The organism is Streptomyces sp. NPDC060366 (assembly GCF_042725135.1).
Classification (GTDB): Bacteria; Actinomycetota; Actinomycetes; order Streptomycetales; family Streptomycetaceae; genus Streptomyces.
Map to the genome: position 1 here is coordinate 280134 of NZ_JBHXDC010000008.1, position 56080 is coordinate 336213.

Sequence of the window (56080 nt, forward strand, 5' to 3'; positions counted from 1 at the left end):
GTCATCACCAGCGCCTGGCTGTGATGCGTGATCATCATCGTTGCGTAACCGTAGTCGGACGAGTTGGGAGTGTTGTCCGGGAGTTCCTTCGCCGCCTCCTCCGGGGAGAGGGTCCTGGACTTCTCACCGGGCTTGCCCGGAGCGACGATCTGCCCCGTGGCCCCGCTCTTGGTCTCACTCTTCGCGTCGTCGTCCCCCGAGTCGCAGGCGCCCAGGGCGAGTAGGGCGACGACGGCCGCGGCAGCCACGACAGGCCGGAGGACACGCGGACTCCTGGTCCGGATCAACACGGTGACCTCCTGGGGTGCTTGACGTGTATCGGGCATCTGGTTAGGGACTTTCCTAACACGCCTACGGACACGAGTGATCGAAAACTTTCATTACATCTCGGTTTCCATCTGTTGTGATGTACATGAGAAGGACGATACTGCCCAGGTCCGTAAGCCGTTCAACTCAGAACGGATACAAGGGAGGACGCAGTGACTTCGTTGCACACCACGCGCGTGCGGCGTAGACGTCTGGGCGTGGCAGCAGCCGCTGCCGCCGGGCTCTTCGCCACTCTGCTGGCCGCCGGACCGGCGGTCGCCACACCGGACCCCGGTGACAAGCCGGCCAAGGAGGAGACCTCCAAGAGCCAGCAGGCCGAGGCCAAGAAGGCCATCGAGAACAACGACATACCCGGTGTGGACGAGATCATCCACAGCGACAACATGAGCCATGTCGCGAACGTCCCCAAGGACCACCTGAAGGGGACCAACTCGGACATCGCCTTCCAGGGGAAGTACGCCTTCTCAGGCAACTACGACGGCTTCCGGATCTTCGACATCAGCAAGCCGTCGAAGCCCAAGACCGTCGCGCAGGTCCTGTGCCCCGGTGGCCAGAACGACATCTCCGTCTCGGGCGACCTGCTCTTCCTGTCGACGGACGCCTCACGCAGTGACAACTCCTGCTCCAGCGTCTCGCAGCCGGCGACGGAGAAGTCCTCCTGGGAGGGCATGAAGATCTTCGACATCAGCGACAAGCGGAACCCCGAGTACGTCGCGGCCATCGAGACCGCGTGTGGTTCGCACACGCACACGCTGGTGCCGGAGCGCAAGAACGTGTACGTGTACGTCTCCTCGTACTCGCCCAGCGCCACGTTCCCGGACTGCCAGCCGCCGCACGACGGCATCAGCATCATCAAGGTGCCCCGCAAGGCGCCCGAGAATTCGAAGATCGTCGACTTCCCGGTCCTCTTCCCGGACGGCGGAAACCCCGGCGCGCCCACCAACCCGGGCGTCTCGGCGACCACCGGCTGCCACGACATCACGGTGCTCCCGTCCAAGGACGTCGCCGCCGGTGCCTGCATGGGTGACGGCATCCTGTTCGACATCAAGGACCCGGAGAAGCCGCGGATCATCGACCGCGTCCAGGACAACGTCAACTTCGCCTTCTGGCACTCGGCCACCTTCAACCAGCGCGCCAACAAGGTCGTCTTCACCGACGAGCTCGGCGGCGGCGGCGCGGCCACCTGCAACGAGGAGATCGGCCCGAAGCGCGGCGCCGACGGCATCTACGACATCCTCGGCAAGGGCGACAAGCGGACGCTGAAGTTCAAGAGCTACTTCAAGATCGACCGTCCGCAGGCGGACTCCGAGGTGTGCGTGGCGCACAACGGATCGCTGATCCCGGTCAAGGGCAAGGACATCATGGTCCAGGCCTGGTACCAGGGCGGCATCTCGGTCTGGGACTTCACCGACTCGTCGAAGCCGAAGGAGATCGGCTACTTCGAGCGCGGCCCGGTCACCCTCGACCAGGTCACCACGGCCGGCCCGTGGTCCGCGTACTACTACAACGGCTACATCTACTCGAACGACATCGCCAAGGGTCTGGACGTCATCAAGCTCGACGACCGCCGGACCGACGAGGCGAAGAGGGTGAAGATGGACGAGCTCAACGTCCAGACGCAGCCCGACTACTTCGAGGACTTCCGCAACTGACCGGCGCGGCCGGTCGCCGAGGCGGCCGGCCGGACCGGTGAAGTCATGACGCGCTCCGCCGGGCGGGCTCCCCGCCCGGCGGAGCGGCGTACGTCGGGTCCAGACCGAAGCGGTGGAACAGCTCGTCCCGCAGGCTGGCCAGCGGCATCGCCGCCCCGGGCAGCAGAATCGCGAACACCGCGCCCATCATCAGCGCGCGCAGCAGCGGATAGTCGCTGTCCACGTCCGGAGACCCGTAGCGCACCATCGTCTCGCGCAGCAACTCCGCGAGCCGCTGCTGCTCGGGGCACTGGACGAAGCCCTCGGCCTGGAGAATCCCGGCCATATGGGCGCGCATCACCACCGGATGGTCGACCGTGAGGCCGAGTACGGCGTCGATGGCGCGCGCCAGCAGCTCCCGGCCGTCGTCGGTACGGGGCTCACGCTCCAGGGCCGCTTCCAGGGTGCGGTGCATCAGCCGGTGCACGGCCGACTGGAACATCGGACGCTTTCCGGGGAAGTAGTACGAGACCAGTCCGCGCGCCGCTCCCGCCCGGTCGGCGATGTCGGCCAGCGTCGTTCCGTCGAAACCCCGCTCCTCGACCAGCTCCACGGTGGCCTGCAGAAGCCGTTCGCGGGAACGCCGGCGAAGTTCTTCATTGACCGATGGGCTCCGCGGGGACATGCTGGACTCCTGCGTTGACTGGCTCCTAGCCAGTATACTCGGCACGTCCTCGCGGACAGCCCATAGGGCCTGGTCGGCGCGGGTGAAGCTGTCTGTCTTGGGCGACGCGGGGGATCGCCCAAGGCAGACAGCACTACCACCGCTCGGTCAGAGACGGTGACGGTACGTCAGGCCGCGCAGTACTGCGACTCCTTGCCGATGGACCGGTACATGCAGTCCGCGTTCTCCAGAAGTTGGAGCACCGCGTCCCGGTTGCGGCTCGTCTCGCGCTCGATCACCTCGTCGGGCGGGTAGAAACCGCCGCCGCCGGCGCTGCCCGGGTACATCTCGAAGGTGTACGCGAAGATCTTCTGGTTCCCCCACAGCCAGTCGTCGATCGACCCGTCCGTGATGTACAGGTCGCTCGCCTGCTCCGCGGTGTAACCGTTGCTCGCGGCCATCTTCCCGCCGACCGCGGCGAAGGCGTTCCGGTCGTCGATCGTCATGCCGGGAGCGGTGTCGGCCCTGGTGTAGCCGTACGGCCACAGCACCAGCTCGCTGTACGTGTGGAAGTCGATGGCCGCCTTGAGCTGCTGCTTGCCGCCGACGACCCGGCTGCGCGCGAAGTCCGCGACCACCTTGACCTCCGGGGCGGACTCGGCGCGCGGGCCGCGGTACGTCTCGGAGCCGGGGGTGCCGGAGGAGCCGCCGCAGCAGCCCCACTGGAAGGCCCAGTTGCGGTTGAGGTCCGTACCGATGGCCGAGGAGCCGGAGTTGGGCTGGCGGTTCAGGCGCCAGCTCCGGTAGGAACCGGTGGCGATGTCGTACTCGCCGCCGTCCGGGTTGACGTCCGGGACGATCCAGATCTCCCGGTTGTTCACGGCGTTGGTGACCCGTGAGTCGGTGCCGTAGGTGTCACCCAGCTCGCGGATCAGATACAGCGCCATCTCGACGGTGAGGTGCTCACGGGCGTGCTGGTGGTGCGTGAACAGCACCTCGGGCTCGTTCTCGTCCGTCGCCACGTTGTCGCTGATCTTGACCGCGATGATGTCGCGGCCCTGGTAGCTCTTGCCGATGACGCGCTTGCTGATGAGGTTGGGACGAGCCGCGATCCGCTGGTTGATCTCGGCCGTCATCTCGGCGTAGTTGTGATAGCGCGAGTCGGCCGAGGGGAAGTCGAACGGCTCGACGGCCTTGCCGTTCGTCCTGGCGGGCGGCCCGGGCAGCACATCGAGCCGGTAGCCCTCCGCGCGCAGCCGCTGCGCCTGGGTGTCGGTGGCGCTGACGACCGTCGAGCGCTCACCCGCCTCGTCCACCGATACGCCGCTGGACGCGAGGGCGGTACGGCCCACGACGTCGGCCACGCCGGGTATCTCGTACTGCCGGACGCGCTCGTCGGCGGCCACGGGGGACTCGGGCGCGGCCTTCGGATCCGGGGGCGCCGCCTCGGCGGTGAAGGGGACGGCCACGGCGAGCGCCAGCATGGCCGCGAGGGTGGCGGCCTTCCATCTGGCCTCGCGTACGCGAAGTCGCATGTTGTCTCCTGGATGGGGAGTCGTGTGGGGGGCTCGGCCGCCGTACGTGTCGTGCGGCGGCCGTTTGTTCGCGCCACATCGTGGAGGGCTGACATGATCCGGTCAAGTGGGGAACTTCGGCCATGCGGACCGGTACCCGCGCATCGGCCGCGGCCCGGCGCCCGAAGCGGGTGCCGGCAGACCCTTGGCCGGGGTCCCCCCGCCGGGCGTCCACGGCTTCGTCCCCCCGGACGGTTCAGGTCTTCAGCAACGACGCCGTCAGCGCCGGCAGTTCATGACCGGTGCGCCAGTCCTTCGCCGAGCCCCCGCTCAGTACGATCCGGTCGGCGCCCGCCTCCACGAACGCGGCCAGCCGCTCCGCCGCCTGTTCGGGGGTGCCGACGATCCCGACGCCCGCCGCCTGGTCGGGATCGACCCCGTACGCCTCCACGACCGTCCGGACCAGGGCGTCCCTGGCGTCGGCCACCTCTCCGGCGGGGACGCCCAGTTGGATCGGCACGGCCACGGTGACGGGTGGGACGGGGCGGCCCGTCTCGTCGGCGTACCGCCGCAGTCTCCGTACCCTGCCCGCGAGTTGGGCCGGGGAGATCACCGCCGGGAACCAGCTCACGCCGAACGCGCCCGCCTGCCGCAGCACGGCATCCTCCGCGCCGCCGGCGACGAACAGCGGGGGTGCGGCCACCGCGGGCGCGAGCGTGATCTCGACGCCCGCCCCGACGCCCGAGGCGTCGCCGACACCGAAGCCGTCCCCGGCCTCTGTCGCGGCCTCCGGGGCGATCCGGGTCGGGCCGGCCCCCGACCAGCCCCGGCAACAGCCTCAGCGCGGCCTCGGTGCGCGTCTCGGCCTCCGCGCGCCGTACGCCCAGCGCGTCCCACACGGGCGCGTCACGCAGGCGGCCGTGCCGGCGCTCCCACGCGCCCCGCCCGTCCCCGATCCCCACCAGCAGCCGCCCCCGCGAGACGTACTGGAGCGACGCGATCTCCTTCGCCGGCAGCGGGAGCGGGCGTACGGCGGCGAGCAGTACGCCGTAGCCGATACGCACCCGCTCCGTGACGGCCGTCGCCGTCGCGAGCACCACCTCCGGGGCGAGCATCGGCGCCCGCCCCGTGAAGTGGTCCCACACCCGGACCGATTCGAAGCCCAGGCGCTCGGCGTCGCGCGCGGTCTCGGTGATCTCCTCGGTCCCGAGACAGATACCGACGGCGGTCATCCCTGTCGTCCTCCCGCGGCGGCCGTCGCTGTCGACCGTCAGGCAACAACGTCAACCGCGCTTGAGGTCAACTTCCGCCGCTCCGGGGCGCGGTGGGGGGCTTCCTCAGCGCGTGAGGGCGAGAACGGGCCGCAGGCCCGCCGGGCGCTCCTCCACCGGCAGATGGTCGACGAAGTGCACCGCGCAGCCCAGTTCGGCCGCGCCGCCGTCCGCCTCCCGGTCGTCCCCGACCATCAGCACGTCGCGCGGATCCTGTCCGATGGCCTCGCAGGCGGCGCCGAAGAGGCGTGCGTCCGGTTTCTGGATGCCGTGCTCGTACGACAGCACGTAGGCGTCCACGTAGTCGTCCATGCCGTGGGCGCGGAAGACCGGACGCAGGTCCCAGCCGATGTTGCTGATCACTCCGACACCGATGCCCTCGCGCTTGAGGGTGCCAAGCACGTCCGCTGTGTCGGCGTACGGCCGCCAGGCGTCCGGCGTCCGGTGGCGCTCGTAGAGCGCGTCGTACAGCCGCGGGTCCGGGAGCGCGACCTGCCGGGCGAGACCGGTGTACGCGGCCCTGTGCAGCTCGGCGCTCTCGTCGCGGGTGGCCCACAGTCCGGCCAGCTCCGGCGGCACCTGTTGCGGCGAGGGACCGCCGGGCAGTGCCCCCGCAACGGCGAGCTGGACCGCGTACCGCCGGACCTCGGCGGGCGGCACGGGAACGCTCAATTCGTCGAGTACGGACCGGAGCCAGGAGCCGGCCGATTCGATGCGGAACAGAGTCCCTGAGAAGTCGAAAAGCACACCCTTGATCTTCATGGACCCGATCCTTGCCGGGTCACCGCCACCGGGACAAGGCCCGTCCTCCGTACGTGGCGACGGACAGGGCCACAAGACACGCCCCGAACAGCCAGCCGGCCACCACGTCCGAACTCCAGTGCACCCCCAGCCAGACCCGGGTGAACCCGGCGCCGAGCACCGACACCACCCCCACCACCAGCGCGAAACGCCACAGCGGGCCGCTCACGCCGTGCCGTCGCAGCAGCCACAGCAGCATCCCCACGGTGACGGTGGCGGTCATCGCGTGGCCCGAGGGGAACGCCGCGAAATGCGCCGAGTCGACCGGGTCCGGCCAACTGGGGCGCTCGCGCCCGACGGCGGCCTTCAGGCCCTGCGACACCAGGGCGCCCACCAGGCTCGTCAGGGCGACCCAGCAGGCGAGCAGGCGCTCGCCGCGGAGGAAGAGGACGAAGAAGGCGACGGCGGTCAGCAGCCGCATCGTCCAGGGGTCCCACACCCAGTCCGTGAGAATCCGGTTCGCGTGGGTGAGCCCCGGCTCGTCGACCGCCCACCGGTGCAGATCCACGGAGACGGTCCGGTCCAGGGAGAGCAGCGGACCCCACTCGGCGGCGACGAGCGCCAGCAGGATCAGGGAGGCCACACCGAGCACCGCGCCGACGCGGGCCGGTGTCACGGTTCCGGGCGGTGTGGACGGTGCCGGCGAGGCCGGCCGTGGCGCCGGGGGCACCGCGGGGGATTGCATGGAGTGATCCTTACGACGAAGGGCCCCGCAAAGCTATCCCAGCGCGCGTAGTGCCGGGATGAAGGCCACCACGAGCGGAACCGCGGGCACCAGCGCCGCCGCCGCCGTGAGCCGCAGCCGGCGTCCCGCCGTCAGCCGGGGGAGCGGTGTCAGCAGCCGGTCCACCCGGCGCGGCAGTTCGCTGTCGGGGGCCGGGCAGGGGCCGAACACCCCACGGTCCTCGTTCAGTTCGACCAGGGCGAGCGCGATCGTCAGCCGCCCGAAGCGGCGCGAGGCGACGTCGTCGGCGGCCAACTCGACCAGGCGGTCCATCTCGGCCTGGAACGCGGCGAAGACCGGTACCTGCGGGAACCCGTTGGCCAGCGCCGACGAGCAGTGCAGCAGCCAGTCGTGCCGGGCGCGGGCGTGACCCTGCTCATGGGCCAGTACGGCATCGAGCTGGCGGCCCTTGAGCCGTCGCAAGGCGGCCGTGGTGATGACGAGTTGGGGTGCGGCGCCCGGCAGCCACCAGGCGCCCGGACGCTCGCCCTCCAGGACGACGAGAGGGCCGCCGCCGGGCTCCTCGCCGGGCAACAGCGGTGAACGGACGAGCAGTTCGGTACGGCGCCGCTTGCGGCGCGTGTGCGCCCGGTGGATCTCGCGCGTGAGCATGGCGCCCGTCCACACCCCGCCGGCCGCCAGGATCAGGGCCAGCGCCGCCGACCACGGGCGGTGCGCGCCGAGCGCGTACGCCTCGACGACCCCGCTCGGGGCGGGGGCGAAGACATGTCCCCGTACGGCCAGCCAGGCCGCCGCGGCGCTGAACGTCATGGCGAGCGCGAAGCACAGCAGCACGGCGGCCACCACGCACTGCCAGACCCAGAGCGCCACCACCGGCTCGCGCTCGGGCCATTCGGCGCGGGCCAGCAGCCGCGGGGCGACCACGGCGGCCAGCGCACCGAGCGTCAGCAGCACGAGGGAGACCATCATGGGCGCCAGTTTATGAGTGCCGTGCCGCTCACGGGGGCGGCCGCGGGCGTCAAGTGACGCAGGACACGGTCGTCGTACGTGTCGGTGCGCGCGGCATGTGCCCTGCTGGGGGCCCGTCGGGGTCGGCGGCGTCGGTCGCCGGCCGCGCCGGTGGGTCGTGGGTCAGAGCGTGAGCAGCATCGCCAGCATCGCGATGCCCATGGACAGCCGACAGGCCAGCGCCAGCTCCGGCCGGTCCCCGCAGAGGCCGGTCACCGCGTCCGTAGCCGTGTCCGTCGCTGTGTCCGGGGGCGTATCCGTCACGACCCCCGTCGGTGCCCCCGCCACCTGGACGTCCCCCGGGACGCCGCCGACCACGCCACCACCGGCGCGGTCGGCGGCGCCCGTCCCCACCGGGCCCCCGCCCTCCGCCACGGTCACGGTCTGCAACGGGAGCAGTCGGGCGCCCGTCCACAGCACGTATCCCGCGTAGTAGATCAGCAGCACACCCGTGGCCAGCGGCGTCCCGCCCGCGCTGTGCGCGCCGTGCGTACCGCCCGGCAGCAGGGCCATCGCCACCGCCATGTAGACCATGGCGAGCATGCCCACGAGATGGTGCAGATGGTGCGACGTCCTGCGGGCGGGTCCCAGCGCGCGCAGCGCGGCGACCCCGAACACCGCCACGTACACCAGCCAGACCCAGCGCGGTGGTGTGACCACCGCGGCCGGCACGGCCATCGCCGCCATCCCGAACCCCATCAGGGCCTCGCCGCCGGCCGTCCCGCCCGCCGTGCCGCTCCGCGCGCCCGTGGCCCCGCGCAGCCGGAGCAGACAGTAGGTGCCGGCCGCCGCGCAGAGCGCCACGACCAGCCAGCCGGCCGTCGCCGGTCCGTGCACCGCGCACCTCCCCCTCGCCCGGGGCCCGTCCTTCGGGGCAGGTCCCGGCTCCAACGATGTCCACACAAACGGTGTCAACGGTGAAATGCCCCTGTAGTTCGAGGCGCACGCGAGCGCAGGGAGACACGGGGGGAGCGCACCGGGGGACACGATCCGCGATCAAGGGCGCGGAAGTCGCGTGCTTTTCGCATTCCGCTGGAAACGGAAAACGTAAAGAAAATAGGCTGACAAGTTCATTTGAATTGGTCTGGACAAAGCCTCCGCACGGGCCTTGTGGCGGCCCTCCGAAAGCGGTTACTTTGCGATGGTGCGCCGTGGAGGCGGGCGGGCTGCCGCCGCCTGTAATTCCCCCCACCTCCGTGGATCCGCGTATTTCTGGCAGATTTCTAGTGGGAGGAAATACTCCGTGAGTATTTCAAGACGCGCCGTCATCGCATCGGCGCTGGCCGGCACAGCAGCTGCCGGTGGTGTCCTCGGCAGTCAGCAGGCGGGGGCCGCCCCCGCGCCGCGAGGCAGGGCCCAGGCGGCACCCGCCGCGAGTCCCCCCGGCGACGTGGTCGGCAAGATCAGCGTCGGGTATCAGGGCTGGTTCGCCTGCAAGGGCGACGGTTCCCCGATCGACAGCTGGTGGCACTGGAGCCAGAACGCCGGCCAGCCGCCGTCCCTCAGCAATACGACCATCAAGTCGTGGCCCGATATGCGGGAGTACACACGTACTTTCCCCACGGCGTATCCGAATCTGAACAATGGCCAGCCGGCCTCGCTGTTCTCCTCGCACGACCAGCAGACCGTCGACACCCACTTCCGGTGGATGCGCGAGAACAACTGCGACACCGCCGCGCTCCAGCGGTTCAGCCCCATGGGCGGCGAAGGCCCGATCCGGGACGCGATGGCGCGCAAGGTGCGCCAGTCGGCGGAGGCCAACGGCCGGAAGTTCTACATCATGTACGACGTCACCGACTGGCGTGCCATGCAGTCGGAGATCAAGCAGGACTGGACCAACAAGATGAAGGCGTACACGTCTTCGAGCATGTACGCCAAGCAGAACGGCAAGCCCGTCGTCTGCATCTGGGGCTTCGGCTTCGCCGACGACAAGCGCCCGTTCGCGCCCCCGGAGTGCCTGGACGTCATCAACTGGTTCAAGGGGCAGGGCTGTTACGTCATCGGCGGCGTGCCGACGCACTGGCGCAACGGCAACAGCGACTCCAGGCCCGGCTTCTCCGGTGTCTACCACGCGTTCAACATGATCTCGCCCTGGATGGTCGGACGGATGGGCACCGTCGCCCAGGCCGACCAGTTCTACCGGGACGTCAACACCCCCGACAAGGCCGACTGCGACGCGAGCGGCATCGACTACCAGCCGTGTGTGATGCCGGGAGACCTCCAGTCCAGGCACCGCGCGCACGGCGACTTCATGTGGCGGCAGTTCTACAACATGTGCCGGCTGGGCGTCGCGGGGATCTACATCTCCATGTTCGACGAGTACAACGAGGGCAACCAGATCGCCAAGACGGCGGAGAACGGCTCGATGGTCCCCTCTGGCTCCGGCATCTGGGCCCTCGACGAGGACGGCACGTCCTGCTCGTCCGACTACTACCTCCGGCTCACCGGTGACGGCGGGCGGATGCTCAAGAAGCAGATCGGGCTCACCGCGACCCGGCCGACATCGCCGAGGTAACGGGGCTCCGTCCGCACCGGCCGCCGGGAGGCAGGAAGATCCCGGCGGCCGGTGCGGTCAGCCGGCGGGCAGGTGCCGCGCCCGCGTCTCCCGCCCCCGCAGCCTGGGCGTGAACGTCGCGTGGAAGATCGTGGACGCGGCCCCGACGGCGGCGGCACCCGCGCTCAGCACCGACGGCTCCACCTCGACCCGGCGCAGCCGCCGGGCGGTCGGGTACTCGTTGACCGTACGGGCGATCTCGGCCAGGTAGAAGTCGGCGACGTCGTCGGTGAAGAAGGGCCCGCCGAGGACGACCAGATCGATGTCCAGCAGGTCGATCAGCCCCAGGGCGCCCCGCCCGATCGCCTGGGCCACCTCGCGTACGGCCGCCTTCGCGGCCCGGTCGCCGGCCGCCGCCGCCCGGCCCACGGCCAGATACGCGGCGGTGCTCCCGCTCGTCGTGGCCGCCGGACGCAGGCCGCCGCGCGCCGCCAGATCGGGCACGGACACCGGCGGATTGCACTCGGGCAGGATCTCCGGACGGCCGTCCTCGTCCACCCGCCCCAGCGCGATGGCGCAGAGCTGGCCGAACTCGCCCGCGTTCGAGCTGACGCCCCGGTAGATGTCACCGTTCAGATAGAGGCCGGTGCCGACCCCCGTACCGAGGTAGAGATACGCGAAGTCCCTGGCCCGCCGGTCGCGGCCGATCCAGCGCTCGCCCGCCGCCGCGGCCGTGGAGTCCTTCTCCATGATGACCGGGCACGGGAAGTGGTCCTTGAGGAGATACAGCAGCGGTAGATCGCCCCAGGCCGACATCAGGGGCGGTCCCAGTACGGTCCCGGACGCGATGTCCACGGGTCCCGGCACCGCGACCCCGATGCCCAGGAACCCCTCGGGCCGTACGGCGCCGCCCGCCTCGGCCAGCGTCTCCCGGCCCAGTGCCGCGACCCGCTCGACGAACTCCGCCGGGTCGGTGTCCGCGCTGACGGACCGGGTGCGGGTGCAGACGATCGCGCCGTCGAGGTCGATCACGACCGCCGTCAGCAGTTCGGGGTCGATATGGATCCCGAGCGCGTGCGCGGCGGCCCCGCGCAGCCGTACCGGAGTACGCGGCTTGCCCGACGTCGCGCGCAGTTGCGCGTCCTCGATCAGGATGCCCCGGTCGAGCAGGGAGCGGGCGATCCGGGACACCGACTGCTGGGTGAGGCCGGTGCGGTGGGCGATCTCGCCGCGCGTGATGGTGCCGGAGAGCCGTACGGTCTCGATGACCACGCACTCGTTGAACGACCCCAGGTCGATCTGGTTGACACCGCTCCAGGTGTGGCCGCGCACGGAGTTGTCCGTCGCGTCCTCGGTCCCCAGATGACCCGCGACGTTCTCGCGCAGCCAGCGCACGGTGCGGTACGGGTCGTCGGCGCGGCCGGCCGCGTACCGCTCCAGTTCGGCGGCCAGATCGAGATAGACGCGCCGGGAGGACTCCGGATGGCTGGTGCTGTCGAGAGCGATCATGGCCCGCAGGAAGGTGCGCCAGGTGGACCGCGCGGGAATGTGATGACACGTCACCATGCTTGTGCGGCCGGGTGGTTGAGGGGTCCCTTCGGCGGGGGCGTCGTCCCACAGAGTGATCGCGTGCAGCGCGAGATCGGGGTGCCGCCGGCTCGCCTGAGCGAGATACGCGGCCAGCGCGGGGTCGCCTTCGGCGGGGTCACGCCCGGCGGGCGGGCTGTCGTCGCCAGGCGCGTGGGCCGGGAGGAGTGGGGCCGTTGCTTGGGCGGCGATGTGGGTGGTGTGGTCGGAGCCTGTGTGCTTCGGCGGGTTCTGCCCGGCGGGCGTGGTGCGCGGGCCGGTGCTGTGCGCCGGAAGGCGTGGGGCCGTGGCTTCGGCGGCGGCGTGGGTCGTGTGGCCGGGGCCGGTGTGCTGTGCCGGGTTCTGCCCGGCGGGCGTGGTGTGCGGGCCGGGCGCGTGGATCGGAAGGCGGCGGCCTGCGGCCTCGGTGGCGACGTGGGTGGTGTGGCCGGGGCCGTGCTCCGCCGGTTCTTGCCCGGCGGGCGTGGTGTCCCGGTCCGGTCCCGGCGGGTGCCCGGCGTCGCCGGCGGATTCCCCGCCTCCCTCGGGAGCGCCGTCCCTGCCGGTGCCCGCGGCCTTATGGGCAGCCACCCCTGCTCGGTGAGCGCTGTCCACGGTGGCGGCCGACTCCCCACCGGTGCCCGCGGTCTTGTGGGCAGCCACCCCCGCTCGGTGAGCGCTGTCCACGAGGGCGGCCGACTCCGGGCCGGAGGCCCGTCGTGCCGCGTCCAGGGCGCGGTCGAGGCCCGCCAGGACGTCCGCGCCGATCACCGTGCCCGCCGTGACCGGGGTGCTCGGGACCAGCCGGGTGCCCGCGAGCAGGACCGCGCGCCGCGCGTCCACGTAAAGGCCCATCACCCACACGTCGGCGTCGGGCAGCGGCGGCCGGGTCGGTACGGACGGGGCGACCGGCTCGTCGGGGACGAGCCGCCAGCGGCGCCGGATGCCGGCCACCGTGGCGTGCGAGAGGCCCAACTCCCTTGCCACCGCCCGCGACGCGCCGCTGCCGCCGGGCGCGAGGAGCGTACGCGTGACGACCTCGGCCTCGTCGACCGTGGCGGGTCTGCCGGTACGCGGCCGGTGTTCGAGACCGTCGATGCCCGCGCTCGTCCAGCGCTGGCGCCAACTGCCCACCGTCTGCCGCGACACCCCGAGCCGGCGCGAGATCTCCGCGTCACGCAGCCCGTCTGCCGCCAGCAGTACGACCCCGGCACGGGTGGCGAGCGGACCCCCCTCGTCGGCCCACCGGCGCAGGACGGCGCGGAGTTCGGGGGAGAGCGCGCCGTCGGCGGGCGACGGCGGCGCGGGCGCACTCTCGGCCGGCCGGGTGTCAGACACCCGAGCCTCCCCTCGGGCCGTCGCCGCGGACCAGCCGCAACGTCAGGATCTGGAAGGGCCGCAGCGTCAGCGCCACCGACCGGTCGGTGTGCGCGCGGACCGCGAGCGTGTCCTCCAGGAGGTCCGTCTCCCGCACGGCGGTCACGGGGAACCCGGCGGTCAGTGTCGTTCGGGCACGGCCGCCCCGCGACTCGTACAGCCGCACGACGACATCGCCCGACCGGTCGTCGGCGAGCTTCACGGCCTCGACCACCACGTCCGGATCGTCCACGGCCACCAGCGGCTCCGCCGGCCCGGCCGACGGGCCCGGCCGCAGCGGCAGGTTGAGGGCGTATCCCTCGGAGATCGCCGCACCGACGTCCGCCCCGGGGCGCAGCGTGTGCCGGAAGCGGTGCGGCCCGCGGTCGGCGTGCGGGTCGGGGCTGTGGGCGGCACGCAGCAGCGAGAGACGGACGAGCGTGGTGGTCCCCGCGTCGGCGCGGGTGTGGCGCGACACGTCGTAGCCGTACGTCGCGTCGGACGCCAGCGCCACGCCCCAGCCGTGCTCGCCGACATGGATCCAGCGGTGCGCCCACTGCTCGTAACGGGCCGCGTCCCAGCTGGTGTTCACGTGCGTGGGGCGCTCGACATGGCCGTACTGGATCTCGCCGCGGCTGTTCTCCGCGTGCACGTCCAGCGGCCAGGCGGCCTTGAGGAGCGTGTCCTGTTCGCGCCAGTCGACGTCGGTGTCGATCGTCAGCGCGCGGCTGCCGGCCGTCAGGCTCAGCCGCTGTGTGACCGTGGACCTGCCGGTGCCGCGCTCGACCCGGACCTGCGCCAACAGCGGTCCGCTGTCGGTCACTTCGACACACGACGCGGTGTCGAGATCGCGCCGGGTGCCGCACGCCGCGTCACCGCTGGTGTCGGCGCGCGGCGCGTCGAGGCCGGACGCGCTCCACCGCGCCGGGTCGTCCCGGTGCAGTTGGAGCAGATTGCCCGCGCCGCCCGGCGCGATGGCCTCGCGGTCCGCCGCCAGATCGCGCGCGGAGCGCACGAGCCCCGCCGAGTCGACGTGGACCCGCAGCAGCCCGTTGTCCAGCAGATGGCCGCCGCCCCGGTCGGGATCGGCCGCGGTGACCGTCACCGGCGCCGTGCCGCCGAGCGGCAGCCCGGCCGTGCCCCGGCCGAGCGCGGGGGCCTCGGCCAGCACGGCGAGCCGCCCGCCGGACAGCGGCTGCCCCGCCTCCACCGCGCCCGGCTCGGTGAGCCGGTCCCGGTCGAGGACGACCACCTCGCGGCGGGCGCGCGGCCCGGCGTTGAGGACAGTGGCCCCCTCGGGACCGCCCGCGGCCAGCCGGATCAGGCTCTCCAGTCGGCGGTGGACCGCCCGGTACGTCTGCTCGGCCTCCTCGTGCACCCACGCGATGGCGCCGCCCGGCAGGATGTCCCGGCTCTGGTGCAGCAGGACCCGCTTCCACAGGGCGTCCAACTCGTCGTACGGGTACGGCACCCCGTCCCGTACGGCCGCCGTCGCCGACCACAACTCGGCCTCGCGCAGCAGTGATTCACTTCGGCGGTTGCCGCGCTTGGTTCGGGCCTGGCTGGTGTACGAGCCGTGGTGCGTCTGCGCGTACACCTCGCCGCGCCACACCGGCGCGTGCGGGTACTCGTCGAGCGCGTCGCGGAAGAAGTGCGCGGGGTGCTGGATCTCGACGCGCGGTGAGCCCTCCAGATCGGCCAGTCTGCGGGCGCGTTCGAGCATCTCGCGGGTGGGGCCGTCTCCTTCACGGTCCGCATGGTCCGCGCCGACGTCACCGTCGGCGCCCCGGCCCCCGCCGAACGGCAGTAACGAGCGGGTGCCGCCGCCCTTGTCCGCGTACGCCGCGACCGCGTCGGCCAACTCGGGCCCGGTGAGCGACGCGTGGTGCGGACCGGCGGGCGGGCAGTGTGTGAAGATCCGGCTGCCGTCGGCGCCCTCCCACCAGAACGTGTGGTGGGGAAGGGAGTTGGGGTCGTGCTCGGCGAGCGTGTGTCCGAGCAGCCAGCGCGCCCCGACCAGCGCGGCGAGCTGCGGAATCGCGGCGGTCATACCGCCGGAGCCGGGCAGCCAGACGCCGTCGGGGTCCAGGCCGAGTTCCTCCCGGTAGAAGCGCCGGCCGTGCACGAGCTGCCGCGCCAGCGACTCCCCGCCGGGCACGATCGCGTCCGGCTCCACCCACATACCGCCCACCGGGACCCAGTTGCCCCGCGCGACCGCCTTGCGAATCCGCTCGAAGACGTGTGGATGCCGGTCCTTCATCCAGGCGTGCTCCTGCGCGGACGAGGCGGCGAACACCAGCTCCGGGTACTCCTCGGCGAGCGCGGCCATGCTGCTGAAGGCGCGGGCGCTCGCACGCACGCTCTCGCGCGTCGGCCGCAGCCGGGCGGCGCCGGAGCGCGCGTGCCCGACCGCCGCGACGGTGTGCGCGGACTCGTGCGCCCGGCGGGCCAGGACCGGTGCGAGGATGTCCCGCGCGCCGGCGGCCGTCCCCGGGATGTCACGGGGGTCGACGGCGTCGACGGCCCGGTCCAGGGCCAGCAGGATCTCGTGGCGTCGCGGCAGTTCGGCGGGGAGCGCGCGCATCAGGCTGTACAGGACATCGATGTCATGAATGAGCTGCCAGATGTTCTCGTCGCGTACGGCGAGGTCCGCGCGGAGCAATTGGTGGAGGGGTTCGTCCCCGGCGGTGACCGGGTCGCCGAAATGGGCCCCGGCACCGGTGGCCGCGTCGATCGCCGGATTGGCCGCGGCCTCGACGAGCAGCCGTACGGGCTCGCCGCCGCGCGCGGCCGTCGTGACGGTCATGGTCCTGTTCTGCGGGTGCAGGCCCTGGAGCGGCGTGCCGTGCTCGTCGTGGACCAGACCCTCCGCCCCCTCGCCCCCGAGGTCGACGACCGCCTCGACGCGCCGGCCGGCCCAGCGCTCTGGGACGTCGGCGTTGAGCCGGAACCAACTGGTGGACCAGGGGCCGCCGCCCCAGGTCTCGCCGACGACGAACGGCGTGTACCCGGCGCGCAGCGCCACGTCGACGGGCACCGGCTCGCCCGGAATGTGCCAGGCCCCGACCTCCATGGGAAGCCGCCCGGTGTACAGCGCGGGGCGCAGCCGGCAGTCGAGGAAATGGGCTATTCGCGCCTCTCCGGACTTCCTTCGGTCATGCATGGGCGGCCCTTCCTGTCCAGCCAGTAACCGCCATGTAAAACCAAGAGTGTTATCAAGTCAACGCCTGTCCCGATTACTTCTGAGTTCCTGGTGGTGAGGGCCTCGCGATCGAATTGTCAGTTGAATTCCCGCCCGTAAAGTTCCCCTCCTGGATATTAATTGCCCTGACGAATCGGGCGGGAAAACGGCCTGCGGGAGCACCGGCGGAGGGGGCGGCCGGGGTGAGGCATGAAGAACGGCAGGAAGGCCGCCGCCTTCCTGCCGTTCGTGTGGGGGCGGGGGCGGACAGGCCGCCCCCGCGCCGGATCTACGGCCGTACGGCCTCCGGCCTCGCGCACCCGCCGCGCACCGGCAGCCAGAGACCCTCGCGTGCCGCGTCGAGCAGCGTCAGCATGGTGTCGAGGACATGGCGGGCGAGTTCGGCGGACGCCCGGTGCGGCCGGTCGTCCGCGAGCGCGGTCGCGAGATCGGCGAGTCCGGTCCCACGACCGGCGTCCCGGTAACCGGCCGCCACCGGCAGCCGTTCCCACTCGCCGCCGGACCGGTGCAACTCCACAGGCCCGTCGAAGCCGTTGGGGTCGGGTACGGAGAGCGAGCCCTCGGTGCCGTGCACCTCGATGCGCGGCAGCCGCGCCGCGTGGACGTCGAAGCTCATGACCAGCGTGGTGAGCGCGCCGCCCGTGTGCTCCAGGAGCCCGGTGACATGGGTGTCCACCTCGGTGTCGAAGCGCTCGCCCGCACGCGGCCCGCTGCCGATGGTCCGCTCCGCGCGCGGCCGGGACGCGGCGCCGGTGACGCGGCCGACCGGCCCGAGCAGATGGACGAGCGCGGAGAGGTAGTACGGGCCCATGTCGAGCAGCGGCCCGCCGCCGGGGCGGTAGTAGAACTCCGGGTCGGGATGCCAGCGTTCGTGTCCGGGGGTGGTCATGAACGCGGTGGCGGCCACCGGTGCGCCGATGAGCCCGTCGTCCACCGCCGCCCGCGCGCTCTGCGTCCCCGTACCCAGCACGGTGTCGGGGGCGCAGCCGATCCGCAGCCCCCGCTCCCGCGCCAGGGCGAGCAGACCGTCGGCCTCCTCGCGGGTCATGGCCAGGGGCTTCTCGCCGTACACATGCTTTCCCGCGTCGAGCGCGGCACGCGCCACCTCGGCGTGCACGGCGGGCAGAGTCAGGTTCAGCACCGCGTCGACATCGGGGCGCCGGACCAGTTCGGCGACCGAGGCGGCGACGGCGACGCCCGGTGTCCGCTCGGCGACGGCCTCGGCGCGGCCCGTGTCGAGGTCGGTCACGGCGGTGAGCCTGACGTCGTCCAGCCGTTCCAGCGTCTTCAGATACTCGCCGCTGATCTTGCCCGCGCCGACCATGCCGACCCTCAGCGGCTCGCCCACAGCAGCCCCCTCTCGGTCAGCGCCCGTACCTCGGGCACGTCGAAGTCGTCCGGCTTGTGGCCGATCGTGGAGACGAAGACGCGGCCCGCGCCCCGGTTCCTCGTCCAGACGGCGGGCATCGTGACCGGCCGCGAGCGTTGCTCGTCCGCCTCGAAGCCGATGGTCGCCAGGACGTCGATCAGGGGGTCGGTGGCCGTCCAGTACCGCTCGGTGTGCACCTCGAAGTCGGCGAGGCCGGCGACGACCGGGTGGTCCGCCCGCTCCGGCGGGATCCGCACGGTGTGGGTGGAGAAGCCGGGCGGATGCATCAGGAACTGCCCACCGGTGAGGAGTTGGTAGTCGACGCTGCCGCGGAAGGAGTCGACGATGCCGCCGTGCCAGCCGGCCAGGCCCGTTCCCGCGCGGACCGCCGCGGTGAGTCCGGCGCACTGCTCCGCGCTGATCTCGCCCATGGTCCAGCACTGGACGACGAGGTCGGTGGCGGCCAGGAGCGCGGTGTCGGTGTAGACGTCGAGGGTGTCGGCCGTCTCGACGGTGAAACCGTTCTCCTGGAGGAACGGCAGGAAGAGATCCGTGGTCTTGACGGGCTCGTGGCCCTCCCAGCCGCCTCGGACGACCAGCGCGCGCCGGGAGCCGGGGGTGGGTGGCGGGCCGGAGATGTGGGCGGTCATGGTCGTTGCACGCTCCCGTCGGTGTTGCGCAGCAGGGCCCAGCGGTCGTGTTCCAGCGGCTCGGGTACCGGATACCGGCGGGCCGCGGCCTCGTCGAAGTCGACCCCGTGACCGGGCGTCTCGTGCGGGGACAGCGCGCCGTCGTGCGCCACGACCGTACCGGGGAAGACATCGAGGACGGCAGGCCTGAACACGGCGGCCTCCTGCACCCCGAAGGCATGACTGCTGATGTTCATCGCGAGTGTGGCGGCCTGGGCGACCGGGCTGACGTCGGCGGGACCGTGCGGGGCGAGCCGAACACCGCGCAGTTCGCAGTAGGCGGCGAGCTTGCGGGCCGGGGTGAGACCGCCGAGCGTCGGGACCCGGATCCGGGCGAAGTCGATGTCGGGGCCGTCGAGCAGCGGCAGGAACTGGCCCACGTCGTGGAAGAGTTCACCCACGGCGAGCGGTACGGGGGAGCCGGCCCGCAGCGCGGCGAAGTGGCGCGCGTCCTCCGGGGCGAGCAGGTCCTCCACGAAGTACAGCCCCGCGTCCTCGACCCGGCGCAGGAAGTCCCGGGCCTGCCGGGGGTCGAGCCGTTCGTGTACGTCGTGCAGCAACTCGACCTCGTCGCCGACCTGTTCGCGTACCGCTGTCAGGACGCGTGGCACGGTACGTACGTACGCGGCGGAGTCCCACGGCACCGAGCGGGTGCGCAGCGCGTGCGCGTCCGCGGAGCCGGCGGCGGCGGTGCCGTAGGTGTCGGAGCCGGGAACGGAGGCCTGGACACGGACATGGCGGTAGCCGCGCTCGCGCGCCGCCACGACCTTCTCGGCGATCTCCTCGGCGTCGGCGCCGCTGACATGGGTGTAGGCGTCGGCGTGGGTCCGGACCCGGCCGCCGAACAGTGAGTACAGGGGCGCGCCGAGGCGCTTGGCCTTGAGGTCCCACAGGGCGACGTCGACACCGCCGAGCGCGTTGCCGGTGACCGAACCGCCTCTCCAGTAGGCGCTGTTGAGCAGCAGCCGATGGATGTCGTCGATGTCGTCGGGATCGCGCCAGAGGAGCATCGGGGCCAGGTAGTCGTCGAGCACGGAGCGTACGGCGAGGGTGCGCTGCGGGTCGCTCGCGCAGCCGAGGCCGTACAGCCCCGGCTCGTTGGTCTCGACGCGGACGACGAGATGGGGGCAGCCGTGCGGGGCGGTGAGGAAGGTGGAGACGGCCGTGATGCGGATCTTCGCACCGCGTTCCTCGACCCAGGGGGCGGGCGCGAGGATGTCGGAGCGGGCATCAGGCTGAGCCATACGAACTCCAGCGTACAGATAGCAGGATGGTGTACTGCTATCCGAACGTAGAGAGAGCGTCTTTAATTTGTCAATGAGTTTACCAAATATGGGGGGAGCGGTCTTCAGTGCTGCCCGAGCCGTTTGAGGAGGGTTCGCAGCGAATGTGCGGCCTCCGTGACGGCTCCGGCGATCTCCCGCACACGGGTGTCGTCCATCCGGCTCTTGGGGGCCGAACAGCTGATGGCGTCGCCGCCGCCGTGCCCGGTGCCGAGCGCCACGGCCACGCACCGGATGTCCACGGAGTTCTCGCCGTCGTCCATCGCCCAGCCCTGAAGCCGCGCCTCGGCGAGCTGGCGGATCAGCTCGTCCGGATCGGTCACGGTGTCGGGCGTGAGCCTGGCAAGCGGCCAGTCCAGCCGGCGCTGCACCTCGGCCGCGTCGTACTGCGACAGCATCGCCTTGCCGAGGGCCGTCGCGTGCGCCGGCAGCCGGCGGCCCACCGCCGAGTACATCCGCAGCGCGTGCCGTGACTCCCGTTTGGCCAGGTAGACGACGTCGGTGCCGTCCAGCCTGCCCAGATGCACCGACTCGCCCGTCTCCTCCGCGAGGGAGTCGAGCACCGGCCCGGCGAGGCTCGCGACGTCGTCGCCCTCCAGATACGCGGTGCCCGTGAGCAGGGCCTTGAGCCCGAGGCTGTAGCGGGTGCCCGAGGCGTCCAGGTCCACCCAGCGCCGTGCCTCCATGGTCCGCAGGATCGCGTGCAGGCTGCTTTTCGGCACGGCCATCGCGCTCGCCATCTCGGCGAGCGAGAGCCGGGCGCCCTCGGTGCCGAGCAGTTCGAGCACCTCGAGTACCCGAGCCGCGGACTTGACCTCCTCGGGCTTACGCCCTCGCGCTGCTGCTGCCACCGATTCCACGGAACCTCCGCTCCCCGCACCGGCGCCCCTCGGCGAACCGGTCAGCACGATTCTCGACGTGCGTCTTGACGCTATATCACCGCAACCATAAGTTCAGTCACTCCAACGCCATTCGGCCTTCTGAACGGGTTGATTCTTAGGTAGGGGCCATGCGCATACCTTTCGCACGGAATGTCCGGCTCGTGGCTCTGGCCACGACCACCGCGCTCACACTCACCACCCTCTCCGCCTGCGGCGGCTCGGACTCCGGCGGCGACTCCAAGTCGCTGGAGATGTGGACCTTCAAGCAGTCCCACGTCGGTGCCCTTCGCGCGGCGGCCACCGAGTTCAAGAAGGAGACCGGCATCTCGGTCGAGGTCGAGGTGTACACACCCGACGACGCCTACACCACCAAGGTGCAGAGCGCGGCCAAGACCGACGGCCTCCCCGACGTCCTCGAAGTGCACTCCGACGGTGAGGACTTCGTCCTCGGCGCCGCCGGCGTCACCGCCGACCTCCAGGACCAGATCCCCGACGCCTGGAGCGGCCGCTTCCAGGAGGCGATCAAGGGCTCCGGCACCGTCACGCCGCAGAAGTTCAAGGAGTCGCAGGCCAAGGACTCCACGTTCAAGGGCGTCGAGGAGGGCCAGCGCTTCAGCGTGCCCCTGACCGCCGGCACGTTCGGCATCGTCTACGCCAACAAGCGGAAGCTCGCCGACGCCGGCATCACCAAGGCCCCCGCCACCTGGGAGGAGTTCCTGGCGGCGGTCGAGGCCACCCACCACAAGGACCCCAAGACGGGCGGGATCAGCCTCGGCCTGAAGGTCAAGGCGACCGGACTGACCTGGGTGCTCCAGCCGCTGGCGTTCGCGCAGCTCGGCAAGCAGGCGTACTGGGACCTCTTCGGCGAGGACAAGGCCACCGACTTCGGCTCGGCCAACGGCACCGAGGTCCTGAGCATGTACGACCGGCTCACCCCGTACTGGATGCCCGGCACCCAGACACTCAGCATCGACGAGGCCGACCAGGCGTTCGCCCAGGGCAAGTCGGCCTTCGCCGTCGGCGGCACCTTCACCCTCGCCTTCCTCCAGCAGAACGACATGACGGCCGACGACGTCCTCGCCTTCGGACTGCCCGCGCCGAAGGACGGCGCCGTACCCGACCGGGCTCTCGGCCCGCTCGCGCTGACCGGACTGAGCCTCACCGCCACCAGCGAACAGCCCGAGAACGCCAAGAAGTGGATGGAGTTCCTCTCCGGCACCGACGTCGCCGCGCGGTTCGCCAAGGAGTCGGCCGACCTGCCCGCCACCGAGCTGGGCGCCGAGTCCGCCAAGGTCCTCGGCCCCGCGCTGACCTCCATGATGGAGAGCTTCGACGGCACCGAGGAGACCACGTACGACCCGAGCAACAACGACTTCCGGCCGCCGGGCTACGACCAGGACAGGGCCGGTGAGGTCCTGACCAACCTGACCCCGCTCGGCCGCGAGACGCCGGCACAGACGGGAGCCAAGCTCCGCGAGCTCAACAGCAACTACTGGGCGACCCAGTGACCACAGCACCCCGGCCCACCTCGGTGGGGGAGGCCGGGAGCGGCGGCGAGAGCCGTACGCTCCCGGCCGGGGCGGCCGACACCGCCCCCGGCCCCGGCAAGCGGCCCCGGCGCCGCGCGTTCGGCGGCGAGGCCCTCTCCGGATATCTGTTCGTCGCCCCCGCGGTGATCCTCTTCGCCGTCATGGGCCTGTACACCGTCGGCTACGGCTTCCTGCTGAGCTTCGCGTCCTGGAACGGCTTCATGCCGCACTGGACCTGGGTCGGCCTGGACAACTACGCCGACCTGCTCTGGCGCAGCCCCATCTACGCGCCACGCGTGCGCAGCGCGGGACTCAACACCCTCTGGGTGATGATCGCCGTACCGGTGCTGACGGTCATGGTCTCGTTTCCGCTGGCCGTCCTGCTGAACCAGGCACGCAGGATGCGGTCCGTCCTGCGCTCGGTGTTCTTCCTGCCGTACGTGACCAGCGGCATCGCCGTCTTCTTCGCCTGGCAGTACATCCTCCAGCCCGACGGCGCCGTCAACCTGCTGCTCGGCCGGATCGGACTCGGCTCGCTCCAGCAGCCCCAGGGCTGGCTCGGCAACCCCGACACCGCGCTGCCCACGCTGATCGTGGTGACCGTGTGGGGCGCCGTGCCCGTCTCCATGCTGCTGTATCTGACCGGGCTCCAGACCATCGACCGCAGCCTGCTGGAAGCGGCGCAGCTCGACGGCGCGGGCTGGTGGCGCACGAACGCGTCGGTCGTCTGGCCGCTGCTGCGCCCCATCACGGCGATCGTCGTCCTGCTCAATCTGCGCGACTCGCTCCAGGGCTTCCAGACCTTCCTGGTGATGACCAACGGCGGACCGGGCGACCACACCAACGTGCTGGGCCTGGAGGCGTACAGCCTGGCCTTCCTGAAAGAGCTCCGCCCCACCCTCGGGCTCGCCAGCGCACTGGGCTGGCTGCTGTTCGCCGCCGCCCTGGTACTGGCCCTGATCAATCTGCGAGCGCTGCGGAGCAAGACATGACCTCGATCCCCGTGGCGGACAAGCGCCCCCACGCGACCGCACACCCCGACAAGACCGGTGGGCCGGGCAGGCGACCGGGCGCCGGGCGGGCCTGTAACCGCCGGAGACTCGCGCGTGTCGTCGTCGGTCTGCTGCTCGCCGGATACGCGACGGTGAGCGTCTATCCGTTCCTCTGGATGGTGTCGGCCGCGTTCAAGGACCAGGTGGAGGTGGTCAGCGGCGGTCATCTGATCCCGGAGAACCCCACCTTCGACACCCTGATCGATACCTGGAACAAGCTCCACTTCTTCGACTTCTTCCTCAACAGCCTGCTGGTCACCCTCTACACGGTGGTCCTCACGCTGGTGGTCTACGCGGCGGCCGGCTACGCCTTCGCCGTGCTGCGCTTCCCCGGACGCACCTTCCTGTCACGGCTGTTCGTCTCCCTGCTCTTCGTGCCCGGCGTGACGGTGATGCTGCCGATCGTGCTGCTGGAGAACGAGCTGGGCATCCTCGGCACCCACTGGGGACTGGTGCTGCCCTTCGTCAACGGCGGCGCCCCGCTGTCGGTCCTGCTCATGACCGGCGCGTTCGGCGCCATCCCGGCCGAACTGCGGGACTCCGCGCGGGTCGACGGCGCGGCTGAGTTCCGGATCTTCCTCAACATCTATCTGCCACTGGCCCAACCCGCCCTGATCACGGTCGCGTTGCTCACCGCGATCCCGACCTGGAACGAGTACTTGCTCAGCCGCGTCTCACTCACCGACCGGTCCACCTTCACCCTGCCGCTCGGCCTCCAGACCCTCGCCGCCGAGAACGTGCCCCACTACAACAACCTGATGGCCGGAGCCCTCATCGTGGTCATCCCCGTCGTGCTGCTCTTCCTCTGTCTCCAGCGCTACTTCGTCAACGGACTCGTCGGGGCGGTGAAGGGCTGATGCGCGTTCTGGTCACCGGAGCCGCCGGACACATCGGCGGCCATGTCATCGACGACCTGCTGGCCCACGGCCACCGGATCGTCGCCACCGACCTCGTCCCCGTCGACGACCCCCGGCCGGACCGCGTCCACACCGGCGATCTGCGCGATCCCGGCCTGGTGCGCGACGCCATGGCAGGCGTCGAGGCCGTCGTCCATCTCGGTGCCATCCCGCACCCCAACTCCGACGACGACAGCGCCCTGTTCGCCACCAACTGCCTCACCGCCCACCGGGTCCTGGACGAGGCGGGCCGCACCGGCGTCCGCCGTGTCGTCGCCGCCTCCAGCCTGGCGGCCGTGGGACTCGCCTGGTCGCCGGAGCCGCAGTCCCCGCGCTACGTACCACTGGACGAGGAACACCCCACACTGGTCCAGGATCCGTACGGGCTCTCCAAGGTCGTGCTGGAGGAGACGGCCCGCGCCACGTACCGGCGCCACGGCACCGACATCGTCTGCATGCGCTTCCCGTTCACCGGTACCGGCGAGCGGCTGGCGAGGCAACTCGCCGCCGTACGCGACGATCCGGCCGCCCACCGGATGGACCTGTGGGGGTGGCTCGACACCAGGGACGCGGCGAGGGCCGTACGGTACGCGCTCCACGCCGAACTGACGGGCTGTCATGTGCTCAACGTGGCGGCGGACGACACGTCTTCACCCCTGCCGACGGCCCAACTGCTCGACGAGTACCACCCCGGTGTGCCGTACTTCGCCGAGCTGACCGGTCACGCCTCGCTGTTCGACACCACGGCGTGCGCGCGGCTGCTCGGCTTCGCCCCGAAGCACCGCAGGAGCGCGCTCGACGCGGACGCGGACGAGGGGGCCGGCGCCGGAGCGGGTGCCGAGGCGAGCTCCGGGGCGGGTGCCGAAACAGAGGCGTGAACGGCGCGCGAACAGGACGATTCGCCTGCGCGCACCCCCCTGACATGCCCGCGGGAAGTGGGGTTAGGCTCGGGCGCGCCGCCCCCGCGGCGGAGAATCGGAGAACGCGCACCATGAGCACCGCACCGCACGCCGCCCCAGGTCAGCTCACCTACCGGGACGCCACCGCAGAAGACGTCGAGCCGCTCGTCGCGCTCATAGAGGCCGCCTACCGCGGCAAGGACGCCCGTGCCTCCTGGACCTCGGAGGCCGACCTGCTGGGCGGCCAGCGCACCGACGAGCGGGGTGTCCTCGAAGTGATCGAGGCCCCCGGCAGCCGCCTGCTGATGGTCGAGGCGGACGGCGTACTGGTCGCCTGCTGCCAGTTGGAGCACCGCGGCCCCGCCGCGTACTTCGGCATGTTCGCCGTCCACCCGGACGCGCAGGGCGGCGGGCTGGGCAAGCGCGTCATAGCCGAGGCGGAGCGCCGTGCCCGCGCGCAGTGGGGCGCCGGCGAGATGCACATGACCGTGATCATCCAGCGCGAGGACCTCATCGCCTGGTACGAGCGCCGCGGCTATCGCCGTACGGGACAGCTGACCCCCTTCCCGTACGGCGACGAGCGCTTCGGCATACCGCAGCGCGACGACCTGGCGTTCGAGCTGCTGGTCAAGGCGCTGGACCAGGACGCCTGACCGGGACGGCGCCCGGCGGCCACGCCTGACCGGGACGGCAACGCCCCGGCCGGGCCGCCGCGGCAGGACCCGTCAGGCCGTGAACCGGCCGGTGCGCCGGATCTCCGGGAAGTCGGTGGTCGCCCCGTCCAGGCCGAACGCCCTGACGAGGCGCAACTGATCCGGTGTGTTCACCACCCACCCGATGACCCCGAGCTCCGCCGCGTGCGCGCGCTCGACGACCTCCAGCGTCAGACGCCGGATGTTCAGCGCGAGGGAGTCCGCGCCCACCGCGGTGGCCCTGTCGACCACGTCGGCGCCCCAGCGGCTGGCGATCAGCACCGTCCGTACACCCGGCACCAGGGCGGAGATCTCGGCGACGGCCTCGTCGTGGAACGAGGACACCTCCACGCGCCCCACCAGCTTCCGCCGGTGCATCACCTCGGCCAGCGCGCGGGCCGCCGCCACATCCTTGATCTCCGCCTGGAGCGGCGAACCCACCGCGTCCAGGACCTCCTCGAAGACCGGCACGCGCTCGCCACGCCCCGCGTCGAGCTCCCGCAGCTCGGCGAGGGTCCGGTCGGCGATCGGACCCGTTCCGTCCGTCGTGCGGTCCAGCTCGGCGTCGTGCATGACGACGAGTGCGCCGTCCTTGCTCAGATGGAGGTCGAGCTCGATGGCGTCCATGCCGGCTCGTTCGGCGTGCAGGAAGGAGCGCAGGGTGTTCTCCGGTTCGACACCCATCACTCCACGATGACCGATGGTGAGGAAAGTCAAGGCTGACTCGCTTCCGTCGTCGGCGGCTCCCGCGCGGCGCTGGTGCCCCACGCGGCACGGCGGCAGCCTAACGGTCACCGCGCCGGACGGACCCGGGTCGGACCCGTGCGCGCCTGAGCCTGCCGTCCGTACCGCCAACGGCAGGAAAATCGCCCGTAAACGCTGAGTGCGGCAGGATAATTTGTCACGCGCTCCCTTGTACGGGAGAATCAAGGACCTATACGGTGCTTTGACGCCCGCTTCTCCCGTGGAGGACGTGACATGACGGAAATTCTTGTGCAGGACCGGACCGCACGGCATTCGGCCGACGACGAGCGGGTGGTCGAGCACCCCGCCTGGACCGAGCTCAAGAACGCCGTCGAGGAGATCCGCCCCTGGCAGTCCAAGGACGGCTCCATAGATTTCGACGCGCCGCAAGCGCCCTCGCGCGCCTACGTGGACGTCACGCTCGACCGCGTCATCACCGCCGTCGAACAGCTGTCACCCCTGCTGCCGCACGACGCCGCCTACCACCGGGCGCTCGTCTCGGACCTCCGCAAGTGGGCCGACAGCGCCTTCGACGTACCCGACTTCCTGGACTCGCTGCTGGCCTTCCAGCCGGCGGCCGACCGCGTGGACCGGCTCCAGCACCTGGTCGTCTTCCCCATGTACACGCAGAACGGCAACCCGGACCGCAACCTCGAGGCGGTCGTCCTGCGCATGGTCTGGCCCGAGTGGCTCTCGGAGCTGGAGCGCACCCGCTACGACAACCCCCTCTTCTGCGGCATCACCTTCGAGGACTTCACCGCCGGGTACGACACCAACTCCGCGGTCCTCTTCCCCGAGACGATCGCCGTCCGGGAGGCACCCGAGCGGTTCAGCTGGGGCGGTATCTTCTGCGACCGCGAGGCGGCCCGCTTCCGCCGGGTCACCGAGGCCGCCGTCGACATCCTCGGGGTGGAACTCCCCGAGGGCATCCGCGAGATGGTCGGCGACCAGGACCGCTGCCAGCAGGCCTTCGTACTCTGGGACATGATCCACGACCGCACGCACAGCCACGGCGACCTGCCGTTCGACCCCTTCATGATCAAGCAGCGCCAGCCGTTCTGGATGTACGGCCTGGAGGAGCTGCGCTGCGACCTCACCGCCTTCCGGGAGGCCGTGAAACTTCAGGCCGACGGCGTCGCGCAGGGCCGCGACGTGCAGTACGCGGTGCTCTTCGACCGGATGTTCCGCTTCCCCGTCACCGGCGCCCGCGAGCGCAACTACGACGGCCTCGGCGGCCAGCTGCTCTTCTCCTACCTCCACAAGCACGACGTGGTGCGCTGGACCGACAACACCCTGCGCATCGACTGGGACAGGGCCCCGCAGGTCACCCAGCGGCTCCTGGACGAGATCGAGACCCTCTACCGGGCCGGTATCGACCGCCCGAAGCTGGTCCACTGGTTCGCCGCCTACGACCTCGTCTCCACCTATCTGGCCCCGCACCCCGGATCCACCTGGGCCAAGGGCCCGGACGCCCTCGACCTGGATCTGCCCCCGCGCAAGCTGGTGGACGACGTGCTTCCCGACGAGTTTCCGCTCAGCATGTTCTACGAGGCACTGGCCAAGAAGCTCAAGACCGTGATCGCCTCGACCAAGGGCATCACGGCGGCCGGTGCCGAGCAGCGAGCCGCGTGAGTCCACGACCCGACCGGGCCGCGACAGCGCGGCCGACGAACACAACGCCGACACGGGGGACACCGGGATGACGGAGACGACGAGCATGAGCGCAGGCAGCGGAACGGGCGCGCTGGACGGCGCCGTCGTGGCGGTCGCCGGAGCGGGCGGGCCCGCCGGGCGCGCGACGCTCCTGCGCCTGGCCGGGGCCGGTGCGACCGTCGTCGGCGCCGACGCGGACCCCGAGAGCCTCGCCGAGGCCGTCGACGCCGCCCGACGCGCGCACAGCGGCGCCACCGTCACCGGCGACACCGTCGACCTCCTCGATCCGGCGGCCACCCGCGCGTGGGCGACCAGGACCGAGCAGGACCACGGAAGGGGCCGGATCGACGGACTGGTCCACCTCGTCGGCGGCTGGCGCGGCGGCAAGACCTTCGCCGACACCGACCTCGCCGACTGGGACCTGCTGGAGAAGCTGCTGATCCGCACCGTCCAGCACACCTCCCTCGCCTTCCACGACGGGCTGCTGCGCAGCGACCGCGGTCGTTACGTACTGGTCAGCGCCGCCGGCGCGAGCAAACCCACGGCGGGCAACGCCGCCTACGCGGCGGCCAAGGCCGCGGCCGAGGCCTGGACGCTGGCGCTGGGCGACGACTTCCGCAAGGCCGGGGGCGACGAAGGACCGCGCGCGGCGGCTGCGATCCTGGTCATCAAGGCACTGGTGCACGACGCGATGCGCGCCGAGCGCCCCAATGCGAAGTTCGCGGGCTTCACGGACGCCGGAGAGCTGGCCGACGCCATCGCCGGAGTCTGGGACCGGCCCGCCGGTGAAGTGAACGGAAACCGCCTGTGGCTGACCCCCGAGTCATGAGGGCCCGTACGACGGCCGCGCGTGCGCACCACGACCCCGGCACGCGCGGCTTCGCCAGCGACAACTACGCCGGCGCCCACCCCGAGGTGCTGGCCGCGCTCGCCGTCGCCAACGGCGGCCACCAGATCGCGTACGGCGAGGACGAGTACACCGATCATCTCCAGCGCGTCATGCACGGCCACTTCGGCCCCACCGCGAAGGCGTTCCCGGTCTTCAACGGCACCGGGGCGAACGTCGTCGCGCTCCAGGCCATGACCGACCGCTGGGGTGCGGTGATCTGCGCCGAGTCCGCGCACATCAACGTGGACGAGGGCGGTGCGCCCGAGCGGGTCGGCGGGCTCAAACTGCTGACCGTGCCGACCCCGGACGGCAAACTCACCCCGGAGCTGGTCGACCGGCAGGCGTGGGGCTTCGACGACGAGCACCGCGCCATGCCGCAGGTCGTGTCGATCGCGCAGAACACCGAACTGGGCACGGTCTACACCCCGGACGAGATCCGCGCGCTGTGCGAGCACGCCCACGAGCGGGGCCTGAAGGTCCATCTCGACGGCGCCCGGATATCCAACGCCGCCGCCTTCCTCGACGTACCGATGCGCACCTTCACCAACACCGTCGGTGTGGACGTGCTGAGTTACGGCGGCACGAAGAACGGCGCGATCTTCGGCGAGGCCGTCGTCGTGATCGACCCGGACGCGGTGCGCGCGATGAAGCGGCTGCGCAAGCTGTCGATGCAGCTCAGCTCCAAGATGCGGTTCGTCTCGGTGCAGTTGGAGGCGCTGCTGGCCGGTGATCTGTGGCTGCGCAACGCCCGGCACAGCAACGCCATGGCGCAGCGGCTCGCCGACGGGGTGCGCGCGGTCGACGGCGTCGAGATCCTGCACCCCGTGCAGGCCAACGCCGTCTTCGCCCGGCTGCCGCACGACGTGGGCGTACGCCTCCAGCAGCGGTTCCGCTTCTACTTCTGGGACGAGGCGGCCGGCGACGTGCGCTGGATGTGCGCGTTCGACACCACCGAGGACGACGTCGACGCGTTCGTCCAGGCCCTCAAGGAAGAGATGGCCAGGTAACCGCGGACCGGGAACCTCGGGCTGGGCGGTGCATTACAGTGGACCTCATGGTGTGCCGTGGTGCACCGCTTCCGTATGTCCCGAGGCAAGGCTGACGATGACCCTGACTCTCACCGTGTCGGACGAGGTGCACACCCTCGTCCCCGGCTTCACCCCGCTCGCCGTCGAGGCCCACGGCCTGGTGAACGGCCCCAGCAACGAGGCCAGTTCGGCGCTGCTGGACGACGCCGCACGCCGGCTCGCCGAGCGCCTCGACGGGCGCGCCCCGCACGAGGACCCGCACATGATCGCCTGGCGCGCGGCGTACACGGCTTTCGGCAGCAAGCCGTCCCGTACCCGCAACTCCGCCGAGGCACTGGCCAAACGGGCGCTCGCCGACGGCGGCCTGCCCCGGATCAATCTCCTCGTGGACCTCTACAACGCGATCAGCGTGGCCCATCTGATCCCCGTCGGGGGCGAGGACATCGACAGCGTCGTGGGCGCCATGCGGCTCGTACGGGCCACCGGCGACGAACCGTTCCACACCGCCGCCGGCGGTGAGCCCGCCGTCGAACACCCGGACGCGGGCGAGGTGGTGTGGCGCGACGACGAGGGCGTCACCTGCCGGCGCTGGAACTGGCGCCAGGGCGTGCGTACCCGGCTCACCGAGGAGTCGGTCAACGCGGTCTTCCTGCTGGAGAGCCTGGCCCCCATGACCCGCGCGGCACTCGACGCCGCGGGTACCGAACTCGCCGAGTCGCTGGAGAAGTTGAGCCCCGGGGCACGGATCACCGTCCACCCCGCCGGCTGACGCCTCGCCCGGCGACCGCCCCAGCAGTGACGTTTCGGTGCGGTCGCCGCGGGACTCGCCGAAGGCCCGCTCAGTTGGCCTCGCGGACCTCGGCCGGTGTCGGAGCCGTACCGCCGAGGTGCGCCGGTACCCACCAGGTGTCGCTCGCGTCCCTGGGCCGTACCGGATAGGCGCGCTGGGCGGCTTCGAGCAGTTCCTGTACCCGCTCGCGGAGCCGCCGGGTGATCGCCCCCGCGTACTGGTCGGCGGGGGCGTCCATCGGCTCGCCGACCCGCATCGTCACGGGGATGTGGCTGCGCCGGAAGTTGCGGGGGCGTCCCTTGGTCCAGATCCGCTGGGTGCCCCACAGCGCCATCGGGATCAGCGGTACGCCGGCCTCCTGCGCCAGGCGCGCCGCGCCCGACTTGAAGGACTTGAGGGTGAACGACGGCGAGATGGTCGCCTCGGGGAACACACCGACGATCTCGCCGGAGCGCAGCGAGTCGAGCGCGTGCGCGTAGGCGCTCTCGCCCTGTTTTCGGTCCACCGGGATGTGTTTCATGCCGCGCATGAGCGGCCCCGAGACCCTGTGGCGGAAGACGGAGTCCTTCGCCATGAAGCGCACGAGGCGCTTCTGGGGGAGCGCGGTGAGTCCGGTGAAGATGAAGTCCAGATAGCTGATGTGGTTGCTGACGAGCACGGCACCGCCGGTACGCGGGATGTTCTCGGAGCCCTGAGTCTCGATCTTGAGGTCCAGCGCCCTGAACATCGTGCGGGCGGCGCCGACGACCGGCCGGTAGACGAGCTCTGCCATCTGGAGGAGACCCTTCTGTTCCCGGGGAGGGTTCTCCCGACGGAAGTTACGCAGCCGTAGGTTTTCGGCATTGGGCAGATCGTGCCCCAAACGAAGGCTTGTGGCCAGTCCTGCCGACGGCGCGGAGCGAGATTCTCATCACGTCATTCCCGGGTGATCAGGGCGTCAGCCGCAGCTCAACGCGGGGCGGCGGTCGTACGGCGCAGCAGGAGGTACATCTCGCAGCCGAGGCAGTAGGCGAAGGCGGCGTTGAGGAAGGCGGCGGCCAACGCGCAGGCCGTGGCGGCCAGTGCGAGCCAGAGCGGACCCCACAGATAGCCGACCAGTCCGACCACGGCGAAGACCAGTCCGACCGCCTGCGCGAAGCGCGGCGGCTGCGGGGACTCGAACTCCGTGGGCGGTCCGAGCCTCGGCCGTACGACGGTGCGGAACAGCCATCCGTAGGGCGAGCGCCCCACACCGGCCAGCGCGCCCACCGCGAAGCACAGGGCCTGCCAGCCGAGAAGCGCGCCGCTGCCGGTGACCAGAACCACGGCCAGGACGACGGTGGTGACGGCCGCGCCGAAGCGAGGGCCCCTGACATCTATGTTCATGACACCAGCATCACTCAGGGCCGCCCGGCCGGGACCGCGGAATATTTTGCGGTCGTGTGAACGCTTCACCTGGGATGACGACGACAGGACTGATGGTGTGCGTGGCGGTGCTCGCGGCGGCGAGCGTCTTCGGTCTGCTGCACCGCCGTACGAACGGGAGGCTCAAGGTGCGCGGGCGTGACGGCGAAAGACTGCTCGGCGCCGCCGAGTTGGGCGCGGAGTTGGGGGAGCGCGCCACGCTCGTCCAGTTCTCCAGCGCGTTCTGCCAGCCCTGCCGTGCGACCCGGCGCACGCTCGCCGAGGTGACCGGCATCGTCGACGGCGTCGCCCATGTGGAGATCGACGCCGAGGACCGACTTGAGCTGGTACGCGAGTTGGGCATCCTCAAGACACCGACGGTGCTCGTCCTCGACGCGGCGGGCCGGATCGTCCGCCGGGCCGCGGGGGCGCCGCGTAAAGCCGATGTGATCGCCGCGCTGGGCGTGGCCGTGCCGGGCGCGACGCCCGGCGACTGAGAGTTCCCGGTCGGCGGGCCGGTGGGCGTTGGGAAGGTCACAGTTCAAAGCGGTTGCTCAGCGGGCATCAGATGGATGTACTGGCGAGTAATATTATGGTCGGTGCGCCGGTCGACCTGACCGGAAAACCTCCCATCAGGCGCCTATGCTGCGAGCAACAAGGCAGCCCAGAAATGACGATGCAGTAGGAGAGCCGGCGTGAGCTTGAGGATCGTTGTCTGTGTGAAGTACGTGCCCGACGCCACGGGCGACCGGCATTTCGCCGATGACCTGACGCTGGACCGTGACGATGTCGACGGTCTGCTGTCCGAGCTGGACGAGTACGCGGTCGAGCAGGCGCTCCAGATCGCCGGGGACCACGACGGTGACGACGCGGAGGTCACCGTGCTGACGGTGGGTCCCGAGGACGCCAAGGACGCGCTGCGCAAGGCGCTGTCGATGGGCGCGGACAAGGCGGTCCACGTCGAGGACGACGATCTGCACGGCACGGACGCCCTCGGCACCTCGCTGGTCCTCGCGAAGGCGATCGAGAAGACCGGCTACGACCTGGTGATCTGCGGGATGGCCTCCACCGACGGCACGATGGGCGTACTGCCCGCGATGCTCTCGGAGCGTCTGGGCGTACCGCAGGTGACGCTGCTCTCCGAGGTGTCCGTCGAGGGTGGCACCGTCAAGGGCCGCCGTGACGGCGACGCGGCGACCGTACAGCTCGAGGCCTCCCTGCCGGCCGTCGTGTCGGTGACGGACCAGTCGGGCGAGGCCCGCTACCCCTCGTTCAAGGGGATCATGGCGGCGAAGAAGAAGCCGGTGGAGTCCCTGGACCTGGAGGACCTGGACATCGAGGCCGGTGACGTCGGCCTCGCGGGCGCGTGGACGGCGGTCGACTCCGCCACGGAGCGCCCCGCCCGTACGGCGGGCACGATCGTCAACGACGAGGGCAAGGGCGGCGACGAGCTGGCCGAGTTCCTCGTGAGCCAGAAGTTCATCTGACGAAACGCGGCCCTCGGGCGACCCAGTGCCGCCGCAGTAGCCGGTCCCGGAACCCTCACGTACACGCATTCGCAGGAGAACAGAACCCATGGCTGAAGTCCTCGTCTATGTCGATCATGTGGACGGTGCCGTCCGCAAGCCCACCCTGGAGCTGCTGACGCTGGCCCGTCGCCTCGGTGACCCGGTCGCCGTCGCGCTCGGCGCGGGCGCCGCGGACACCGCCGCCAAGCTGGCGGAGCACGGCGCGGTGAAGGTGCTGACCGCCGACGCCCCCGAGTTCGCCGACTACCTCGTCGTCCCGAAGGTCGACGCGCTCCAGGCCGCGTACGAGAGCGTGTCGCCGGCCGCCGTACTCGTCCCCTCCTCCGCCGAGGGCAAGGAGATCGCGGCGCGCCTCGCCGTGCGCATCGGCTCGGGTCTGATCACCGACGCGATCGACCTGACGGCCGGTGACCAGGGTCCGGTGGCGACGCAGTCCGTGTTCGCCGCCGCGTACACCACCAACTCCCGTATCACCAAGGGCACTCCGGTCATCACGGTGAAGCCCAACGCGGCCCCCGTCGAGCCGGCCGCGGCCGCGGGCACCGTCGAGGCGCTGGCCGTCACCTTCGGTGAGGCGGCCACCGGCACCAAGGTCGTCGGCCGTACCCCGCGCGAGTCCACGGGGCGCCCGGAGCTGACCGAGGCCGCGATCGTCGTCTCGGGCGGACGCGGCGTCAACGGCGCCGAGAACTTCGCGCTCATCGAGGCGCTCGCCGACTCCCTCGGCGCGGCCGTGGGCGCCTCGCGCGCCGCCGTCGACGCCGGCTGGTACCCGCACTCCAACCAGGTCGGCCAGACCGGCAAATCGGTCTCCCCGCAGCTGTACATCGCCTCCGGCATCTCGGGCGCGATCCAGCACCGGGCGGGCATGCAGACGTCGAAGACGATCGTCGCGATCAACAAGGACGCCGAGGCGCCCATCTTCGACCTCGTCGACTACGGCGTCGTCGGCGACCTCTTCCAGGTCGTCCCCCAGCTCACCGAGGCCATCAAGGCCCGCAAGGGCTGAGCCGGCACGTCCCGGGGGCCGCGCGGTGGATCGTCACCGCGCGGCCCCTGTGTGCTGCGCGCTCGCTTCCGCGCCCGCTCAGGGCGACCATTGACGCAGCCCGGATCGGGCGATTAACTTCGCCATGCGGATGATTCATTCCGCATGGCGGAAATCTAGCGCGGTAGACGGAGGCTGGGGAATGGGTCAGGGCCAGCAGGAGAAGGTGGCGACGAGCCTCGCGGGCGCGGTCGGTGCGAGCATCAGCGCCTCGCTCGCACCGGTCGACGCCGAACTCGCCCGCCGGTACCCGGGAGACCCCGGCACCCGCCAGCCCGTCCACACCGTCTACGTCCCCGCCGACGCCTTCGACGCGGGCACCGTCCGCTCCTGGGGGGACCGGGCACTCGCCGCCCTCGACGAACACGCCCCCGACGCCGCCTCGCTGGCGCGCGCCCTCGGCCTCTCCGGCGAACTGGCGGGACCGGTGTACGAGCGCGTGCGGGCCAAGCTGGAGCGCGAGCCCGTCGAAGACCTGCGGATCGACTTCGAGGACGGCTACGGCCCGCGCTCCGACGAGGAGGAGGACATCGCCGCCGCGCGCGCCGCGCGCCTCGTCCACGCGGCGTACGCCGACGGCACCGCCGCCCCGTACACGGGCATCCGGATGAAGTGCCTGGAGGCCCCCGTACGGGACCGGGCCATCCGCACCCTCGACATCTTCCTCAGCGGACTGATGGAGGCCGGCGGACTCCCCGAAGGGCTCGTTCTCACGCTGCCCAAGGTCACCTATCCCGAACAGGTCACCGCGATGGTGCGGCTGGCGGAGGAGTTCGAGAAGGCGCGGGGTCTGGAGCACGGCCGGATCGGGTTCGAGATCCAGATCGAGACCAGCCAGTCCATCCTCGCCGCCGACGGCACCGCCGCCGTCGCCCGGATGATCGTCGCGGCGGACGGCCGCGCCACCGGACTGCACTACGGCACCTTCGACTACAGCGCCTGCGTCGGCGTCAGCGCCGCCTACCAGTCCAGCGACCACCCGGCCGCCGACCACGCCAAGGCCGTCATGCAGGTCGCCGCCGCCGGCACCGGCGTACGGGTCTCCGACGGCTCGACCAACGTCCTGCCCGTCGGACCCACAGCCCAGGTCCACGAGGCGTGGCGGCTCCACTACGGGCTCACCCGCCGCGCCCTGGCCCGCGCCTACTACCAGGGCTGGGACATGCACCCCGGTCATCTGCCCACGCGCTACGCGGCCGTCTACGCCTTCTACCGCGAGGGCCTGGAGCCGGCCGCCGCGCGACTCGCGGCGTACGTGGCGAAAGCCGGCGGCGACGTGATGGACGAGCCCGCCACCGCAAAGGCGCTCAGCGGCTATCTGCTGCGCGGGCTGGACTGCGGAGCCCTCGACAGCGACGAGGTCACCCGGCTGGCCGGGCTCACCCGCGCCGAGCTGGAGAGCTACGCCGCCCCGCGCCGCGCGGACCTCACGGTCTCGGCGCCGTGACGCTTGCCGAGCCCGCCCGCACAGGCTGATCCGGCGGCGAGGAACGGCCGCCGCCGGGCCTACCGGTCCGCCGGCGGCGGCAGTTCGCCCGAGCCGCGCGCGATCAGCCTGGTGGGCACCACCACCCGGCCGGGCGCCTCGGCCGCCCCGTCCAGCCTCCGGAACAGCCGCTCCGCCGCCGTACGCCCCAGGGTGGCCGCGTCCTGCGCGATGACCGTGACCCCGGGGTCCAGCAGGTCGGCCAGCTCGATGTCGTCGAAGCCGACCAGGGCGACGGGCCGGTCGTGCGCGGCCAGCGCCCGTACGACCGTCACCGTGACCCGGTTGTTGCCGGTGAGGATCGCGGTGACCGGCTCCGGGGCCTTGAGCATCGAGACGACGGCCTCGTGGACACGCTCGGGAACGGTCGTGCCCAGCGACACCCAGGAGTCCTCCACCGGCAGACCGGCCTCGGCCATCGCCGCGCGGTAGCCGCGCAGGCGCTCGACCGCCGTGTGGATCCGGGGCTGGTCGCCGATGAAGCCGATCCGCCGGTGGCCGTGGGCGACCAGATGGGCGGTGCCCGAACGCGCGCCGCCGAAGCTGTCGGAGAGCACGGCGTCCGCCTCGATCTGGCCGGCCGGACGGTCCACGAAGACCGTCGCGACGCCGGCCTTTATCTCCGGCTCCAGATAGCGGTGGTCATGACCCGCGGGAATGATGATCAGTCCGTCCACGCGGCGCGCGCACAGGGCGAGCACCAACTCCTGCTCGCGGTCCGGGTCCTCGGCGCTCGACCCGTTGATCAGCAGCGCGCCGTGGGCGCGCGCGACCTCTTCGATCGCGCGGTTCAGCGGGCCGTAGAACGGGTCGGCGAGGTCTTCGAGTACCAGTCCGATGCTGGCGGTACGGCCCTTGCGCAGCACCCGCGCCGAGTCGTTGCGGCGGAAGCCCAGCGCGTCGATGGCCTCCTGGACGCGCCGCTCGGTGTCGGGGGTCACGCCCGGCTCCGCGTTGACCACGCGGGACACCGTCTTGAGACCGACACCGGCACGGGCTGCCACGTCTTTCATGGTGGGCCGATTACCGTAGCGGGGCTCAGGGTGACGGGCGGTGTCGGCCACGGTGCGCTGTCCTGTCGTCGTTCGGTTGTCGTGCAAGGCTTGTGGCGTTGAGCATAGGCCCTGGACAACGTTGTCAGGTGAATGGAGACTGTTCCACGAACCCGCAGGTCCCACGCGCGTCCATACCACCCCCGCCCGCGGGGAACACTCGTCCACTGGAGATCCGACACAGATGCATAACGACCTCGTAGCCGCTCTCGACATCGGCGGCACCAAGATCGCCGGGGCGTTGGTGGACGGCGACGGGAGGATCCTCGTACAGGCTCGCCGCCCGACCCCGGCGACCGAGGACGGCGAGTCGGTCATGCGCGCGGTCACGGAGGTGCTGGCGGAGGTCGGCGCCTCGCCGCTGTGGACGCGCGCGAGCGCCATCGGCATCGGCAGCGCGGGTCCCGTGGACGCGGCGGCCGGCACCGTCAGCCCGGTGAACGTTCCCGGCTGGCGCGGCTTCCCGCTGGTGGAGCGGGTCCGGCGGGCCACCGGGGGCCTGCCGGTGACGCTCGTCGGCGACGGCGTCGCCATCACGGCCGCCGAACACTGGCAGGGCGCGGCCCGCGGCTACGACAACGCCCTGTGCATGGTGGTCTCCACCGGCGTGGGCGGCGGCCTGGTGCTCGGCGGCAAGCTCCACCCCGGCCCCTCGGGCAACTCCGGCCATATCGGCCACATCAGCGTCGACCTCGACGGCGACCTCTGCCCGTGCGGCGGGCGCGGCTGTGTCGAGCGCATCGCCAGCGGCCCCAACATCGCCCGGCGCGCCCTGGAGGGCGGCTGGCGGCCCGGCCCCGACGGTGACACCTCGGCGGCGGCGGTCGCGGCGGCGGCCCGTACCGGCGACGCGGTCGCGATCGCCTCGTTCGAGCGCGCCGCTCAGGCGCTGGCCGCGGGGATCGCCGCGACGGCGACGCTCGTCGAGATCGGCATCGCGGTCGTCGGCGGGGGAGTGGCGAACGCGGGCGACGTGCTCTTCCTGCCGCTGCGCCGGGCGTTGCGCGAGTACGCGACGCTGTCGTTCGTCCAGAACCTCACCGTGACACCGGCGTTGACCGGTACGAACGCGGGTCTGGTGGGCGCCGCGGCGGCTGCCTCACTGGGCCGCGGGACCGCCGTGCCGAGTGGGGCCGACTCGGCGATGAGCGCTCCGACGATTTAGTGACGGATCGTCATCGCAGGCCCTGCGAAGGCGATGTGACGGCCTGTCAAATACCCATCTCCGGGGCTTTCTTCACCCATGTGTCATTGCGCGCGTTTGCGGTGGGGCCTGTTCAACTCTGTTGAATGAGGCCCGGTAACGGTTGCTCGGTATCCCGTCAGAACCCTTGACGACTCCCTCCCAGGGGAGTGAGATCCAATCCTCGCGTTCGGTTGTGTTGGGTTGAACCCCTGAGGAGGGGGACATGTCTCAGTCTCCGTTCAACGGTTCGGCGGTACCGGCGAGTCTGGCGGGCCATCGGATCTCCCGGCGAAATCTTCTGCGCGGTGCGGCGGCCGGGGCGGGCGCGATCGCGCTGCCGTCGCTGCTCGCCGCCTGCGGCGGTGGCCCCGGCGGTGACGGGAAGACCGTCACGATGGGGTCCAACGCCTCCGACCCGGTCCCCAAGAAGGCGTTCGCCCAGGCATTCGCGGCGTACGAGAAACAGTCCGAGGACAAGCGGACGGTCGACGTCAACACCGTCGACCACAACAGCTTCCAGGAGAACATCAGCCGGTATCTGCAGAGCAAGCCGGACGACGTCTTCATGTGGTTCGCCGGCTACCGCATGCAGTTCTTCGCAGAGAAGGGGCTGCTGCACGACATCAGCGACCTCTGGGGCGACTACACCGGCTTCTCCGCCGCGCTGAAGGCCCAGTCGACCGGCTCCGACGACAAGCAGTACCTCACGCCGTACTACTACTACCCGTGGGCGGTCTTCCACCGGAAGAGCGTCTTCGAGCAGTACGGCTACGAGGCGCCGCGCACCCTCGACGCGTACCTGGCGCTCGCCGAGCAGATGAAGAAGGACAAGCTCACCCCCATCGCGTTCTGCGACAAGGACGGCTGGCCCGCGATGGGCACCTTCGACTACATCAACATGCGCAGTAACGGCTACGAGTTCCACAAGTCGCTGATGGCGGGCGAAGAGGCTTGGACCGACAAGCGCGTCAAGGACGTCTTCGACACCTGGCGAAGCATCCTCCCTTACTGCCAGCAGGGTGCCAACGGGCGTACCTGGCAGGAGGCCGCGAGCAGCCTCCAGAAGAAGGAGACGGGGATGGCCGTCTTCGGACTCCCACACCCCGGCCAGCAGTTCTCCGAGGCCGAGCAGGACGACATCGACTTCTTCGCCTTCCCCGAGATCAACCCGGAGCACGGCCAGGACGCGGTCGAGGCCCCCATCGACGGATTCCTGCTGGCGAAGAACTCCAAGAGCCTGAAGAACGACCGGACGATGGAGAGCGCCAGGGACCTGCTGTCGTGGCTGGCCACGGGCGAGGCCGAGGACATCTATCTCGCGGGTGACCCGAACAACGTCGCGGTCAGCGACGACGCGGACACCTCCAAATACACACCGCTTCAGAAGAAGGCGGTGGATCTGATCGCCGGCTCGAAGCAGATATCGCAGTTCATGGACCGCGACACCCGGCCCGACTTCGCCTCCACGGTGATGATCCAGGCCATCCAGAGCTTCATCAACGACCCGAAGGACATCGACGGGCTGGTCAACGGGATCGAGCGGCAGAAGAAGACCCTCTTCGCCTCCGACGCCGGCAGCTGAGCCCGGACAGGCACCCCTGTCCGCCGAATTTCCGCCGACCGTCCCGCCGACCCTTCGCCGACTCCGACCGGGAGCTCTGATCCGTGGCGTTCTTCACTGCGCGGCGCACCCGGCGGCGGGGCCCGCGGCGGTTCTCCGCCCGGGACCGTGCCGTCCTCTGCGTACTTCTGGGAATACCCCTCCTGCTCGACCTCGTCATCGTGTGGGGCCCCACCGTCGCCTCGATCGTGCTGTCCTTCACCGGCTGGGACGGCATCAGCGACATCGAGTGGGTCGGCACGGAGAACTACGAGAACCTGTTCACCAACTACCCGCAGTTCTGGCCCGCCGTGCGGCACAACCTCCTGTGGCTCGGCTTCCTCGCACTGGTCGCCACCCCGTTCGGGCTGCTCCTCGCCGTACTCATCGACCGCGGTGTGCGCTTCAGCCGCTTCTACCAGTCGACGATCTATCTGCCGGTCGTGCTCTCGCTGGCCGTCGTCGGCTTCATCGCCCAACTCGTCTTCTCCCGCGACCAGGGTGCGCTCAACGCGATCCTCGGCGACACCGCGAACCCCACCGACTGGCTCGGCGATCCGGACATCAACATCTGGATGGTGCTGCTGGCCGCGGCCTGGCGGCACACCGGCTATGTGATGATCCTCTATCTGGCGGGCCTCAAGGCCGTCGACGCCTCTCTCAAGGAGGCGGCCGCCATCGACGGCGCGAGCGAGACTCAGACATTTTTCCGGGTCGTCTTCCCCACCCTGCGACCGGTCAACGTCATCGTCGGCGTGATCACGGTGATCGAGGGGCTGCGCGCCTTCGACATCGTCTACGCCGTCAACAAGGGCAGAAACGGCCTCGAACTGCTCTCGGTGCTCGTCACGGACAACATCATCGGAGAGGCGAGCCGGATCGGCTTCGGATCGGCGATCGCCGTCGTCCTGCTCGTCGTCTCCATGGGCTTCGTCGTGACGTATCTGGTCCAGGAGATCCGAGGGGAGAAGTCCCGATGAGCAGCCACGCCGACACCGCCACCCCCGGCGCGCCCACGCCCGCACCCGCTCCCGCCGGCGGGCCCGGGACATCGGGCCCGCCCGCCGGCCGACGCCGCGTCACTCCGGGCCGCCTCGGGGTGCACGCCTTCCTGATGGCCGTCTCGCTCGGGTTCCTCGCGCCGCTGCTGCTTGCGGTGTACGCCTCGCTGCGGCCGTACGACGAGACGTCCGAGCGTGGCTACTTCTCGCTGCCCGACAAGCTGTCCCTCGACTACTACCGACAGGCGTTCACCGACTCCGGGATGACGAAGTACTTCGTCAACACCCTGATCATCGCCGTCCCCGGAGTGCTGCTCGCGCTCTTCCTCGCCTCGTTCGTTGCCTTCGCCGTGGCGCGGTTGAGGATGCGCGGGTCGATCGTCCTGCTGATGCTGTTCACCGCGGGCAATCTGCTGCCGCAGCAGGTGATCATCACGCCGCTGTACGTGCTGTTCAACCGCATCCCGCTGCCGTACTGGATGTCCGACTCGATGACGATGTACGACTCGTACTGGGCCGTCGTCGCCGTCCAGGTCGGCTTCCAGATGGGCTTCTGCGTCTTCGTCCTGGCCAACTTCATGCGCACGCTGCCGATCGAGATCCTGGAGGCGGCGATCGTCGACGGGGCGGGTGTCTGGGCGCAGTACTGGCGGATCACCCTGCCGCTGTGCCGGCCGGCCCTCGCGGCCCTCGGCACGCTCCAGTTCACCTGGATGTACAACGACTTCCTGTGGGCGCTGGTCTTCATCTCCGACGGCGACAAACTGCCGGTGACCTCGGCGCTCAACAACCTGCGCGGTCAATTCTTCACCGACTACAACCTGCTGGCGGCGGGCTCGCTCATCGTGGCCCTGCCGACGATCATCGTCTTCCTGCTGCTCCAGCGGCACTTCATCGCCGGCCTCACCCTCGGATCCAGCAAGGGCTGAGCCGAAAAGGGCCGTTGGGCCGCGACTTCTTCAGGAGGCGGATTCTCTGGACTGCTGCGGCACCACCACGACGAGGAAGACGTCCGACTCCAGGTCCATCACCACCTCGGCGGGAGTTCCCTCGTCCCGCCGCGCCTTCGCGAACTCCTCGGCGGGCCGGCTTCCCCGCGGGTCCCCGGCCGGGAATGTCTCCAGTACGACGCGGTGCATCGCATACCCCCTTGTCACATCCGACTCCAACGACCATCTGTCCGTATGTGTTACGGCTCCGGCTGAAAACGCTCCGTGAACCAGGACTCTGCGCCGCCTCCGTAAGAGGTGGCGATCAGGCCACGGACCGGCAACGGCGAGGTGTCGACGGGGCAGCCGGAATCGGCCACGTGTTTCCACTGCCGGGTGTTGCGGGCAATCCACATGGGGCTACGGAAGAGGGGGAACCGTGATCGTCTGGATTAACGGTGTGACCCAGAAAGTCGCTGGTCAGCGGCTTACCTGCTGAACTCCGCCGCGAGCATCTAGCCTTAGTTAGCCCTCATGAGCAAGATCCTTCTCCCATTCGTCTCCCATGGGGGCAAGGGGTTCCCCCCGCTAACGGGACACTGTTGGCGAATCCGGGAGGGGGCAAGAATGACGTCGGCCTTCGTGACCGTTGTGGTCGTGAAGGCCGGCGTTGTATTTGGAAGGAGGGCGTCGAAGTCATTGCGAGCCAGGAAGATTGACGGTCTGTCGGGGGACGCTGGCCCGCTTGGCACGAGCTGCGTTCCCGAAAGGCAGTCTGACGATGCGGATCCGCGACAAGTCGGGCGAGTTGTTTTCAGACGGTGACTTTGCCGAGCTGTACTCAGGCAAGGGAAAGCTGGTGTGGTCGCCGGTGTGACGACGAGGATTGTTAGTTGCCGCAAAAGGGGGATAGTTGGCGCTGGCTCAGCGTTCGCAGTGGCGGTGCAGGTCACGCAGTGATGCTGCTGACAGGAGTTTGAGCTGTTGTTATGTCGGGGTGCGGTTGCAGTAATTGAGCGGGGGCGGTCGCTTTCTCAGCCGCTGCGACCGGGATGTCGAGCGGAAGCGCCGTGCCTTGGTCGCGGATTCTCATCACATGAGTCGCCTCGAGTTTCAGGCGTCGACAGCGGCGGTTCGGGGAGTGGCGTCGGACTCTGGGAATCCTGTCGCGGCCTCTGTCGGCGGGGGACTCTGTGTACTTGGCGCATCTGCGGGTCTTCGATGACGACGGCGAGCAGCAGCTCGTCCCGCACTATCCGCCCCACTCCATGCGCCACACCTGCGCCTCATGGCTGGGGCAGAAAGGAGTCTCCCTCTACGAGGTCCAGCACCTCCTCGGCCACGAGAGCTTCCAGACCACCCAGCGCTACGCCCACCTGCAGGCGGACGCGCACAAGGCCGTCCTCGGGGCCTGGGAGCGGATGGAAACCTCGCTCACGATCGCCGCATAAACGTTCTTTCGCCCCTGTCCTGCTTCGACAGGGGCGAAGCCGGTTGCGAGCGTAACGCGGTCACGATCACGAGTTCGAGTCGGCCGGCTGTTCCTGGGGGAGCACCCAGCGGCCGTCAGCGTCGAACGGCCACGGATAGGCGTAGGCATCGACCTTTGCAAGCTCGCGAAGAACCTCCCGCCTGGCCGGGGGATCCGGCGGAGTAACAAGCGCGTGGGGCAGCGGGTCGAGCCGTGCGGCATACGCCTCCGCCCACTGCAGCCATTCCGCCTCGCCGGCCGGAATCGGAGCATTGCCAGTTCGAGCGCGGGCTGCCTGGCAGAAGGCGCGGATCTCGACAGCCTGATTCCACGCACTCATCTGTTCGGCGAGCACCTTCGCACGCTGCTGATCGATCTGCTGCTCACGCGCCTGTGCGATAGCCGCGTACCACCGGCGCCGCCGCTCGGCTTCGAGGAGTTCCTGCTCTCGGTCCCGGCGTTCGCCTTCAGCAGCGAGATGTTCGAGGTCCTGTAGGAAGAGACCCAGGCGCGACTCCAGCGTCCATCGCGCCCCGTCGCTGTGCGCATACGAGTGCTGGTACCAGCTCTTGGCGGGTGCACCGAGGGCGAGGCGTCCGTTGAACTCCTCGTCGTACTTGGGGAGCCGGATCCAGGGATTGCGCTCCTTTTGGCGTACCTCCTTCGGAGTCGGCTCGTGAGGGACTTTGGTCGTCCGTTCCGTGAGGACGAGGGGAAAGGCTCGGCCCCGGATCACGATCGCCAGTGTGTGTAGGGCCTCGCCGCGTTGGAGGTCGGTCTGAGGCTCAGCTGTGTAGCCGCGGTTCTCGGCTTCGGTCAGTAGCGCGTGCATGATCCGTAGGGCGCGGTCGGCAAGCGGACGCGACACATGCAATGGGATGGCCTCCGCTCTGCCGCGGGTGTCGACCGTGCCCTGGGAGCGGCCCATGGCTTTACGCGTCACACGGACGAGAGGGTGAGGCCGATCCAGAACTTCCGGCACGTCGATGCTCGGCACCGGAGGAGACTGCCTAGCCTTCTCGGCCTCTTCGTTGACCAAGGTGAAGACACAGTCGCCACGTTGGCGACCGTTCCACCGCACCTTGTGACCTCCCGGAACGTGCCCGTGGTGGAGTGCGTCGTAAAAGGCGGCCCGCCACCGTCCCCGGGTCCGAGGCGCAGGATCAGCAACCGTGATCGTCCCTGATGCCGACTGCAGACGGGAGACCAGTTCAGCCCCGCCGGCCGGGGCGAGCGCAGCTTGAGCACTGTCACCCGCCAGCCGCTCCTTCTCCGCCTGGACCTGCCGGGGATGCTTGCCGTGCTTGAGGTAGTAGCGGCCGTCCGCAGTTACCACGGCGACGTGACCACTGCCGCGCCAGGTCCTCTTGATCAGCCCTCGTTGTTCCAGCGCCCAGGCGACCTGTGTACGGCCGGGTGGAACGTGCACCGCATCGGAGACTGCCGCGAGCTCGCGCAGCAAGTCGGCCTGCGGCGCAGACACTGCGTACTTCACCACTCCGGCTCCACTCGAGGGTGCAGATGGGATTGTCAAGGTAGAGGGAAGGGAGGCGACGGAGGTGTGTTGGCCCCTCATACGGGTGGTGCCAAGGCTGAACTCGACCACGGCCGACGGCACCTGGTGTAAAGCCCTGCCGATCCTCCACAGGACAGATCTGCCCGGAATTTGCTGTTCGACATCGTCTTGGTGCCCTGCATCCGCAACCGAGACGCGCTGCTCAGGCGCGGCAGCGAACGACCGGTCGAGCAGGAGAGCGGGGGCCGAAGGCGAAGCTCGTCTCTCGCGGAGTCATCTATGCTCGCGCCCAGTTGGTATGACCGGTTCGCTTCAGGGGGCGGAGAGCCGCATGGCCGATGAGATCAAGTACGAGTACAAGGTCGTGCAGACGGTTCGGGGCACCGACGGTTTGGTGATCTCGAAGATGCAGAAGGAGGGATGGGAGCTCGTGGAACAGCTCCCAGGCAGACTTCGCACCACCCTCAACTTCCGTCGGGCGAAGAGGCCACTTCCTTGGCGTCTGATCGGGGCGGGGGCTGCCGTCCTCGTGGTCTTGGCCGCCATCATCGGCACGGGCGTCGCGCTCGGCGACGGCGACGAGGAGAAGGGCGCGTCAGCCAGTTCGCCCGCCGCCAGTGAGAAGTCTTCCGCTACGCCGCCCGTAGACGAGCCGACCACCGCTGAGATGATCACGGCGCAGAACAGTCCCGAGTTCGCCACCTTGTTGAAGGCGGATCCGTGCGGCGAAGCGAACGTGAACTTCGCAACCAAGCACGAGGGGCAGACGGTCGCCTTCGACGGGTCAGTCAGGCACATGGCGGCCCACGCGGATGACCAGACCCGCTACGACTTCCTTCTCGGCCCGGGCGACAAGGGGCCGCAGACGACGGACGGCCCGAACTTCAAGTACGAGGACGTCAACACCCGCAATCTCCACCTGACCGGCAAGGAGGTCCCTGCCACCATTGCAGTTGGCGACAAGTTCCGCTTCATCGCCGAGGTGATCGAGTTCAACACGGTCCAGTGCCTATTCCGCCTCGCCCCGGTCTCGACGGAGACCCGGTAGCCGAGATGGCCAGCCTTCCCATCGTGGAGGAAGCTTCCCGATGGAACGGCCCCCTGCTCCATCCATTCGAGAGTTTTGAACTTTCCCACCAGCTTGCCAGACGGCAGCGCCATCCTTGACCCATGCTCGCATCCAGCCCTACCCAGCGGCTCGCCGACCACGTTCGACATTCCCTTGGCAGCGGACCGTTTTTCCAGCCCGGCGGATGGACCCACATGGGTGCTGTCATCTGCGACGTCAGCTTCCAGCCACGGTGCAACTACGAGAGGAATCTCCGACCGCGGCTCCTCCATTTGCAACTGAGCTGGGCTGATGCAAGAACAGTCCGCGGATTCCAGCGCCGGCTCGTCACGGAAGACCTCGCCGTGGCCATGAAGTTCAACCACGCACAGAAGGTCGCGACGGCTCACGCCATCACCGACCTCCTCGCTGCCGACGGGGTCGATACCCGGGAGGACCTTTACGCCTGGCTCGATCATCAGGCCAATCGCGCCGCTCTGCGCACGGTGAAGGGAGTGGGGCCGAAGAGCATCGACTACATAGGCAATCTCGTCGGCCGTTCGCACGTCGCCGTTGACGTACACCTGCGTGCCTTCGCCGGGGATGCTGGTGTTCCGGACCTCCCATACGACCAGTTGCGCGCCGTGTATGAGGAAGCCGCCGCGCTTCTTGGGCACGACAAAGGCGGGCTGGAGCATGCCGTTTGGCGGCATAAGTCGAAGGCCACGTAGCCACCCAGCGGGCCTGGCCGTTGTAGGTGCGGTTGCAGCAGGCTGATCTGCCGAACCGAGGCGGACGCGCCGACTACCAGGTCGTCAGCCCTCGCGACTGGCTGTACCGCCTGGACCCGGAGCGCGACACGATCGAGAACGGCCCCCTCCACCCCAGCGCGGGTCGCGAGGCTGGCGCGCGAAGACTCCGGTCCGACCGAGTGGTGGCTCGGGAAGCCGCTGAAGCGGATGAGGGACGGCGACCGGCTGTGGATCTACTTCGGCGGGGTCGAAGGAAAGATCGCGGCGATGGCGCATGTGAAGTCGTCGCCGCGACCGGCGCCGATCGGTTCGCAAAAGCCGTACGAGTTCGACGCCGGACTGGACCTGAAGGCGACCATGGCTCTGTCCAAGTCGCCGGTACGGCTTGAGGAGATGGATCAGAGGCACCCGCAGGCATGCGGGGAGTTGCGAGCGGCGGACGTGAAGCTGGCCGAAGCGCGTGCCAACCTCTGACCGCCTTCCCGCTGGGCGCGCACCGCATCGCCGTGCGTGCTCAGCTCTTGAGGGCTCGCTCGATCCGCTCGAAGTCTCAGGGCTGAAGTTGCCCCGGCTGATCTGCACGCTCCGGTTTTGTTTCGGCGTCACCACATTCGGATACGACGCCAGCTCCGGCACGGCGATCTTCCAGGTGGTCGCGATGCGCTCGAGGACGATCACCGCGTCACGGGACATGGCGCGGCGCACCAGGTAGAAGGCGAAGGACTGGGAGGGCAGTGTGTACGGGATCGGCCGCCACGATTGCGAATGGTAGCCGTGGAACTGCACGGCAAGGATCTGCATGGCGAGTTCGTCGTGACTGTGCCCCTGCTTCGTCAGGCCGTTCAGGGTCCGGGACCACCACCGGAGTCCTGGATGGTCCTTGTCGGGGTGCGTCAGGAAGTGGTTGGGGGTCCCGCCGGCGTTCGCGATGTGTTGCAGGGTTCGCTCGGTCACGCCGGGCCGGGCGTAGGCGGCCGGGTCTGCGTCGCTCACACCTGGGTTGGCCAGCAGCATGACCAGGGGTGCGTCGTGGAGGCCGATGAACGGTTCCGGCGGGAGTGTCAGGTTGAGCTGGTACGGCGCGTGCGAGGGGTGGACTTGGGTGTCGGCGAGGGCTTGCAAGTGCGGCAGGTCTTCGGGGACCGCGTACGGTGCGTTCCTGGTCGTGCGGGTCCACGGATTGAGCACCTGATCCCCCGCTATCCGCGTCGTCATGGCATGCAAGCCTACGAGCATCCTGCGAGCGGACCGTCACCGTGCCGACCAGCCATTGGCGCGGGGCGCCCTTCCCATCATGATCAGGTGGCGAGTTCGAGGGCAACGACGGCACGGACAGCGGCTGTGATCCGGATGGTGCTGCAGCGGAGTTTCTTCAGGAGCCGCCGAGACTTGAGGATGCCATGGCGCGTTCGCCGAGGCTGCGGATCTTGGCTTGATCGCGATTGTGGCAGGTCTGTGAGGTCGTCGAACGCCTTGTCGTGGCAGGCGAGTGGCGGCCGGGCGATGCGCAAGCCGGTCCCGGTGCCGTGGGTCACCCGTCGGCGTGGGCGGGCTGCCCGTTGCAGTTCAGTAGTTGCCGCCCCTGCTCGAATCGCCGAGCAGCCGCAGAGCCACGAGTCGATACTCCGAGGCACTGCTCGGACTGAACACCTTGGTCGCGGCGTCGAGCGCCGCGCGGTCCGTTGCGAGGGTGCAAGGGCAGCCTGAAATGGCCTGAGTGGGGCAACTCCTCAGAAGAGTGTCGAAGATCGGGCTAGCATGCGGCGGTGATTCGACAAGGAGCGGGGAGCCAAAGCGGTCAGGTTCGAGGGAAGAAGCAGGAGCCGTGGCAGCACTTCGAGCAAGAAGTCGCCGAACTCGTCGAGAGCCTCGATTCAGGCGCCACTGTTGAACCGGACGCCCACGTGACCGGCTTGGTCAGCGGAGCCACGCGACAACTCGACGCCTTGGTGCGCGGGCAGGTTGTCGGCCAAGAGATCACGATTGCTATCGAAGCCAAGCGATACAAGCGGCCGGTAAGCATCGGGACCATTGACGAGTTCGTTGGCAAACTGCTCGACGTCGGCTGTGACCGCGGAGTGCTCTACGCCGCGGGTGGCTTCTCCGAAGCTGCTCTGTCCCGGGCAAGCAATGCGCGGAATCCCGGGATCGGGTGCGTGCACCTTGCCCCGCGCGCAGACGGAGCCCTAATGCGCTCCTATACAGGACTGGGCCCGGTCGAGCTGGCGTTCGAGGAGCATCTGGATCGGATCGTCGGAGTCCACCGAACTCAGGAATACGATGAATGGCTGCGCAGCGGTGTAGCCAATCTGTACCGCCACTAGGCTGCGCCGCGCTTCATCGGCCCTGATCCAACCCGCCTGCTTGACGCTCGCCCACTACGTATCCGCGAACCCTTGCGGATCGCAGCAGCGTATCGCCCCTGCCATGCGGCAGTTGGTTGGCGGGCGTGCACTGCGGACTCGCGGATTCCCAAGCGACACCCCCGTACTGGTTACCCGGCGGCAGGCGGTGCCCGCTGTCGCCAGGGCAAGACCTACCGGTCCCCGACCGCGCCGGTTTCGCGGGACCCCTGGATGCGGTGAGCCGTGTCCACCTTCGCGAGCTGGCAGCCGTCGCTCTTCGCGTCCCGCAAGGCTTCCAACGTCGCCTCCGCTTGGATCCCGTAGGGGGTGATGATGCCCTCGCGAGGTGGTAGTCCACCAATGCCCTGGCGATCAATGATCCGAGGGCTCGTGCAGGGGGGGCCTAACCGTGGCAACCTGTTCCGTCCCGAGGAGGAGGAATGGACTGTTGGTCATGACGCTCGTTTGACGCTCTGGGCGCCAGCACGCGGTACCGCGAGCCATAAAAGGGGCTCTGAACTGGGCTTTTCCGAGACTCTCCCAGGCCGACATCTTTCCGATGACGCACCACGTGGAGTGCGTGGCGATCCTGGACCCCATCGCAAAGTCCTACTGACCTGGGGTTTTGTGTGTGCGCATTATGTGCGGGACCATCCCCACGCGTGCGGGGATGGTCCCGACTTCGACATCGCCTCTTCGTCGAGCTTCTGTGCGATTGCCGCGACTGGCGCAGGGACGGGCCCCTGCTTCCAACCGACGCGGCTGCCCATGCCACTGGTGTCCCTAGCGGTGTTCCGGGTTTTCGTAGTCGTGGCGGCAGCCTGCGTCCCAGGCGGTGCGCTGGTTGCCGTAGGCGGGGATGCCACCCAGGTCCTTCAATGCCCGGGCCAGGTGGAGCAGGTTCCAGGTCATGAACGTGGTGTTGCGGTTGGTGAAGTCGTTTTCGGGTCCGCCGGAGCCCGGGTCGAGGTAGGAGGGGCCGGGGCCGGCCTCGCCGATCCATCCGGCGTCGGCCTGGGGAGGGATGGTGTACCCCAGGTGTTGGAGGCTGTAGAGCACATTCATCGCGCAGTGTTTGACGCCGTCCTCGTTGCCGGTGACCAGGCAGCCGCCGACGCGACCGTAATAGGCGTACTGGCCTGCGTCGTTGAGAAGACTGGAGCAGGCGTAGAGGCGTTCGATCACCTGCTTCATCACGGAACTGTTGTCGCCCAGCCAGATCGGTCCGGCCAGCACGAGGATGTCGGCCGTCATGACCTGACGGTAGAGGTCCGGCCAGGCGTCGGTCTCCCAGCCGTGCTCCGTCATGTCGGGCCACACGCCCGTGGCGATGTCGTGGTCGACGGCCCGGACGATGTCGACGTGGACACCTTGGCCTTCCATGATTGCGGTGCTGCGGCCGATCAGGCCCTGGGTGTTGCTCGTTCCCGGCGAGCGCTTGAGGGTGCAGTTGATCACCAGAGCCTGCAGGTCGTCGTAGCGGGCCGGCGGTGTGTCGGTGGCGGGCGACGAGGCGGTCACACGGTCCTCCCGGAACTCTCTGCGCAGCACGATGCTCGGCGGCGCGCGTCCACATCCGGATTCAGCCTGCGGGCAGCCCGCAGCAGCCGCCATCACAGGGCCGCCGAATGGCCTCGGCATGCCCGAGGCATTGGTGTCCGCACCGCCGCCTCGGCCAGCTGCCTGTAAGTGGCCGGGCTCGGTGGGCGTGCCTAAGTTCGTGTCATGGGTAGCCAAAACGCGACTCCGGGGTCCGGTACATCCTGGTGCGTCACGAGCAGGCCGCCTCGTTCATGGCGGAGATCTACGGACGGCTGACCGGCCGCGCCGGGGTGTGCTCGGCGACGTTGGGACCTGGTGCGATTAATCTGCCGCTCGGCACCGCGACGCGATGACCAACGGCTCCCCGATGGTGGCCCTGGCCGCGCAGGGGTCGCTGCGCCGTGTCCACAAGGAATCGCACCAGGTCATCGACCTGGTGTCAATGTTCGCTCCGGTCACCCAGTGGTCGGCCCGCATCGAGTGTCCCGACGCGGTGCCGGAGATGACCCGCAAGGCGTTCAAGACCGCGCAGAGCGAGCGGCCCGGAGCCGTGTTCCTGGCGGTGCCGGAAGACATCGAAGCGGGAGGGTCCCGTGAGGGGCGGGTCATTGGCGCGCACCGTGGTCGGCACGCCCGCGGGAACCAGCGTGCCTTGATGCCGTGTGCGACGAGGGGGCGTGGGCCGAGGTCCGTGACCCGGCCCGTTGCGAGTTCCTTGCTGCAGAACACGCAGTCCGCGCCTCGCTGCTGTCGGCTCGTCAGCTTGTCCACTGGGCGCGGGGATGGTCCCGGATCAAGCGCGGCGTCCGCGTCCCTCATGGTGTGCTCCCCGCACCCGCGGGGATGGTCCCAAGCTGAGAGCCGTATGACGCAAGGGAGGTTCGTGCTCCCCCGTCTGGGCATCGCCATGACGGGGATCGGCATCGTCTGGCTGGTGCACGCGCGCACCGGGTCGTATGCCGCACTGTTCTTCTGCGCGAAGGTCGCAGAGCCACACGCGCACCCCGCGGATCCCCGGCTGGAGTTGGCCAGGAAGGAAGCCGCACGGCTCATTGCTGAGCTGCACGCCTCTGAACGACGGCCAGGCGGCAGCTGCCCGGACTGACCGTCATCCGGCCTCTAGCCAACCGTCGAACGAAAGGATCGGGCCTCCGTCCAGGTACCGCTTGACGGCGACCAGGGTGGTGTGTGTGAAGGGTTGCGGAAGGTCGTCCGGAGGTACCCAGGCGATGGTGTCGTGTTTGTGCGGTTCCGCGTTGTGGGGAGTACCGCTCCACTGGTCGGTGTGGAAGACCAGGGCCATGAACATCCCCTGGGACCTTCGCTCCCCAGGAGCCATGAACGACGTGGACGAGGCGCAGATCCGTCTCAGCGGCCACAACGCCCGTCTCCTCCTTCAGTTCCCGTACCGCGGTCGCGGTGATCGGTTCCCCTGGTTCGCCCTTGCCACTGGGGGCATCCCATTCGCCAGGTGTGAAATCCAAGTGGCTGCTCCGCCGCAGGATGAGGATTCTGCCGTTGCCCGGGTCTGTGACGAGAACAGCAGCGATGAGCCTCGTCGTCATCGGTTCGCTCTTCCACCGGGCCGCTGGCTGACCGAACTCAGTCAAGTGCGTTCCTCCAGACGATCTCAAGCCGTGAGAGCGATACGCCCAGCGCATCGGCTCGGTGAGTCTGCCTCAGAATCCGTATGGTCCGCCTCGACGTTTCTCTTCACGAACACCAGCAGGTGGCTGGTTCTGTAGGGTCTCGCCGCCCATGGCCAGCGGCGGTTCCGTGACCTGGTAGTTGTCGTCGTGTCTCACGGCTTGGCCAGCCGTCCAGTCTCACGATCGTGTCCGAATCCTCGGGGCGGCTGGCTTGCTGGCTCGTCAGCTCGCTGGCTAACCACCAGCTGACGGAGCGCAGAACGCAAGCGGGGCGCCGGCCGGAGTGGCTGGCGCCCCGTTACCGTGCCGTCAGGCCGGTTCGGGTGTGGGCGTCTCGGTCCGGCTGCCGCTCAAGACGTCCACGATGCGGAAGTCGTCGCGCTCCAGTGCCTCGACGATCGCCACGGCCATGTCCTCAAGGCCGTCCGTGTCGGCAGGTAGGCCGCCGTGCGCCTTCCGGTAGGCGACCATGGTGTCCACGATCCTGAGCACAACATCGATGTTCTCCGCACTGCTCTGCATCACGCCTCCTGTTCGTCGTCGCTGCCGCCGTTGACCGCGCGGAGCCGCCGGTGAGCCTTGAACGCCTCCCCGGGTTCCGGCCAGTCGTCGGCGCAGATTCCGTAGCGGGGCGGCATCAGACCCCGCTCACTCATATGAGTGAAGGGCCTGACCTGCCAATCTCAAACTCGTGTCAGATCTACCATCGCTTGGCCATCGACCGTGAGATTTGGCCACGAAATCTGAGACCCTACAGGTTCAACGGGAGTTCCCGGGGAGCAGGTCCCGCGTCGCGTAGAAGGCGTGCAGGGCTGCTTCGCTGCCGGAGCCCATGGCGGTCATGATCCGTTGGAAACGGGCCGAGCGCAGGTCGCCGGCGATGATGACCCGAGGGTGCTGGTGTGCGGGGAGGCAGTAGCCGGTGGTGTCGCGGACCAGGTCGCCGCCCGGAGCCGTGGGTGCAGTGCCGATACTGAGGAAAGCGAAGTCGGCTGTCACGCCTCGGAGTTCACCTTCACGGTCGACGATCTCGGCCGACAACACCGTGCTGTGCGTTGGGTTCAGGGTCAGATGGTCTGCAGGGATGAGGGTGACGCGGGGGTCGGCGCGGATCTCTTCGATCTTGTAGTCGTCGCTCGGGGGTAGACGACAAGCAGACGTGTGTCGGTGGTCGGGTGGCTTCGGAGGAAGGTTCCGATCGGGCGGTCGCCGCCGAGGATGAGCAGGGTGCGGCCTTCGGCTTGATCTTCTTCGGCCTGCCACAGCGGCAGGAGGGTGAGGCCAGAGGAGGCAGTGATCCAGGGGGCGCTCGGCTGGAGGGGGCCGACGCCGGTGGCGACGATGGCGTAAGGGGCGACCAGTTGGTTGCCGGAATCCAGGGTGACGGTGATGTGGTCGTCAGCGGCACGGAGTCTGGTGGCACGTCGGCCGAGTTCGATGCGGCACAGTGGTGTGCTCTTCAGCTCTGCTGTGACGGAGTCGGCCAGTTCAGGACCGCTGGTGTAGCCGCCCAGGACGTTGTTCAGCGCCTGGATGCGGTAGAGGTTGCGGCACAGGGCGTCCGGTTCGATCAGTACGGAGCGCATGCCGACGCTGGCGGCCATGCGGGCGGCGGCGCGGCCGGCCGGGCCTCCGCCGATGATGACCAGGTCGGTATCGGGGTGACGGGTGTTCCGGCAAGGGGCGGTGTGACGGCCATGTGGGCTATTCCAGCACCATGGCCTGGTCGTACGAGGCGAGTTGCCGCATCACCTGGCTCGTTGTGACGAGTTGTCCGGGGCCGATCAGGCGGCGGGCCACGGTCAGGCCGGCGTTGTGGACGTCGGGTCCGGCGTCGCTGGCGCAGGCGTCGGTGACGATCCAGGGGGCGTAGCCGTGCTCGAAGGCGTCGGCGGCGGACTTGAGTGCGCAGCTCTCGGTGGCCACTCCGCAGAAAATCAGGTCGGTCCAGCCGGCGTGACGGATCAGTCCGGTGGCTTCCGGTGTGAAGAGCGTGTATCCGGTCTTGTCGAGGACGGCGTGCGCTTGGGTGGCACGGTCGGCGAGTTCGGGCACGATGTCCGTCTCTGGCGGCCCTTGGAGGCGTTTTCACTGGAAGAAGCGCTCGTACGGGCTGTCGGGGTAGTTGAAGTAGCGGGTGAAGAGCACCGGTTTTCCCGTCGAGGCCCAACTGCTGACGAGGTCGGCGACAGCAGGGACGGCGTGCATGCTGTGGCGGTTCACGAAGCCGTTCTGCACGTCGATCACGACCAGTGCCGCCTTGGCGATGTCCATCCGGTGTCTCTCCTTGCTCGGTATCAGCCGACGCTTTCACGTAGGGTGTCCTGTCCCGCACGCAGGCGGTCAGCCAGGCCGCTGGTCTTCATGATGGCCTCCCGCATGAGGACGTGCTGAGCGGTCTCCTGCGCGCGGGCCGTGGTGAGCCGGGAGTACGCGGCGCGCGGAAACGCCAGCCGTATTCCTCGGGCATGGAGGGGTCCTGGCCGTCCTCGATCATCTGCTGGATCTGGTGGGTGAAGCACCACAGGGCCTGGACCGTCAGTTCGCAGGCCACCAGCTCGTCCACGGTGAGGCTGCGCTCGGGCGAGATCGATGCGTAGGCGACGCCGGACCATCCCGCGTATCCGGCGGAGACTCCGCGTACGCCGAACGGCACGATGCCCGGGTGGTCGAAGCCCGTGGCCAGGAGTGTCGCTTCCACCGCGCCGTCGAGTGGTGCGGGGCCGCCGGATGCGCCGCGGTCGACGAGTACGGACGGGGTGGACGGCAGGCGCAGAGCGGTGTCGTACTCGCTGCCGGTCCACGGGGTGGAGGTGAGCCAGTACAGGGAGAGGACGTATTCGGGGTTGGGGACGCGTGAGTGGTCCGCGTCGAGGAGGTCGTGGATCTTCGTCCTGGCCCACGGCAGATCGGTTGCGTAGGAGCGGTAGCGCCATACGGCGAGTTCAGTGAGCGATGAGGGTGTGTGGGGCTGGACGAGGTGGAACACGGCGACGCCGCAGGCGAAGACCTGAAGAGTGCACTCGTGCGCTTCCGGGTGGTCCAGGAGTGCCGCCGAGGACTGCGGCCACTCGTCCTCGGTGTGATGTGCCATGTCGGCGCGGAGCCGGTGGGCGCGCTCGGCGCCGATGAAGACGGGCAGGAACTTGTGGGAATCGACTTCTATGCCGCAAGGCCGGGCTCGAAGGGCTCACCCGCGCTCTCGCCCGCGAACTCGGCCCGGCCAGCATCACCGCCAACTGCGTGGCCCCCGGCTCCATCCGCGTCTCCGCCGAGGACACCGTCGTCGACGACCCCGAAGCCATGACCGCCCGGCAGCGCGCCCGCCAGTGCATCCAGCGCCGAGGCCACCCCGACGACGTGGCTGCCGCCGTCTCCTACCTCGCCTCCGAGGACGCCGGCTTCATCACCGGCCAGACGCTCCGCATCGACGGAGGTTGGGTCCTTGGCTGACATCTATCTCATGCGCCACGGAGCCTACGAAGCGCCAGCCGCTGCGCCGACTTCCTCCACGACACAGCCGAAGAACACGGCTGCGTGCTGGCGGTCTCCCACGCCGTCTTCCTCGGCGTCCTCACCCATCTCCAGCGAGGGCCAGCCGCCTTCACCCATGCGGCGAGAGACCCATGG

Annotated in this window: 51 protein-coding genes and 6 pseudogenes (2 of these 57 only partly in view); 26 read left to right on the top strand and 31 right to left on the bottom strand. The window is 69.7% G+C overall.

Annotated features, from left to right (window positions below; translation table 11 throughout):
• Window positions 1–326, bottom strand: partial view of a DUF305 domain-containing protein gene (locus ACFWHU_RS21665; protein WP_387226446.1) — the start only. The gene continues 388 nt to the left of window position 1, outside the view; only the first 326 of its 714 coding nucleotides appear in the window; its start codon is at window positions 324–326; its stop codon lies beyond the left edge, outside the window.
• A gap of 153 nt (window positions 327–479) precedes the next feature.
• Here ACFWHU_RS21665 and ACFWHU_RS21670 point away from each other — a divergent pair, with 153 nt between their 5' ends.
• A complete protein-coding gene (locus tag ACFWHU_RS21670; RefSeq protein WP_385792382.1) occupies window positions 480–1979 on the top strand; it encodes an LVIVD repeat-containing protein in 1500 nt (499 codons plus the stop codon).
• Window positions 1980–2022: 43 nt separating this feature from the next.
• On the opposite strand, the gene ACFWHU_RS21675 is transcribed toward ACFWHU_RS21670, so the two are convergent.
• The 8 genes and pseudogenes from ACFWHU_RS21675 to ACFWHU_RS21710 all read right to left on the bottom strand — a co-directional run bounded on the left by ACFWHU_RS21675 (window position 2023) and on the right by ACFWHU_RS21710 (window position 8738).
• A complete protein-coding gene (locus ACFWHU_RS21675; RefSeq protein WP_385792381.1) occupies window positions 2023–2643 on the bottom strand; it encodes a TetR/AcrR family transcriptional regulator in 621 nt (206 codons plus the stop codon).
• 167 nt (window positions 2644–2810) lie between these two features.
• Window positions 2811–4157, bottom strand: a complete 1347-nt coding sequence (locus tag ACFWHU_RS21680) for a M14 family metallopeptidase (RefSeq protein WP_387226449.1) — start codon at window positions 4155–4157, stop codon at window positions 2811–2813.
• Between the two features lie 235 nt (window positions 4158–4392).
• Window positions 4393–4839: a hypothetical protein gene (locus ACFWHU_RS21685; RefSeq protein ID WP_387226559.1), complete on the bottom strand. Its 447-nt coding sequence runs from the start codon at window positions 4837–4839 to the stop codon at window positions 4393–4395.
• A 184-nt stretch (window positions 4840–5023) separates the two neighbouring features.
• Window positions 5024–5368: pseudogene (locus tag ACFWHU_RS21690) on the bottom strand (LLM class flavin-dependent oxidoreductase); the annotation flags it as partial.
• A gap of 105 nt (window positions 5369–5473) precedes the next feature.
• A complete protein-coding gene (locus tag ACFWHU_RS21695; protein WP_385792378.1) occupies window positions 5474–6169 on the bottom strand; it encodes an HAD family hydrolase in 696 nt (231 codons plus the stop codon).
• A 19-nt stretch (window positions 6170–6188) separates the two neighbouring features.
• Window positions 6189–6893 carry a phosphatase PAP2 family protein gene (locus ACFWHU_RS21700; protein ID WP_385792377.1) on the bottom strand — a complete coding sequence of 235 codons (705 nt, stop codon included), beginning with the start codon at window positions 6891–6893 and terminating at the stop codon, window positions 6189–6191.
• A gap of 33 nt (window positions 6894–6926) precedes the next feature.
• Window positions 6927–7862, bottom strand: coding sequence for a M56 family metallopeptidase (locus tag ACFWHU_RS21705; RefSeq protein WP_387226451.1), 936 nt, complete (start codon window positions 7860–7862; stop codon window positions 6927–6929).
• A 162-nt stretch (window positions 7863–8024) separates the two neighbouring features.
• Window positions 8025–8738, bottom strand: coding sequence for a DUF5134 domain-containing protein (locus ACFWHU_RS21710; RefSeq protein ID WP_387226453.1), 714 nt, complete (start codon window positions 8736–8738; stop codon window positions 8025–8027).
• 406 nt (window positions 8739–9144) lie between these two features.
• On the opposite strand from ACFWHU_RS21710, the gene ACFWHU_RS21715 reads away from it, so the two are divergent.
• The gene (locus tag ACFWHU_RS21715; protein ID WP_387226456.1) at window positions 9145–10416 is read left to right on the top strand and encodes a glycoside hydrolase family 71/99-like protein; all 1272 of its coding nucleotides are present in this window, start codon (window positions 9145–9147) and stop codon (window positions 10414–10416) included.
• A gap of 57 nt (window positions 10417–10473) precedes the next feature.
• Here ACFWHU_RS21715 and ACFWHU_RS21720 read toward each other — a convergent pair whose 3' ends face one another.
• The 6 genes from ACFWHU_RS21720 to ACFWHU_RS21745 all read right to left on the bottom strand — a co-directional run bounded on the left by ACFWHU_RS21720 (window position 10474) and on the right by ACFWHU_RS21745 (window position 20711).
• Window positions 10474–13299, bottom strand: coding sequence for an ROK family protein (locus ACFWHU_RS21720; protein WP_387226458.1), 2826 nt, complete (start codon window positions 13297–13299; stop codon window positions 10474–10476).
• The gene (locus ACFWHU_RS21725; RefSeq protein ID WP_387226460.1) at window positions 13292–16480 is read right to left on the bottom strand and encodes an alpha-mannosidase; all 3189 of its coding nucleotides are present in this window, start codon (window positions 16478–16480) and stop codon (window positions 13292–13294) included. Before ACFWHU_RS21725 ends, ACFWHU_RS21720 begins: the two co-directional genes overlap by 8 nt.
• 307 nt (window positions 16481–16787) lie before the next feature.
• Complete coding sequence (locus ACFWHU_RS21730) at window positions 16788–17867, bottom strand: Gfo/Idh/MocA family protein (RefSeq protein WP_385792371.1); 1080 nt, start codon at window positions 17865–17867, stop codon at window positions 16788–16790.
• Window positions 17852–18538 carry a ThuA domain-containing protein gene (locus tag ACFWHU_RS21735; RefSeq protein WP_387226462.1) on the bottom strand — a complete coding sequence of 229 codons (687 nt, stop codon included), beginning with the start codon at window positions 18536–18538 and terminating at the stop codon, window positions 17852–17854. The genes ACFWHU_RS21730 and ACFWHU_RS21735 overlap by 16 nt, the downstream gene beginning before the upstream one ends.
• Complete coding sequence (locus ACFWHU_RS21740) at window positions 18535–19821, bottom strand: enolase C-terminal domain-like protein (protein ID WP_387226465.1); 1287 nt, start codon at window positions 19819–19821, stop codon at window positions 18535–18537. Before ACFWHU_RS21740 ends, ACFWHU_RS21735 begins: the two co-directional genes overlap by 4 nt.
• Window positions 19822–19925: 104 nt before the next feature.
• Window positions 19926–20711 (bottom strand): IclR family transcriptional regulator, encoded by a 786-nt coding sequence (locus tag ACFWHU_RS21745; protein ID WP_237285799.1) that lies wholly within the window; start codon window positions 20709–20711, stop codon window positions 19926–19928.
• A gap of 191 nt (window positions 20712–20902) precedes the next feature.
• On the opposite strand from ACFWHU_RS21745, the gene ACFWHU_RS21750 reads away from it, so the two are divergent.
• The 5 genes from ACFWHU_RS21750 (at window position 20903) to ACFWHU_RS21770 (ending at window position 25770) form a co-directional block, all read left to right on the top strand.
• Complete coding sequence (locus ACFWHU_RS21750) at window positions 20903–22249, top strand: ABC transporter substrate-binding protein (RefSeq protein ID WP_385792368.1); 1347 nt, start codon at window positions 20903–20905, stop codon at window positions 22247–22249.
• Window positions 22246–23262, top strand: a complete 1017-nt coding sequence (locus tag ACFWHU_RS21755; protein WP_387226468.1) for a carbohydrate ABC transporter permease — start codon at window positions 22246–22248, stop codon at window positions 23260–23262. Before ACFWHU_RS21750 ends, ACFWHU_RS21755 begins: the two co-directional genes overlap by 4 nt.
• Window positions 23259–24179, top strand: coding sequence for a carbohydrate ABC transporter permease (locus ACFWHU_RS21760; RefSeq protein ID WP_387226470.1), 921 nt, complete (start codon window positions 23259–23261; stop codon window positions 24177–24179). The genes ACFWHU_RS21755 and ACFWHU_RS21760 overlap by 4 nt, the downstream gene beginning before the upstream one ends.
• Window positions 24179–25096, top strand: a complete 918-nt coding sequence (locus ACFWHU_RS21765) for an NAD-dependent epimerase/dehydratase family protein (RefSeq protein ID WP_387226472.1) — start codon at window positions 24179–24181, stop codon at window positions 25094–25096. The genes ACFWHU_RS21760 and ACFWHU_RS21765 overlap by 1 nt, the downstream gene beginning before the upstream one ends.
• Before the next feature lie 113 nt (window positions 25097–25209).
• Complete coding sequence (locus ACFWHU_RS21770; protein ID WP_385792364.1) at window positions 25210–25770, top strand: GNAT family N-acetyltransferase; 561 nt, start codon at window positions 25210–25212, stop codon at window positions 25768–25770.
• A 72-nt stretch (window positions 25771–25842) separates the two neighbouring features.
• Here the strand turns inward: ACFWHU_RS21770 and ACFWHU_RS21775 are convergent, their stop codons facing one another.
• Window positions 25843–26526 (bottom strand): glycerophosphodiester phosphodiesterase, encoded by a 684-nt coding sequence (locus tag ACFWHU_RS21775; protein ID WP_385792363.1) that lies wholly within the window; start codon window positions 26524–26526, stop codon window positions 25843–25845.
• A gap of 261 nt (window positions 26527–26787) precedes the next feature.
• On the opposite strand from ACFWHU_RS21775, the gene ACFWHU_RS21780 reads away from it, so the two are divergent.
• From ACFWHU_RS21780 to ACFWHU_RS21795, 4 genes are all read left to right on the top strand, one after another.
• Window positions 26788–28185, top strand: a complete 1398-nt coding sequence (locus ACFWHU_RS21780; RefSeq protein WP_385792362.1) for a DUF6421 family protein — start codon at window positions 26788–26790, stop codon at window positions 28183–28185.
• 85 nt (window positions 28186–28270) lie between these two features.
• Window positions 28271–29035, top strand: coding sequence for an SDR family NAD(P)-dependent oxidoreductase (locus ACFWHU_RS21785; RefSeq protein ID WP_387226475.1), 765 nt, complete (start codon window positions 28271–28273; stop codon window positions 29033–29035).
• Entirely contained in the window at window positions 29032–30102 is a 1071-nt protein-coding gene (locus ACFWHU_RS21790) for a threonine aldolase family protein (RefSeq protein ID WP_387226554.1), read from the top strand. Before ACFWHU_RS21785 ends, ACFWHU_RS21790 begins: the two co-directional genes overlap by 4 nt.
• A 97-nt stretch (window positions 30103–30199) precedes the next feature.
• On the top strand, window positions 30200–30892 hold the full coding sequence (locus ACFWHU_RS21795; protein ID WP_385792360.1) for a B3/4 domain-containing protein: 693 nt from the start codon (window positions 30200–30202) through the stop codon (window positions 30890–30892).
• Window positions 30893–30962: 70 nt separating this feature from the next.
• Here ACFWHU_RS21795 and ACFWHU_RS21800 read toward each other — a convergent pair whose 3' ends face one another.
• Window positions 30963–31685 carry a lysophospholipid acyltransferase family protein gene (locus ACFWHU_RS21800; protein WP_385792359.1) on the bottom strand — a complete coding sequence of 241 codons (723 nt, stop codon included), beginning with the start codon at window positions 31683–31685 and terminating at the stop codon, window positions 30963–30965.
• A gap of 176 nt (window positions 31686–31861) precedes the next feature.
• On the bottom strand, window positions 31862–32278 hold the full coding sequence (locus ACFWHU_RS21805) for a DUF4395 domain-containing protein (protein ID WP_385792358.1): 417 nt from the start codon (window positions 32276–32278) through the stop codon (window positions 31862–31864).
• Window positions 32279–32370: 92 nt separating this feature from the next.
• On the opposite strand from ACFWHU_RS21805, the gene ACFWHU_RS21810 reads away from it, so the two are divergent.
• The 4 genes from ACFWHU_RS21810 to ACFWHU_RS21825 all read left to right on the top strand — a co-directional run bounded on the left by ACFWHU_RS21810 (window position 32371) and on the right by ACFWHU_RS21825 (window position 36320).
• The gene (locus ACFWHU_RS21810) at window positions 32371–32793 is read left to right on the top strand and encodes a TlpA family protein disulfide reductase (RefSeq protein ID WP_385792519.1); all 423 of its coding nucleotides are present in this window, start codon (window positions 32371–32373) and stop codon (window positions 32791–32793) included.
• A 198-nt stretch (window positions 32794–32991) separates the two neighbouring features.
• On the top strand, window positions 32992–33783 hold the full coding sequence (locus ACFWHU_RS21815) for an electron transfer flavoprotein subunit beta/FixA family protein (RefSeq protein WP_385792357.1): 792 nt from the start codon (window positions 32992–32994) through the stop codon (window positions 33781–33783).
• 88 nt (window positions 33784–33871) lie between these two features.
• Window positions 33872–34834, top strand: a complete 963-nt coding sequence (locus ACFWHU_RS21820) for an electron transfer flavoprotein subunit alpha/FixB family protein (RefSeq protein ID WP_385792356.1) — start codon at window positions 33872–33874, stop codon at window positions 34832–34834.
• A gap of 181 nt (window positions 34835–35015) precedes the next feature.
• Entirely contained in the window at window positions 35016–36320 is a 1305-nt protein-coding gene (locus tag ACFWHU_RS21825; protein ID WP_385792355.1) for a DUF6986 family protein, read from the top strand.
• Window positions 36321–36379: 59 nt separating this feature from the next.
• On the opposite strand, the gene ACFWHU_RS21830 is transcribed toward ACFWHU_RS21825, so the two are convergent.
• A complete protein-coding gene (locus ACFWHU_RS21830) occupies window positions 36380–37423 on the bottom strand; it encodes a LacI family DNA-binding transcriptional regulator (protein WP_385792354.1) in 1044 nt (347 codons plus the stop codon).
• A 172-nt stretch (window positions 37424–37595) separates the two neighbouring features.
• Here ACFWHU_RS21830 and ACFWHU_RS21835 point away from each other — a divergent pair, with 172 nt between their 5' ends.
• The 4 genes from ACFWHU_RS21835 (at window position 37596) to ACFWHU_RS21850 (ending at window position 42127) form a co-directional block, all read left to right on the top strand.
• Entirely contained in the window at window positions 37596–38576 is a 981-nt protein-coding gene (locus tag ACFWHU_RS21835; RefSeq protein WP_385792353.1) for an ROK family protein, read from the top strand.
• 244 nt (window positions 38577–38820) lie between these two features.
• The gene (locus ACFWHU_RS21840) at window positions 38821–40179 is read left to right on the top strand and encodes an ABC transporter substrate-binding protein (RefSeq protein ID WP_387226480.1); all 1359 of its coding nucleotides are present in this window, start codon (window positions 38821–38823) and stop codon (window positions 40177–40179) included.
• 83 nt (window positions 40180–40262) lie between these two features.
• Window positions 40263–41177, top strand: coding sequence for a carbohydrate ABC transporter permease (locus ACFWHU_RS21845; RefSeq protein WP_385792351.1), 915 nt, complete (start codon window positions 40263–40265; stop codon window positions 41175–41177).
• Window positions 41174–42127, top strand: a complete 954-nt coding sequence (locus ACFWHU_RS21850) for a carbohydrate ABC transporter permease (RefSeq protein ID WP_385792350.1) — start codon at window positions 41174–41176, stop codon at window positions 42125–42127. Before ACFWHU_RS21845 ends, ACFWHU_RS21850 begins: the two co-directional genes overlap by 4 nt.
• 30 nt (window positions 42128–42157) lie before the next feature.
• Here the strand turns inward: ACFWHU_RS21850 and ACFWHU_RS21855 are convergent, their stop codons facing one another.
• On the bottom strand, window positions 42158–42337 hold the full coding sequence (locus ACFWHU_RS21855) for a hypothetical protein (RefSeq protein WP_387226484.1): 180 nt from the start codon (window positions 42335–42337) through the stop codon (window positions 42158–42160).
• A gap of 989 nt (window positions 42338–43326) precedes the next feature.
• On the opposite strand from ACFWHU_RS21855, the gene ACFWHU_RS21860 reads away from it, so the two are divergent.
• The gene (locus ACFWHU_RS21860; protein WP_387226486.1) at window positions 43327–43578 is read left to right on the top strand and encodes a tyrosine-type recombinase/integrase; all 252 of its coding nucleotides are present in this window, start codon (window positions 43327–43329) and stop codon (window positions 43576–43578) included.
• Between the two features lie 66 nt (window positions 43579–43644).
• Here the strand turns inward: ACFWHU_RS21860 and ACFWHU_RS21865 are convergent, their stop codons facing one another.
• Complete coding sequence (locus tag ACFWHU_RS21865) at window positions 43645–45093, bottom strand: hypothetical protein (protein ID WP_387226488.1); 1449 nt, start codon at window positions 45091–45093, stop codon at window positions 43645–43647.
• 352 nt (window positions 45094–45445) lie between these two features.
• On the opposite strand from ACFWHU_RS21865, the gene ACFWHU_RS21870 reads away from it, so the two are divergent.
• Window positions 45446–46162 carry a DUF4839 domain-containing protein gene (locus tag ACFWHU_RS21870; RefSeq protein ID WP_387226490.1) on the top strand — a complete coding sequence of 239 codons (717 nt, stop codon included), beginning with the start codon at window positions 45446–45448 and terminating at the stop codon, window positions 46160–46162.
• 122 nt (window positions 46163–46284) lie between these two features.
• Complete coding sequence (locus ACFWHU_RS21875; protein ID WP_387226492.1) at window positions 46285–46893, top strand: hypothetical protein; 609 nt, start codon at window positions 46285–46287, stop codon at window positions 46891–46893.
• An 84-nt stretch (window positions 46894–46977) separates the two neighbouring features.
• Here ACFWHU_RS21875 and ACFWHU_RS21880 read toward each other — a convergent pair whose 3' ends face one another.
• Together ACFWHU_RS21880 and ACFWHU_RS21885 are read right to left on the bottom strand one after the other, a co-directional pair.
• Window positions 46978–48129: a hypothetical protein gene (locus ACFWHU_RS21880; RefSeq protein ID WP_387226494.1), complete on the bottom strand. Its 1152-nt coding sequence runs from the start codon at window positions 48127–48129 to the stop codon at window positions 46978–46980.
• Between the two features lie 83 nt (window positions 48130–48212).
• A pseudogene (locus ACFWHU_RS21885) lies at window positions 48213–48358 on the bottom strand (IS5/IS1182 family transposase); the annotation flags it as partial.
• A gap of 322 nt (window positions 48359–48680) precedes the next feature.
• On the opposite strand from ACFWHU_RS21885, the gene ACFWHU_RS21890 reads away from it, so the two are divergent.
• Window positions 48681–49238, top strand: a complete 558-nt coding sequence (locus ACFWHU_RS21890) for a restriction endonuclease (RefSeq protein ID WP_387226496.1) — start codon at window positions 48681–48683, stop codon at window positions 49236–49238.
• A gap of 804 nt (window positions 49239–50042) precedes the next feature.
• On the opposite strand, the gene ACFWHU_RS21895 is transcribed toward ACFWHU_RS21890, so the two are convergent.
• Window positions 50043–50780, bottom strand: coding sequence for a flavodoxin family protein (locus ACFWHU_RS21895; RefSeq protein WP_387226498.1), 738 nt, complete (start codon window positions 50778–50780; stop codon window positions 50043–50045).
• A gap of 218 nt (window positions 50781–50998) precedes the next feature.
• Between ACFWHU_RS21895 and ACFWHU_RS21900 the strand changes: the two are divergent.
• Window positions 50999–51384: pseudogene (locus ACFWHU_RS21900) on the top strand (thiamine pyrophosphate-binding protein); the annotation flags it as partial.
• 300 nt (window positions 51385–51684) lie between these two features.
• Window positions 51685–51906: a hypothetical protein gene (locus ACFWHU_RS21905; RefSeq protein ID WP_387226561.1), complete on the top strand. Its 222-nt coding sequence runs from the start codon at window positions 51685–51687 to the stop codon at window positions 51904–51906.
• Here the strand turns inward: ACFWHU_RS21905 and ACFWHU_RS21910 are convergent.
• From ACFWHU_RS21910 to ACFWHU_RS21935, 6 genes and pseudogenes are all read right to left on the bottom strand, one after another.
• Window positions 51851–52462, bottom strand: coding sequence for an NUDIX hydrolase (locus ACFWHU_RS21910; protein ID WP_387226501.1), 612 nt, complete (start codon window positions 52460–52462; stop codon window positions 51851–51853). The genes ACFWHU_RS21905 and ACFWHU_RS21910 overlap by 56 nt on opposite strands.
• Window positions 52463–52759: 297 nt before the next feature.
• Window positions 52760–52972 (bottom strand): hypothetical protein, encoded by a 213-nt coding sequence (locus ACFWHU_RS21915; protein ID WP_277312411.1) that lies wholly within the window; start codon window positions 52970–52972, stop codon window positions 52760–52762.
• Window positions 52972–53106 carry a hypothetical protein gene (locus ACFWHU_RS21920; protein ID WP_301272146.1) on the bottom strand — a complete coding sequence of 45 codons (135 nt, stop codon included), beginning with the start codon at window positions 53104–53106 and terminating at the stop codon, window positions 52972–52974. The genes ACFWHU_RS21915 and ACFWHU_RS21920 overlap by 1 nt, the downstream gene beginning before the upstream one ends.
• A 103-nt stretch (window positions 53107–53209) precedes the next feature.
• Window positions 53210–54054 (bottom strand): annotated as a pseudogene (locus ACFWHU_RS21925) (pyridine nucleotide-disulfide oxidoreductase).
• Between the two features lie 100 nt (window positions 54055–54154).
• Window positions 54155–54724 (bottom strand): annotated as a pseudogene (locus ACFWHU_RS21930) (cysteine hydrolase family protein).
• 88 nt (window positions 54725–54812) lie between these two features.
• A complete protein-coding gene (locus ACFWHU_RS21935) occupies window positions 54813–55544 on the bottom strand; it encodes a hypothetical protein (protein WP_387226505.1) in 732 nt (243 codons plus the stop codon).
• A gap of 86 nt (window positions 55545–55630) precedes the next feature.
• Here ACFWHU_RS21935 and ACFWHU_RS21940 point away from each other — a divergent pair.
• Window positions 55631–55903, top strand: a pseudogene (locus ACFWHU_RS21940) (SDR family NAD(P)-dependent oxidoreductase); the annotation flags it as partial.
• 24 nt (window positions 55904–55927) lie between these two features.
• On the opposite strand, the gene ACFWHU_RS21945 reads toward ACFWHU_RS21940, so the two are convergent.
• Window positions 55928–56080, bottom strand: partial view of a hypothetical protein gene (locus ACFWHU_RS21945; RefSeq protein WP_387226507.1) — the 3' portion only. Its footprint extends 30 nt past the window's final position; the window shows 153 of its 183 coding nt (coding positions 31–183); its start codon lies off the right edge, out of view; the stop codon is at window positions 55928–55930.

Coding starts and splice junctions, on each gene's coding strand:
- ACFWHU_RS21675 (WP_385792381.1), bottom strand. CDS start 2,643: ATGTCCCCGCGGAGCCCATCGGTCAATGAAGAACTTCGCCGGCGTTCC.
- ACFWHU_RS21680 (WP_387226449.1), bottom strand. CDS start 4,157: ATGCGACTTCGCGTACGCGAGGCCAGATGGAAGGCCGCCACCCTCGCG.
- ACFWHU_RS21695 (WP_385792378.1), bottom strand. CDS start 6,169: ATGAAGATCAAGGGTGTGCTTTTCGACTTCTCAGGGACTCTGTTCCGC.
- ACFWHU_RS21700 (WP_385792377.1), bottom strand. CDS start 6,893: ATGCAATCCCCCGCGGTGCCCCCGGCGCCACGGCCGGCCTCGCCGGCA.
- ACFWHU_RS21705 (WP_387226451.1), bottom strand. CDS start 7,862: ATGATGGTCTCCCTCGTGCTGCTGACGCTCGGTGCGCTGGCCGCCGTG.
- ACFWHU_RS21725 (WP_387226460.1), bottom strand. CDS start 16,480: ATGCATGACCGAAGGAAGTCCGGAGAGGCGCGAATAGCCCATTTCCTC.
- ACFWHU_RS21735 (WP_387226462.1), bottom strand. CDS start 18,538: ATGACCGCCCACATCTCCGGCCCGCCACCCACCCCCGGCTCCCGGCGC.
- ACFWHU_RS21740 (WP_387226465.1), bottom strand. CDS start 19,821: ATGGCTCAGCCTGATGCCCGCTCCGACATCCTCGCGCCCGCCCCCTGG.
- ACFWHU_RS21760 (WP_387226470.1), top strand. CDS start 23,259: ATGACCTCGATCCCCGTGGCGGACAAGCGCCCCCACGCGACCGCACAC.
- ACFWHU_RS21765 (WP_387226472.1), top strand. CDS start 24,179: ATGCGCGTTCTGGTCACCGGAGCCGCCGGACACATCGGCGGCCATGTC.
- ACFWHU_RS21770 (WP_385792364.1), top strand. CDS start 25,210: ATGAGCACCGCACCGCACGCCGCCCCAGGTCAGCTCACCTACCGGGAC.
- ACFWHU_RS21780 (WP_385792362.1), top strand. CDS start 26,788: ATGACGGAAATTCTTGTGCAGGACCGGACCGCACGGCATTCGGCCGAC.
- ACFWHU_RS21785 (WP_387226475.1), top strand. CDS start 28,271: ATGAGCGCAGGCAGCGGAACGGGCGCGCTGGACGGCGCCGTCGTGGCG.
- ACFWHU_RS21790 (WP_387226554.1), top strand. CDS start 29,032: ATGAGGGCCCGTACGACGGCCGCGCGTGCGCACCACGACCCCGGCACG.
- ACFWHU_RS21795 (WP_385792360.1), top strand. CDS start 30,200: ATGACCCTGACTCTCACCGTGTCGGACGAGGTGCACACCCTCGTCCCC.
- ACFWHU_RS21800 (WP_385792359.1), bottom strand. CDS start 31,685: ATGGCAGAGCTCGTCTACCGGCCGGTCGTCGGCGCCGCCCGCACGATG.
- ACFWHU_RS21805 (WP_385792358.1), bottom strand. CDS start 32,278: ATGAACATAGATGTCAGGGGCCCTCGCTTCGGCGCGGCCGTCACCACC.
- ACFWHU_RS21810 (WP_385792519.1), top strand. CDS start 32,371: ATGGTGTGCGTGGCGGTGCTCGCGGCGGCGAGCGTCTTCGGTCTGCTG.
- ACFWHU_RS21820 (WP_385792356.1), top strand. CDS start 33,872: ATGGCTGAAGTCCTCGTCTATGTCGATCATGTGGACGGTGCCGTCCGC.
- ACFWHU_RS21825 (WP_385792355.1), top strand. CDS start 35,016: ATGGGTCAGGGCCAGCAGGAGAAGGTGGCGACGAGCCTCGCGGGCGCG.
- ACFWHU_RS21835 (WP_385792353.1), top strand. CDS start 37,596: ATGCATAACGACCTCGTAGCCGCTCTCGACATCGGCGGCACCAAGATC.
- ACFWHU_RS21840 (WP_387226480.1), top strand. CDS start 38,821: ATGTCTCAGTCTCCGTTCAACGGTTCGGCGGTACCGGCGAGTCTGGCG.
- ACFWHU_RS21850 (WP_385792350.1), top strand. CDS start 41,174: ATGAGCAGCCACGCCGACACCGCCACCCCCGGCGCGCCCACGCCCGCA.
- ACFWHU_RS21855 (WP_387226484.1), bottom strand. CDS start 42,337: ATGCACCGCGTCGTACTGGAGACATTCCCGGCCGGGGACCCGCGGGGA.
- ACFWHU_RS21870 (WP_387226490.1), top strand. CDS start 45,446: ATGGCCGATGAGATCAAGTACGAGTACAAGGTCGTGCAGACGGTTCGG.
- ACFWHU_RS21875 (WP_387226492.1), top strand. CDS start 46,285: ATGCTCGCATCCAGCCCTACCCAGCGGCTCGCCGACCACGTTCGACAT.
- ACFWHU_RS21880 (WP_387226494.1), bottom strand. CDS start 48,129: ATGACGACGCGGATAGCGGGGGATCAGGTGCTCAATCCGTGGACCCGC.
- ACFWHU_RS21910 (WP_387226501.1), bottom strand. CDS start 52,462: ATGCGCTGGGCGTATCGCTCTCACGGCTTGAGATCGTCTGGAGGAACG.
- ACFWHU_RS21915 (WP_277312411.1), bottom strand. CDS start 52,972: ATGCAGAGCAGTGCGGAGAACATCGATGTTGTGCTCAGGATCGTGGAC.
- ACFWHU_RS21920 (WP_301272146.1), bottom strand. CDS start 53,106: ATGAGTGAGCGGGGTCTGATGCCGCCCCGCTACGGAATCTGCGCCGAC.
- ACFWHU_RS21935 (WP_387226505.1), bottom strand. CDS start 55,544: ATGGCACATCACACCGAGGACGAGTGGCCGCAGTCCTCGGCGGCACTC.